Genomic DNA, 55,427 nt, shown 5'->3' with positions numbered 1-55,427 from the left:
GCTTCAGCGCATTGACCTTGCTGCCCGGCTTCAGGCGGAACTGGCCTTCGGTGACCACCCGGTCGCCGACCTTGAGGCCGCTGCCGACCATCACATGGCTGTCGCCCACCTCGCCAGCCACCTGCACCGGCTGCATCTTCACCGTGCTGTCGGCCTGCACCTGGTACACGTAGTCGCCGTCGGGCCCGCGCTGCACCGCCTGCGCCGGGATCACCAGGCCGCCGTCGACGGTGTTCACCAGCAGTTGCACGTTCACGAACTGGCCCGGCCACAGCTCGTTCTTCTCGTTCGGGAACTCCGACTTCAGGCGGAACGTGCCGGTGCTGGTGTCGATCTGGTTGTCGATCACCTTGAGCACGCCGCCGCCGGCGATCGGGTGCGCGTCGGTGCGGTCCAGCGCGGTCACCTGCAGCGCGGCGCCATCCTTGGCGGCGGCGCTGCGCACCAGGTCGAGGTTCTGCTCGGGCAAGGTGAACATCACGTTGATCGGATGCAGCTGGGTCAGCGTGACGATCGCGCTGGTGGTGGTGACCACGTTGCCGGGGTCGACCGCGCGGATGCCGGCCAGCCCGTCGATCGGCGACAGCACGCGGGTGTAGTTCAGCTGCACCTGGCTGTCGCGCACGTTGGCCGCGTCAGCCGCCACCGCGGCCTCGTACTGCGCGGCGGTGTTGCGCAGGGTGTCCAGATCCTGCTTGGAGATGTAGCCCTTGGCGGCCAGGTCCTGGCTGCGCGCCAGGTTGCTCTTCGCGGTGGCCTGCAGCGCCTGGTCCTGGCGCTGCTTCGCCACGGCCTGGTCGTAGGCGGCCTGGTAGGTGCGCGGGTCGATCTGCGCCAGCAACTGGCCCTTCTTCACCGGCTGGCCTTCGGTGAACTCCAGGCTGAGCAGCTGGCCGCCCACCTGCGGGTTCACGGTGACCGTGTTGAGCGCCTGCACCGTGCCCAGCGCGGTCAGGTAGACCGGCACGTTCTGCTTGACCACCGGCACCACGGTGACCGGCACCGGCGGCGTCTCGTCCTTGCCGTCCTTGCCCTTGCCGGCGCCCGCCGTCGCTGCCGACCCCGGGTCGGCGGGCTTGTGCAGCAGGCGCAATCCCACGCCGGCCACCACGATCACGGCAATCACGATCAACGCGATCTTCCAAAAACGCGACATGCGAAACTCCTGGGCTAAACGGTGCGGTCGGCCGGCACTCCACCACGCGGCACGCGTCGGTGAGGTGACTGGCGTCTTTCAGTCGGCGCCTGGTGGCGCCTTGCGGGGGGAGCATAGGCGCAGTTCAACGGAATTGAACAATGCCGGTTGACAGGGGGGCGCCATGACCGATGGCAGGGTGGCCGGCCCGCGGCGGCCGTTTCCGGACCCGGCGCTGGCCGCCGCGGCATGGCGACGGATCGCCACGGAGGCCTGAAACTTGCCGCGCGCTTCGTCTATAATCCGCGACTGGTTCGGCTGCCCGATCCGTGAACGGGTCGGCCGGCAGACATGATCCACGCCGCACACCCACTGGCGGCGACCCACACCGGGGCGAATCCATCGCGCTGGTGCGACACGGCAACAGGCAATTCAGGCAGGCCGGGGCAGCCATCGTGGCGTTCCGTCCGGCCCACTGACAGGAGTACGTGCGTGAGCGGTCCCATGAGCAAATCCGATCAGAGCGTCCTGCGCCAGTTCTCGATCATGATCGGGGGTCTGGCGGTACTGACGGTGGTACTGATCTTCACGGCGCTGGCGATCCACGACCACGAGCCGAAGGAAACCAACCCGAACCAGCCGGCCATGGTCGCCGCGCGGATCGCGCCGGCCGGCGCCGTGTACGCCGGCGACACCGGGCGCGCCGCGATGCAGGCTGCCGCCGATGCCGCCGCCAAGGCCGCCGCCTCGCAGGTCGCCTACGGCGGCACCACCGACGGCAAGGCGATCTTCGACCACCTGTGCACCAGCTGCCACACCTCCGGCGTGGCCGGCGCCCCCAAGCTGGGCGACAAGACCGCCTGGGCCCCGCGCGTCGCCCAGGGCATCGACACCCTGGTCAAGCATGCGATCGACGGCTACCACGGCCCGGACGGCAACTTCATGCCGCCCAAGGGCGGCAACCCGGCGCTCACCACCGAGCAGGTGACCAACGCCGTGCACTGGATCGCCGACCAGGCGAAATAATTTCGCCTGATCCAACAAGCTTTCGCCAAGCGCCGCCCACTGGGCGGCGTTTTCGTTTGCCCCTTCCCCCTTGGGGGAAGGTTGGGATGGGGAGCCTCGGTGTACGAGAAAATCAAAAGCGAACCCCTCCCCAACCCTCCCCTGCAAGCAGGGGAGGGAGCACAGCGGGCTCCTGCGAGCCAACGCTCACCCCGCGTGCGCCTCGATCCACTCCCGCGCAAAGCCCCACAGCTCGGGAAAGAACGCCTCGAAACTCCCCTGCAATGCCGCTTCCCGCTCCAGCAGCACCGGCAGCGCCGAACCCAGCGGATTGCCGCGGCTCAGGCGCTGCCCGATGCCGCCCAGCGCCTCGCCCAGCACCGCGTCGTCGACGTAGCCGGCCGGCAAGCCATGCGCTTCCATGTAGCCGCGGAAGCGCCGCAGCGCCGGCGGCAGCAGCGCATCCTGCCGCCACAACAGGGCGCGCAGGGCGGCGGCATACTCCGGCAGCGGTTGCGCGCTCCAGCGCGGGAAATCGCGCGCCAGGCAGCGGTCGAACCACATGTCCAGCAGGATCCCGGCATAACGGCGATACGGCGATGGCAGCAGCGCCTTCGCCGCCAGCACCTCGGGGTGGGCGTCGGTGTACACGTCGATCGCCCGGTGCAGGCGGATGCCGGCGACCACCCGTGACGGGAACAGGCCCGCCTCCGGCCGCCCATGCACGAAATCGCCCAGCATGCCGCCCAGCCGCAGGGCCTCGTCGTCGCCGGCCAGCAGCACGTGGGCCAGGTGGTTCATCCGCGCCGTCCGCGGCAGCCGGTGCGCCCGGCGGTTATCATCGCCTGCATGACTCCCACCGAGCTCCCCGCCGCACCTGCCGGCTTTCCGGATGTCGCCGCCAGTTTCATGCTCGACGGCCGCGCCGGCAAGCTCGAGACCATCAGCGATGTCGCCGAACCGGCGGCCGCGCGTCGCGGCGTGGCGGTGGTCTGCCATCCGCTCACGATCGAGGGCGGCACCATGCACAACAAGGTGGTGACGATGGTCGAGCGCGCGTTGCGCGAATCCGGCCTGGACACCGTGCGCTTCAACTTCCGCGGCGCCGGCGCTTCGCAGGGCGACTACGACAAGGGCCGCGGCGAAGGCGACGACCTGGCCGCCGTGGTGGCCTGGGTGCGCCGCGTGCGCCCGAACGACACGCTGTGGCTGGCGGGCTTCTCGTTCGGCAGCTACGTCAGCATCGCCAACGCGGTGCGGCTGCGCGCCGACGCGCTGGTCAGCATCGCGCCGCCGGTGGGGCGCTGGCCGTTCGACGCGATCGCGCTGCCGACCTGCCCGTGGCTGATCGTGCAGGGCGAGGCCGACGAGATCGTCGAGCCGCAGGCGGTGTTCGACTGGGTCGAGACGCTGGAGCAGCGGCCCGAGCTGGTGCGCATGCCCGAGACCAGCCACTTCTTCCATCGCCGGCTGATGGACCTGCGCGGAGCGGTGAAGCATGCCGTGCACGCCTGGCTGCCGCCGCCGCGGCATGCCTGACGCCCCTCTTTCCACGGCCCGTCCGCTCCATGAGTGAAAACCCCTCGCTCGCGCCCAGTGCGCGCTACCTCGAAGGCGTCGCCGCGCACCGCTGGGAGTCCGACCCGACCCAGCTGGCGCTGCTGCCGGAGTTCGACCGCATGCACGCGGCGCTGTGCGCCGCTGCCGGCAACGGCAATGGCAACGGCCTGCTCGGCCGGCTGAAGTCGCTGCTCGGCAACGACCCGCCCGCGGCGATGCCGGGGCTGTACCTGTGGGGCACGGTGGGCCGCGGCAAGACCTTCCTGATGGACCTGTTCGCCGCCAGCCTGCCGCACGGCGTGGTGCTGCGCCGGCATTTCCACCGCTTCATGGGCGAGGTGCACGAGAACCTGCGCGCGCTGGGTGAGCGGCAGAGCCCGCTGGCCGAGGTGGCCGCCGGCCTCGCCGCGCGCTGCCGCGTGCTGTGCCTGGACGAGTTCCTGGTCAACGACATCGGCGACGCGATGATCCTGTCGGGCCTGCTCGACGCGCTGTTCGCGCGCGGCGTCACCCTGGTCACCACCTCCAACACCGCGCCGGCGAACCTGTACAAGGGCGGCCTGCAGCGCGCGCGCTTCCTGCCCGCGATCGCGCTGATCGAGCGGCACTGCCACGTGGCCGAGATGGCCTCCTCCCACGACTGGCGCCTGCGTGCGCTGACCCGCGCGCCGGTGTACCTCACTCCACCTGGCGCCGAGGCGCATCGCGCGCTGGAGCGGATCTTCGCCGGCCAGGCCGGCGGCAACGTGCAGGAAGGCGGCACGCTGCACGTCAACGACCGCGAGATCCCGTTCGTCAAGCGCGCCGACGACATCGTCTGGTTCGAGTTCGCCGCGCTGTGCGAAGGCCCGCGCGCGGTGGCCGACTACATCGCGCTGGCGAAGGCCGGCCCGGCGGTGATCGTCGCCAACGTGCCGCAGTTCACCATCTACAGCGAGGATGCGGCGAAGCGCTTCGTGCAATTGGTGGACGAGTTCTACGACCGCCACGTCAAGCTGGTGCTGTCCGCCGCCGCGCCGATCACCGAGCTGTACGACGGCGAACGCCTGCGCGCCGAGTTCGGCCGCACCGAGTCGCGCCTGATCGAGATGCAGAGCGAGGCATACCTGGCACTGGAACATCGGCCCGAATGAACTGCTACCGTGCCTGCACGGATCGATACCGGAGCCACCCATGCCTCTTCCGCTCGCTGTCGCACTGCTGCTGGCCGCCACCGGCCTGCCGCCCGGCCAGGATTTCAGTACGCGCGTGACGCAGGGCAGGCTGGCGGAAGCCGCCGCCACCGGGCCGGCCTACCAAAAGCAGCTGTGGGACAGGATCACCGGCCCCACCGCCGCGGCGCTGAAGGGCTGCATCGCCAGCCATGCGCCGGCCGACAAGTCGCCGTTCACCCTGGTCGCCGACCTCCAGGCCGACGGCAAGCCGACCCGGATCGAGGTGCTGCCGCCGACCCCGGTCGCCACCTGCATGGCCGGCCGGTTCGCGGGCTGGACGCTGCCGCCGCCACCGGCCGCGCCGGCGCCTTATCCGATCGAGATCGACTTCAGCATCGTGCCCTGAGCCAGCGGCACGGCGGCGCGCTAACATCGACCACCCCCGCCACGGAGACGCCCATGTACCGCACTGCCCTCGCCCTGGCGCTGGCCGCTGCCGCCATCGCACCGCTGCACGCCGTCGACGCTCCCGGCGCGCAGGCCATGGCGCAGCAGGAACTGCCCCAGGTCATCGCGTGGCGGCGCGACATCCACCAGCATCCCGAACTGAGCAACCGCGAGGTGCGCACCTCGGCGCTGGTCGCGCAGGAGCTGAAGAAGCTGGGGCTGGAAGTGCACACCGGCATCGCGCGCACCGGCGTGGTGGGCCTGCTGAAGGGCGACCTGCCCGGGCCGCGGCTGGCGATCCGCGCCGACATGGACGCCTTGCCGGTGACCGAGGAAGTGAACCTGCCGTTCGCCTCGAAGGCGAAGGGCGAGTACCGCGGCAAGACCGTCGGGGTGATGCACGCCTGCGGCCACGACGCGCACACCGCGATGCTGCTGGGCATGGCGCAGGCGCTGAGCGGCATGAAGCACCGGCTGCACGGCTCGGTGCTGTTCGTGTTCCAGCCGGCCGAGGAAGGCGCGCCGGACGGCGAGGAAGGCGGCGCCTCCCTGATGCTCAAGGATGGCCTGCTGCGCGACTTCAAGCCCGACGCGATGTTCGGCATGCACGTGGTCAGCGCGCTCAACGTGGGCACGGTGTCGGTGCGGCCGGGGCCGACGATGGCCGGCTCGGACTGGTTCCGCATGGTGGTGCACGGCCGCCAGACCCACGGCGCGATGCCGTGGAACGGGGTCGACCCGATCGTCACCGCCGCCGAGATCATCGGCACCGCGCAGACCATCGTCAGCCGCAAGCTGGACATCGGCAAGCTGCCGGCGGTGCTCAGCTTCGGCATCGTCGAGGGCGGCTCGCGCTACAACATCGTGCCGGACCGGGTCGAGCTGCAGGGCACCCTGCGCACGTTCGACGCCGGCATGCGCCAGCAGGCGATCGACAACCTCAGGGGCATCGCCGAACACGTCGCCGCCGCGAACGGAGCCACCGTCGAGACGCAGATCCCGCTCGGCGACAGCAACCCGGTGCTGGTCAACGATCCCGCGCTCGCCGCGCGCGTGCGCGACAGCCTGCGCAAGGCGATCGGCGGCGAACACGTGATCGAGGCCCCGCCGTCGATGGCCTCGGAGGACTTCGCCTACTTCGCGCGGAAGCTGCCCAGCGTGTACTTCTTCGTCGGCGCCACGCCGCGGGGCCAGGACGCGTCCAAGGCGCCGGCCAACCACTCGCCGAAATTCTTCCTCGACGAGGACGCGCTGCAGATCGGCATGGCGTCGATGCTGCAGGCCAGCCTGGATTACCTCGACGCGCCGGCCTCCTGAGCGACGCGCCTGCATGCCGATCCCGCCACGGGCTACAGCTCGGTGCTGCTGCCCGGGTGCGCCCGCTGGAAGCGGCGGTGGTGGATCAGCAGGCCGCTGAAGTAGACGATGTAGTAGCCGACCAGCAGGCCGATCACCAGCATGGTCAGCGGGCTGGCGGCGTAGCCGGCCGGCGGCATCGCGCCGGGCGCCGGCGCCTGCTGCATCTGCGGCCACGCCACCAGCAGCCGCCAGGCCAGCCGGCCCAGCAGCAGCGCGGTGAGCAGCGCGCCGATCCACGGATTCGGCACGTAGCAGTCGCCCTTTGCCGGATCGGTCTCGAAGCGGGTCAGCCGGATGCCGAGCAGGCCCAGTGCACCGCCGAGCAACGCGCCGGCGGCGAGGCCTTCGGTCAGTGCGGCGTGGTGGAATCCGCTGAGCGCGAGCAGGCCGCCGACGAGCACGAACACCACGATGCGGAAGATCATCCGCCTGCGCCGGATCGGCTGGCGACCGAACTGCCGGCTCACCCGCCGCCAGACGATCCAGGCGAGAATCGGCAGCATGACGAGGTAGTTGGTCAGGTGCGCGGGCATGGCACTATCCGGGTGATGGGTCGGCCACCAGCTTAATGCGGCAGACCCGCGCGGGACGACTGACGATTGTCACCTCTTCGCCGGTGCCGCGAGATCCGCAGATGCAGGTTTCGTAGGAGCCCGCTTGCGGGCGATGCTTTTGGCGAGAGATGAGAACTGAGGGAAAGAGCTGAAGAGCATCGCCCGCAAGCGGGCTCCTACGGGAATGTGGCGAGGGCAGCGTTACTTCGCCTTGCCCTGGTTCGCCACCGCGGCCATCTTCGCCGCGATCGCGTCGGCGTCGCCGAGGTAGTAGTGACGCAACGGATTCAGCCGGTCGTCGAACTCGTACACCAGCGGCACGCCGTTGGGGATGTTCAGCTCGACGATCGCCTCGTCGGAGATGCCATCCAGGTACTTCACCAGCGCGCGCAGCGAATTGCCGTGGGCCGCCACCAGCACGCGCTGGCCGGACTTGATCGCCGGCGCCAGCACCTCGTGCCAGTACGGCAGCACGCGGGCCACGGTGTCCTTCAGGCACTCGGTGTCGGGGATGTCCTTCGGGTCGAGCTTCGCGTAGCGCGGGTCGTTCACCGACTCGTTCGCGGCGCGCTCCAGCGGCGGCGGCGGGATGTCGTAGCTGCGCCGCCAGATCTTCACCTGGTCCTCGCCGTACTTCGCCGCGGTCTCGGCCTTGTTCAGGCCGGTGAGGCCGCCGTAGTGGCGCTCGTTGAGGCGCCAGTCGGTGAGCACCGGGATCCACATCAGGTCCATCGCGTCCTGCACGCCCCACAGCGTGCGCACCGCGCGCTTGAGCACCGAGGTGTGCGCCACGTCGAAATGGTAGCCGCCCTCGCGCAGCAGGCGGCCGGCCTCGCGCGCCTCGGCCATGCCCTGCTCGGTGAGGTCGACGTCGGCCCAGCCGCTGAAGCGGTTGTCGAGGTTCCACTGCGATTGGCCGTGGCGGATCAGGACGAGCTTGTACATGGGAGCGCCCAACAATGAGGTATAAACCGGCAATGGTGCAGGCCGGCCCGGGCAGCGTCAAATGCGGCCCCTGCCACAGGTCATGGCCAACCTTCCGCGACGGCGGCGCATCCTAGCGTGGTAACCCCACTCCAAAGGAGACCGCCATGCGCCGATTCCCGCCAATCCTCATCTTCGCCGCGCTCGCGCTGGGCCTGGGCCAGTCGCCGCTGGCCGGCGCGCGCGACAACGACATCGACAAGGTCAACGGTTCGGTGCAGGTCGCGGCCGGCCAGCAGGCCGGCGACGTCAGCACGGTCAACGGCGCAGTGCACATCGCCGATGGCGCCAGCGTGCGCAAGGCCAGCACGGTCAACGGGGCGATCGAGCTGGGCGACAGGACGCAGGCGGCCAGGCTGGGAACGGTCAACGGCGCGATCACCCTGGGCAGCGCCAGCCGGATCAGCGGCGAGGTGAGCGCGGTCAACGGCAGCATCCATCTGGCCCGCGGCGCCGACGTCGGCGGCCGGGTCGGGAACGTCAACGGCGCGATCGTGCTGGACGGCGCCCATGTCGCCGGCGGCATCGGCACGGTGGCGGGCGACATCACGGTGGGCGCCGGCTCGCGCGTCGAGGGCGGCATCCTGGTCGACAAGCCGAACAACGGCTGGTTCCACTGGGGCAGCGAGCGCAAGCCGGTAGTCGTGATCGGCCCGCACGCGGTGGTGCAGGGCACGCTGGAGTTCCGCCGCGAGGTGGTGCTGAAGGTCAGCGACAGCGCGCAGATCGGCCCGGTGAAGGGCACCACGCCGGAGAAGTTCAGCGGCGCCACGCCATAAAGCCAGGCTCCCTGTAGGAGCGCACCCTGTGCGCGATGTTTTTCACGAAGAGCCATCGCGCACGGGGTGCGCTCCTACACCCAGTCGCGCGGCCTCAGGTACTCGGCCAGTTTCGCTTCGGCCGATCCGGCTTCCGGCTGGTACGCGTACTCGAAGCGCACCCGCGGCGGCAGGCTCATCAGGATCGACTCGGTGCGCCCGCCGGACTGCAGGCCGAACAACGTGCCGCGGTCGTAGACCAGGTTGAATTCCACGTAGCGGCCGCGTCGGTACAGCTGGAACTCGCGCTCGCGCTCGCCGTACGGCGCGGCCTTGCGCCGCGCCACGATCGGCAGGTAGGCGTCGAGGAAACCCTGGCCCACGTCGCGGGTGAACGCGAAGCAGCGCTCGAAGCCGCCCTCGTTCAGGTCGTCGTAGAACAGCCCGCCGATGCCGCGCGTTTCGCCGCGGTGCTTCAGGTAGAAGTAGTCGTCGCACCACTTCTTGTAGCGCGGATAGACGTCCGCGCCGTACGGCGCGCACAGGTCGCGCGCCACCGTGTGCCAGTGCCGCACGTCCTCGTCCACCGGGTAGAACGGAGTGAGGTCGAAGCCGCCGCCGAACCACCACACCGGCTCCACGCCTTCCTTGCTGGCCTCGAAGTAGCGCACGTTGGCGTGGGTGGTGGGCACGTGCGGGTTCTTCGGGTGCAGCACCAGCGACACGCCGGTGGCGATGAAGCTGCCGCCGGCCAGGTCGGGCCGGTGCGCGGTGGCGCTGGGCGGCAACGGGTGGCCGTGCACGCGCGAGAAGTTCACCCCGGCCTGCTCGAACACCGCGCCGTCGCGCAGCACGCGGGTGCGCCCGCCGCCGCCCGCGTCGCGCGTCCATGCGTCCTCCGTGAACCGCGCGCCGCCGTCGGCCTGCTCGATCGCGGCGCAGATGCGGTCCTGCAGCTCGCGCAGGAAGGCTTCGGCCCGGTTGGCTTGCTCGTTCATCGTCTTGCCCGTCGTTGTCGATGCGGCAAGCTTAACAAGGCGCCGGCGGTTGCCCCTGCGGCGCGGCGCCGCGCCGACCTGTGCCAGATCAGCGGCGCAGCGCGGCACCTCGCACGCCGCGGTCGCGCAGGCAGCGCCCGGGATTGCGCGACGGCGCGGACGCGGCGATCCGCGGAAGTGCGGAACGTGGACGCGTCGGCATAGCCGCGGCGCGCCATCCGCGGCAGTTCGGTGGCTGAATGCCCGTTCCGCGCAGGCTAGGCATCCGCGGGGGTGCCCGCTACGCTTTCCCGATGCTTCCTTCGATGACGCCGCTCGCAGTCACCGCGTACACCGCCACGTCCGCCATGGGCAGCGGCCTGGCGGCGCAGCTCGATGCGCTCGAACGCGCCCGCGGCGGCCTGCGCCCGAACGACTTCGGCAGCGCGCCGCTGACGTGCTGGATCGGCCGCGTCGACGGCGTGGAGGACACCGCCCTGCCCGCCGCGCTGGCCGCCTGGGACTGCCGCAACAACCGGCTGGCCTGGCTGGGCCTGAACCAGGACGGCTTCCTCGACCGCGTGCGGGCGGCGCGCGCGCGCTACGGCGCCGCCCGCGTGGCGCTGCTGCTGGGCACTTCCACCGCCAGCATCGGCGCCACCGAGGAGGCCTATCGCCGGCTCGATCCCGACGGCGGCATGCCCGACGACATGCTGCGCCCGGCGATCCACGCGCCGCATTCGCTGGCCGCCTTCGCCGCCGCCGCGCTCGCGCTGGAAGGGCCGTGCCTGACCGTTTCCACCGCCTGCTCGTCCAGCGCCAAGGTGTTCGCCAGCGCGGAGCGGATGCTCCGCCTCGGCCTGGTCGACGCGGCGGTGGTCGGCGGCGTGGACACCCTGTGCGACAGCGTGCTGTTCGGCTTCAACGCGCTGGAGCTGGTCTCGCCCGAGCCGTGCCGGCCGTTCGACGCCGTGCGCAACGGCATCTCGATCGGCGAGGCCGCCGGCTTCGCCTTGCTGGAGCGCGTCGAGGCGGCGCCGCACGCGCCGCGGCTGCTCGGCTACGGCGAGTCCAGCGACGCGCACCACATGTCCACGCCGCACCCGGACGGCCTCGGCGCCGAGCTGGCGCTGCGCGACGCGCTGGCGCGCGCCGGCCTCGACGCGGCGCAGGTGGACTACATCAACCTGCACGGCACCGCCAGCCAGAAGAACGACGAAGTGGAAGCGGCGCTGGTCGGCCGCGCGTTCCCGGCCACCACGCGGGCCAGCTCGACCAAGGGTTTCACCGGCCACACGCTGGGCGCCGCCGGCATCCTCGAGGCGACCATCGCGCTGCAGGCGATCGAGCACGGCCTGGTGCCCGGCAACCTCGGCGGCGATACGCCCGACCCGATCTGCGGCGCGCACTTCGCCTGGCGCAACGAGCAGCGGCGCGTGAACGTGGCGCTGAGCAACTCGTTCGGCTTCGGCGGCAACAACGCCTGCCTCGCGTTCGCCCGCGCGGGATTCGCCGCGTGAGCGCGCTGCGCGTCTATGTGGAAGGCATCGGCCTGTGGTCGCCGCAACTGGCCGACTTCGCCACGCTGCGCGCGCTGTTGGCCGGCACCACGCCACCAGCACCGCCACCGCGGCCGGCCGCCGCCGTCCTGCCGCCGAACGAACGCCGGCGCGCGCCGGAGAGCGTGCTGCTGGCGGTCGAGGTGGCCGGCCAGGCGGTGGCGATGAGCGGCCGCGATGCCACCTCGCTGGCCTGCGTGTTCGCCTCCGCGCACGGCGACCAGGCAATCACCGACTACATGTGCGCCACCCTGGCGCAGGCGCCGGCGGAACTGTCGCCGACCCGCTTCCACAACTCGGTGCACAACGCCGCGGTCGGCTACTGGACCATCGCCACCGGCTGCCACACGCCCTCCACCGCGATCTGCGCCCGGCGCGCCAGCTTCGGCGCCGGCCTGCTGGAGGCGGCCGGCCAGGTGCTGGCCGAACAGCGGCCGGTGCTGCTGGCATGCAGCGACATCGCCGGCAGCGGCCCGCTCGGCGAAGTCTCCGATTGCCGCCAGCCGTTCGGCTGCGCCCTGGTGCTGGCGCCCCAAGCCGGCGCCGCCACGCTGGCCCGGCTCGACTTCGACCTGCAGCCGGGCGCCGACGCCATCGACACGCCGCTGCCCGAGCCGCTCGCCGGCTGGCGCGGCGGCAACCCCTCGGCCGCCGCCCTGCCGTTGCTGGCCCTGCTCGCCGGCCGCGGCGGCCGCTGCCGGCTGGCCGCTGCCGCTACACTGGGACTGGTCATCGACATGGAACGGGTCGCTTGAATATCCCCGCCGCACGCTGGTGCGTGCTGATTCCCTGCCTCAACGAGGAGGCCGCGATCCAGTCGGTGGTCGAATCCGTGCTGGCGCTCGGCGTGCCGGTGATCGTGATCGACGACGGCTCGGACGACCGCACGCCCGGGATCGTCGCCGCGCTGCCGGTGACCCTGCTGCGCCACGACGAACGCCGCGGCAAGGGCGAGGCGCTGCGCCACGGCTTCCACGAGGCGCTGCGGCAGGGCTACGACGCGGTGCTGACGATGGACGGCGACGGCCAGCACCTGGCCAGCGACATCCCGCGCATCGTAGCCGCCGCACGGCGCTACCCGCAGCACATCGTGATCGGCGCGCGCCTGCTCGACCGCGAGCAGCAGCCGAAGGGTCGCCGCCGCGCCAACGCGGTGGCCGACTGGGGCATCTCGTGGGCCTGCGCGCAACCGGTGGCCGACACCCAGAGCGGGCAACGCTGGTATCCGCGCGCGGCGCTGGCGCTGGTCGACCTGCCGGCGGAGCACTTCGTGTTCGAGGCGGCGCTCCTGATCGCCGCCTCGCGCGAGAAGAAGCTCGGCGTGGTCTCGGTGCCGATCGCCTCGCGCTACCACGGCGCGTTCCGCCCCAGCCACCTCAAGCCGGTGCGCGACGTCACCCGCATCACCCTCTATACCATCGGTCGGGTGTTCCACTACGGCGACATCGTCGCCAGCTACCGTCGCTCGCGCGGCATGCCGCTCGTCGTCGTCGACCCCGCGGCCTGAGCCGGCTCAGCCCATCCCGCCGTTGACGCCGATCACCTGGCCATTGATGTAGCCGGCCGCGTCCGAGCACAGGAACGCCACCAGCGCGGCGACTTCCTCCGGCTTGCCGGCGCGCTGCGCGGGCACCAGTTCGCGGATGCGCCCGGGCGGGAACGCCGCCTCGGCCATGCGCCCTTCGATCACGCCGGGCGCGACCACGTTGACGGTGATCCCGCGCGAGGCCATCTCGCGCGCCAGCGACTTGCCGGCGCCCATCAGCGCGGCCTTCGCCGCCGCGTAGTTGGTCTGCCCGCGGTTGCCCAACTGCGCCGCCGCCGAGCCGATCGAGACGATGCGGCCGAAGCGCGCGCGCGCCATCGGCAGCAGCAGCGGCCGGGTGACGTGGAAGAAACCGTGCAGCGAGACGTCGATCACCCGATGCCACTGCTCGTCGCTCATCCCCGCCATCGGCGCGTCGTCGTGGATACCGGCGTTGTTGACCAGCGCCAGGATCGGCCCTTCGGACAGCAGCACGTCCAGTGCGGCATGCACCACTTCCGCATCGGTGACGTCGAACGCGACCGCCTGCGCGCTGCCGCCGGCGGCGACGATCGCCGCCGCCGTTTCTTCGGCACGGGCCAGGCTGTGGTGGCCATGCACGATCACGTGCCAGCCGGCGCCGGCGAGCGCATGGCAGATCGCGCCGCCGAGTTCGCCGCTGCCGCCGGTGACGAGGGCGCGGCGCGGGTTCGCGGGTTCGGTCATGGCTTGCGGCCCGGTGAAAAGCGCGAGTTTAGCGCAGCGCCCCGGGGCGTCGCTCGCGGCGGTCAGCCGGCGTCGGCCGGATGGATCACCGCGGCACGCCCGCTGGCGAGCAGCCGGCCGCGATGCTCGACGCGGAACGCATACTGCGCGCCGCCGTCGTCGGCGTAAAGGCATTCGGCATGGACGTCCAGATGGCCGTCGAGCCGATCGACATATTCCTCGTGCAGCTGCACCTCGCGCAGGCTGACCAGCCGGCCGGCGCGCATCCCGACGCGGCCGCGCGCACGCGCCAGCAACGCGCCGTGCACCGCCATCGCCTGCGCGCCGTATTCGGCCAGGTGCACCGCGTGCAGACCGTGCGCGCCGCGCAACGGGTTGTCCGTGCGCGCGTGGCCTGCACTGGTGGCGTGGATCGTCCGCTCGTCCCACGCCAGCACCGCGTCGAGCAGGCACATCGCGCCCGCGTGCGGGATCAGGTGCGCCCAGTCAGTCTTCGCGAGGAGCCTGTCGGACTTCGGTTGGCCGGGCTGCAAATCCGTCTGAGCGATCCGTATTTCCGCCGAGTCTTGCCCCATAGAACCACTGTGGGGCGGCGAACCGTCGAAAATCTGGCCTCGCTCAGCCAGATTTTCGCCTCGACCACCAAAGCCCGACAGGCTCCTGGCATGCGGCGCCATCAGGATCGACAGGCAGAAGTGGAACGCCACGCCCAGGCTCACGGTGAGCCCGATCGCGCGCAGCACCGGGATCGTGGCCCACGCCAGCATGCCGAACACCAGCAGCGCGGACAGCACGCAAACCAGGGTGGCGTGCAGCGTGCGCCGCTGCTCGGCCGGGTCGCCGGTGTCGCGCTCGAAGAACAGCGCGTAGTGCAGGCCGAGGCCACCGGCGAGGATCAGCGCGACCAGGTGGAACAGCGAGATCTCGACGCCGGCCACGCGCTCCACCGCCAGCACCAGGAAGGTGGCCAGCGTCATCGGCGCCAGCACGTGCCAGGCGCGGCGCAGGCTGCGCAGCGCGAAGGCGATGGTCAGCACCAGCAGCACCGCGGCGGCCAGCAGCGCCTGCAGGATGCGCGTGCGGTAGCCGACCACCAGCGACTCGGAAGCGGCCTTGAGGTCGAGCAGGCGCACTGCGCCATGCGTGTTTTCGCCCAGCGCCTGCAACGCAGCCACGTCGTGCACGCCGCTGACCGTGCCCAGGCCCAGCCAGTGGCCGTCGCGCTCCACCAGCATCGCGGCGAGGCGCTGGCCCAGCGGCGCCTGCGCGTAGCGCTGCGGTGTCAGCGGCGGCAGCCGGCGCGCCGCCTGCACATCGTCGAGGAACGGCTGGAACAGGTCGGCGCGGAACGGCAGGCCCTGCAAGGCCTCATCCAGCGCGCGCTGCAGCGTGGCGCGGTCGGGCAGCTTCTGCTGCCGTTCGCGCTGCACCGCCACGCTAGGCAGATAGCGCGACGGCAGTTCCAGCGCGTCGGCGGCCTGCTTCGCCAGCAGCGCATCCACCCGCGGCTGCAGTGTTTCCGACAGTGCCAGCACGCCCTGCTCGGTCGGCGCCTGCAGCACCAGCAGGTAGCGCACGTCCGGCGCGCCGAGCGCCTCGCGCAGGCGCGCGTCGTGCTGCAGCAGATCCTGCGGCAAAGGGGTCAGCGCGGCGAGGTTGTCCTGCCAGAACGGCGCGGGCGCGAGCGCCAGCATCAGCACGATCGCCACGGCGACCGCGGCGGGAATCCAGCGCGGCCGCGGCAACCGGTCGACCACCTCGCGCGCGCGCGCCAGCCAGCGCATGTCGGCGACGTCGCGCACGCGCCGCGGCAGCAGGTGCGGCAGCAGGTAGCGCGTGCTGAAGCCGGCCACCAGCAGGCCGACGATGGTGAACACCGCCAGCTGCTTCAGCCCGTTCACGCCGGAGGCGTAGAACGCCAGGTAGGCGATGCAGGCCGAGGCGATCGCGGTGAGCAGCAGCGGCCACAGCGTGCGCACGCTGGCCACCGCATCCTCGCCGGCGCGGCGGTGGCTGAGCACGCGGATCGGATACTCCTGCGCCACACCGAGCAGGGTGAAGCCGAACGCCAGGGTGATCCCGTGCACTTCGGGGAACGCGAGCGTCAACACGGCGATGCCGGCCAGCGCGGCGCTGGCGATCGGCAACGCCGACAGCAGCAGCGAGCCGAAGCTACGGTACGCCAGCAGCAGCAGCGCGATGAAGCCCACGGTGGAGATGCGCCCGATCCAGTCGGCCTGGTGCCGTGTCTGCGCACCGACCACCACGCTGAAATAGCCCGGCCCGCTCAACTCGAGTTTCGCCCCGGCGCTGCCGGGCAGCGCGGCGAACGCCCGGCGGATGCCGTCGATCGCCTGCTGCTGCGCGCCGGGATCGAAACCGGCGGCAACCGTCTGTACCAGCAGCAGCGCCTCGCCCTGCGGCGAAAACCATACGCCCTCGCGCAGCTCCGGCGATTTCGCCGGCGCCCAGCGCTCGGCCAGCTTCAGCACCTCCAGCGTGGGGTCGCGCGGCAGCAGCCCTTTCAGCAGGCTCGCCGCGGGCGACGACAGATCGTCCAGCCGCTGCTGCAACTGATCAGAGAGATACGACTCGTCCAGCAGCTGCGTGTCCAGCGTGGGCGACAGCAGGTAGCGGTACGGCAGCAGGCCGGCGTCCAGCGCGCCGAGGTCGAAGCTGCCGTTGAGCACCTGGCTGTAGCGCTTGTCGTTTTTCAGCGAAGTAGCGAGGCCCTGACTCAGGTTCGCCAGCTGCGCATCGGATCCGCCAGCGCCGGCCATGGATGGCCCAGTGCCGCGGGCGCAGGCGACGGCAGGGACGCCGGAGTCAGAGCAATGCAAGGAGCAATTGCCGGACGCGCAGGAGCGGCCAATCGACAGCAGCAGCAAGCGCGAACCCGGCCCTTCGCCGACCTGCTCCATCAGCAGGCGCTGGTCCGGCGTGGTCGGCGCCGGCATGAAGCTGCGCAAGTCGGTGCTGACGTGCAGCCGCTGGCTCACCATCCAACCCAGCCCGGCCAGCGCCAGCAGCCAGACCGCCAGCAGCGTCGCGCGTGCGCCCCGGCTCATGCTCAGGGCGCGCTCCGGCACAGCGCGTCGAGCGCCTCGCGGGTGGGCGCAGCCGGCATCCGCGCGGCCAGCGGGCCGAGCAGGTCGACCGCGATGTCGCCGTCGGCTTCCTGCATGTGCATGCAGCGCGACTCCTTCGCGTGGCCGTCGATGCGGATGCTGGCGACGGTCTTCGCCACGCGGGCATCCCGCGGCACCAGGGTCAGCGCCCACGCGCCGCCGGCGTCGCCGGTCTGGCGGACCTCGAACGCCTGCTGCAATCGAGCGGCGTCGCCGCTGAGCAGCGCCACGAAACTGTCCAGCAGCACCTGCAGCTGCGGCGCGCGCTTCAGCGAGAAGTGCCGCGGGCTCCTGCCGTCGCGCTGCTGGGTCACCTCGCCGTCGGCGATGGTGGCGGTTTCCTTTTGCGGATGCTCGACGCGCCGCTGCAGCCGATCGCCGCCCAGCCACGACAACTCGCCCGAGACCACCAGCGGCCGGTCGAGCACCTGCAGGAAGCGCGCCTCGGCGAACGCGGTATGCGCCGGGGCCGGCTGGCCCAGCGCGGCAATCAGCGTCGCCGCCGATGCCGCCGGGGCCGGCTCAAGCGCCGACGCGCTCGCCCACGGCAGCAGCAGGATCAGCAGCCATAGGCGCGTCTTGCCAGAAATCATAGAAATTGAACCAGTTGTAGGGAGCGACCTGGACATAGTGTTCCAGCCGTTGCGCGTAGCGGGCAATCAACGCATCCAGCGCCGGGCCGCGGGCCTGCCGCGGCACCTCCACCCGGTCGCAGAACGGCTCGAACACCAGCCGGTAGCGGTTGCCGCCCAAATACAGGCCGAAGCACAGTACCACCGGCACCTGCAGCGCGTGCGCCAGCAGCCACGGGCTGACCGGGAACGGCGCCGGCGAACCGAGGAAGCCGGTACGCCGCAGCACCTCGTGGCCGCGGCCGCGATCGGCCAGCATCGCCACCAGCGCACCGCCCTGGCAGGCCTCGGCCATCGCCAGCACGATCGTGGTGCCGTCCTGCGCCGCATCGATCACGTTGGCACCCACCTGCGGCGCCAGCGCTTCCAGCAGCTCGGTCATCGCCGGCGTCTTCTGCTTGTCCAGCACCACCCGCAGCGACATCTCCGGCCGGCGCGCGCCGATCGCCCGCAGCGCCTCGAAGCTGCCCTGGTGCGAGCCGAACAGCAGCACGCCGCGGCCCAGGGCGATGCGTTCGTCGAGCAGGGCCAGGCCTTCGGTCTCGATCTGGAACGGCCGTTCGCCGTGCGCCAGCAGGAAGATCCGGTCCAGGGTGGTGGCGGCGAAACAATGGATGTGCCGCAGCACCTGCCACACCGTGGGCGGCCGGCCGAACACGCGTTGCAGGTACTGGCGCGAGGCCCGCCGCTCCGGTCCGCGGCGCAGGAAGAAGTACAGCGTGATCGGATACAGGCAGAACCGGCCCAGGCGGCGCCCGCCGTGCAGCGCGATCGTGCGGATCAGCCACAGCGCGAAGCGGCCACCGCCTTCAGGCCGGCTCTGCCAGTGTCCCTGCATGCTCATGCCGCTCCCTCGACCCGGCCGCGTGCCAGCACCATGCCGTCGCGCCGGATCTCGAACCGGACTTGCGCGCCGGCGGCGGCGCTCAGATGCAGCGTGGCGGTTTCCTCCGGCAGCAGCGGCGCCGCGAATTTCGCTTCCAGCACCCGCGCCAGCCGCTGGCCGCGCCAGGCGCGCAGGGCCAGCGCCACCTGCTCCAGCAACACCACCCCCGGCACCAGCGGCACGCCGGGGAAATGGCCGGGCAACGCGGGATGCCCCGCGCCGATGCGCAACGCCTGCTCGAAACCGGCGCTCATGGCGCCGCCACGCGCTTGCCGCGCAGCAGTTGCGGCCAGTGCAGCACCAGCCGCAGCAGCGTGTCGTGCAGGCCGGGATGGTGCAGATGGCGCAGCCGCCAGCGCCGGTAGGCGTACTCCAGCAGGAACGCCGCGCCCAGCAGCAGGTAGCCACCCACGTGCAGCCACGCCGCGGCCCAGCGATCGGGCACCGCCAGCGGCGAGGCGACGCCGGCGCGCGCCAGCAGCCCGTCGTGGTCGGCGCACAGCAGCAGCACCGCCAGCAGCAGCGCCTGGGCAGCCAGCAGCACTGTCCAGAACCAGGTGACCTGGCGCGCGTAGGCGGTCACCCCCGGCTGCCGCAGCCGCTCGGCGCCCTCGATGGCGACGATGAAACGCTCCACCAGCGGCTCGGCCGTACCCAGCGTGCGGCCGAACCAGCCCGCCAGCAACGCATTGATCAATACCGGCACCGCCTCCAGCAGCAAGCCGGCTAAACCGTGCCGCCACGTCCACAGCAGGCCGGCCAGCAGGCCCGACCACAGCAGCCACGCCGCGGCGCGGCGTGCCAGCAACTGCGACAGCATCGGCACGGTCAGCAGCAGCGCCAGCGCCAGCAGCGCAAAAACCTGCCGCTGCGTCACCGCGCCGGCGATCGCCAGCAGCGGATAGGCCGGCAGCAACAGCAGGCCGTAACGCCGCGTGATGTGATCGGACGAAAGTGAAGAGGACGTCATGCCGGGTTCCGCGTTGGCTCCGTCGAAGCCGCCAGCCTGCCACCGGCGCCGGAACATGGCGTGACAAAAGCGACGTCGATGCGTCGATGCGCCCGCTTCAAGCGGCGCGGTTCTTCTCGACATGCGCGGACAGCGTGCGCAGGCTGGTGAAGATCTGCCGGTTGTCCGGATTGTCCGAACGCAGCTGGAAGCCGTAGCGCCTGGACACGGCCAGGGCGATTTCCAGCGCGTCGATCGAATCGAGCCCCAACTCGCCGCCGAACAGCGGAGCGTCGGGGTCGATCTGTTCGGGGGTGACGCTCTCGAGATTCAGGCATTCCACGACCAGGGTGGCCAATTCGTGCTGCGCCGCTGTCTGTTCCGCCATGCTCGGTTCCGTACGCTGAATGCATTGCCTCCCCCCGGTGGCAGTGGGCGCGGAGTGTAACATAGCGCCCCTATCGTTCCCGGTTGCACGCAATGATTCAGGGATGTGAAAACCCGCAGATCGACCCGCTGACGCGCCGCGCCCCGCGGGTGTCCTACCGCATCGCCGACATCGCCGCCACCCTGGCCGAACCCGGCACGCTGGCGCTGTTCGGCTTCGCCAAGGCGGCGGCGGCCGGCGACGACCCGCGCTACCTGCAGGTGGCCCTGGAAAGTTTCGACGCCCCCGCGCCGCTGGAGCTGTGGCAGGTCGACGCGCCGGTGAGCTGCGGCAGCGACGGCGCGCTGCGCTGGTCGGCCGGCGGCGGCTGGCTGTTCGCCGCGATCGAGCTGGACGAGCGCGAGCACGGCGGCCCCGCCGCCACCGCGCAACGGGCATACGAGCTGCTGCATCGTTTCGTCGCCACGCGCGGCGAACGGCACGTGCTGCGCGTGTGGAACTACCTGGGCGCGATCAACCAGGGCGACGGCGACGCCGAACGCTACAAGCACTTCTGCGACGGCCGCGCCGCCGGCATGGGCGACTTCTTCGCCGAAGGCTTCCCCGCCGCCACCGCGATCGGCCACCACGGTGGCGAGCACCGCCTGCAGGTCTACCTGCTGGCCAGCGACCGGGCCGGCACGCGGGTGGAAAACCCGCGCCAGGTCAGCGCCTGGCGCTACCCGCGCCAGTACGGCCGCACGCCGCCCAGCTTCGCCCGCGCGATGGCGCTGCCGGCGCAGGACGTGCTGGCGATCTCCGGCACCGCCGCGGTGGTGGGGCATGCCTCGGCGCACCAGGACGATCTCGACGCCCAGCTCGTCGAAACCCTGACCAACCTCGAAACCCTGCTGTCCAGCGCCGGCATGGCCGCCGGCTTCGACACCCACTCGCCGCTGAAGGCCTACGTGCGCCACGTCGCCGACGCCCCGCGCGTGCGCGACTTCCTGCAGCAGCGCCTGCCCGGCGTGCCGGTGCTGCTGCTGCACGGCGACATCTGCCGCAGCGAGCTGCTGGTGGAGATCGATGGCTGGCGCTACGCGTGAAGCGAGTTACCTCGACCCACCGCGCGGCCGGAACTGCGTTTCGGCCGCACTCAAAAGGGTTCTCACTCGACCAATGGAATACGTCGTTTCTTCCGACAATTCGCGGATCGAGTGCCCCTGCTCATATTTCTTCTTGAGTGCCCGGCCAATATCTTCAGCGTCCCGGTCGTCAAGCCGAGAGCGTGGCGCGATCAGCGGCAGTTGCATGGGGCCACCAGCATAACCTTTGTGTTGCCGCCCGCGTGGCTCAACCTCCGTCGCTGACTCCGCACCCCATGCCGCCCAACCAGGACGCTGGCGGCGTGCAAACATCTCAAGATATGGTCCCGGAGAGCAATCCTCGATCAGTTCGTATTGCTCGTCCGGCTTTCTGGAATGCTCTCTTTTGCGGGTCTCGATCATATTGACTTGGCTGCGTGCCGGCGCAAGCGTTCGCATCGAGCCACGTACGCCGAACAGCAGCAGCTCGGTGACATTACGAAAGTAGAAGCCCACGCCGCGACCGTCCGGGCCACCATCCTTGCGTCGCTTCGCCCATACGATATTGGAGACATAGCGAAATCCCCACGCTTCCATGACCTTCATGCCATCGGGCAGCAAGGCATTGGGAACCCACAGGTACAGATGGCTGTTTTTTGCTGCCACCGACCGCACAGGAAGCGCGCAAATATCGCCAAGCTCCATGGTTGAATAGCGATCCAACCGGCGATGCTCGGGAGCGACCTTCCCCGTCCGGTTGGCAAACCGCCAAGGCGGATCCGCGAGAATAGTGCTCCAACCTTCCTCGGTAACAGGCAGCGGAACGGCATGTTCCTGCTCAACCAGCGGCATCGCCATTACGATTGTCCAATTAGATCTTCAGAGATAGAGTCTATTGGATCTTGGCATATCGCGCTAGTCCGGCGTGTGTGTCGCAGAGCAAATAAACACGGCCAACAAGGGGCACCCACCCGCGTCACCACGTGTCATGCGCGGCAACAACTTCTCGCGATTGGTAGTGGTCGTGGTGTTCAGGATGCGCCGTGCCTGATCGGCCGACATGCCAGCCTCAAGACCCAGCCGGCGACCCAAGTCCCGGAGATCCAGCGTGCGCGTAATCAGCACGCCGATGTCGATCAGAGCCGCGTCGTAGAGCGACCGATAGGCACCGATATCTCGGTCGAGGTTTCCGTCCTTGGCATTCCACTCCATATCCAGCGCCACGCGATCACGGAAGTTGTCGACCTTATACCCTTCGTTCCGTGTCTCGGTGACGATCGGCTCCAAGCTCGTTTCCCCTGCCTCGCGCAACGGCCTCCTCTGCAAGGAAAGTTGTATGAGAGTGTCGACACGTGCCTCGCGCCAGCCCCGCTCCCGGAACATCCGGTTCGCCCTCGCCGCCAGATCGCTCTCCTGACCGCCAGGCGTAATCAGATCCGACGTTCGCAAGTGAAAATTCCGAAGCACGTCGACCACTTGTTCGAACGCATCAGGATTGGTGGCGGCGAACACGGTGGCGGCATTTCGCGTCTCCGCAAACAGGTACCGTTTGCGAACATCCGACGGAAAGCAGTGTTCGAATGATTGAGTCAAATCCATGGTTTCTTTGAATACCGACAATCGAGATCAAGCGTCGATGTTAGCAGGCACAAGGCAAACCATTCGAACCTGCCACGCATCGCCTTGCAACCGTGTTGCGGAAGCACTCGCTCTAGTTCAGCCCGCCCTGCGCATGCAGGTGCAGTGCTAGTCGTAGGCCGGGTACAGGTGCAGTTCCTCGCGCGCCCAGCGCTTGTTGAGCGTGACCATCTGCTTGCCGTCGCCGCTAGCGAACACCAGATCGCACCCGTGCTCCATGCCGTCGAAGAAAGCAAGATCTCACGCGGCAGTTCACGCATATTGGCCTCGCATCCGTTGGGGCGGTTTGATGGCTGCAACATGGCCATGACCAGCAAGGGAAGCAAGCCGCACGGGTGCAGCACCCGAGCCCCTGCAGCGGCGGTGGCGGCGCTGATCCGAACCAGTCACAGTTCGCCCGACACCCCATCCCAACGCGGCAGGAAGCCGTTCTGCGCGGCTACTTCTGCTTCACTGGCCGCTTCCATCCCTCGAACGTCTGCTGCCGGCCGCGCGCCACGGTGAGTTCGCCCGCCGGGGCGTCATGCGTGATCACCGAGCCGGCGCCGATGGTGGCCTGTGCGCCGATGGTCACCGGGGCCACCAGCGCGCTGTTGGAGCCGATGAAGGCACCGTCGTCGATGCGCGTGACGAACTTGTTCACGCCGTCGTAGTTGCAGGTGATGGTGCCGGCGCCGATGTTGACGCCGCGGCCCACCACGGTGTCGCCGAGGTAGGTGAGGTGGTTCGCCTTGCTGCCTTCGCCGAGATGCGCCTTCTTGGTTTCCACGAAATTGCCGATGTGCACGCCGGCATCCAGCTCGGTGCCGGGGCGCAGCCGCGCGAACGGACCGATCGTGCAGGGGCCATGGGTCACCACGCCGTCCAGGTCGCAGTGCGGCTGCACCGTCGTGCCGGCCGCCAGCTGCACGTCCTTCAGCCGGGTGAACGCGCCGATGCGCACGTCGTCGCCGAGCACCACGCGACCTTCCAGGATCACGTCGATGTCGAGCTCGACGTCACGGCCGGTTTCGACCGTGCCGCGCACGTCGACGCGCAGCGGGTCGGCCAGCCGCACGCCGTCCGACATCAGCGCATGCGCGGCGCGCCGGCGATACGCCGCTTCCAGTTCGCTCAGCTGCAGCGGATCGTTCGCGCCGGCGGCCTCGAGCGGATCGGCGCACTCGACGCCGAGCGCGGGCCGGTGCTCGGCGGCGGCCATGCCGAAGATGTCGGTGAGGTAGTACTCGCCCTGCGCGTTGTTGCGGTCGAGCCGGCCGATCCAGCCGCGCAGCGCCCCCGCCTCGGCGACTAGGATGCCGGTGTTGACCAGGTTCACCGCGCGCTGGGCGTCGTCGGCGTCCTTCTCCTCGACCACCGCGCGCACGAAGCCGTTGCCGTCGCACAGCACGCGGCCATAGCCGCGCGGATCGGCGAGCCGCGTGGTGAGCAGACAGAAGCCGCCGTCCGCCGCCACCAGTTGCTGCAGGGTGTCGGCCCGGGTCAGCGGCACGTCGCCGTACAGCACCAGCACGCGCACATTCCCGGCCGGCGCGTCGTCGGGCACGCCGGCCAGCGCCTGCTCCACCGCATGGCCGGTGCCCAGCCGTTCGGCCTGCAGCACCCAGCGCAAGTCGGCCTGGCCGGCGAACGCCGCCTGCACTTGCTCGCCGCAGTGGCCGTAGACGACATGGATGGCCGCCGGCCGCAGCGCACGCGCGGTGTCGACCACGTGCGCCAGCAGCGGCCGCCCGGCCAGCGGCATCAGCACCTTGGCCCGGTTCGATTTCATCCGCGTGCCGGCGCCGGCGGCGAGGATGATGACGTGGAGCGGAACTTGGTTCATGCAATGAGGCCTCGACGCGTCCTGATCAAAAAAAGCATAGCAGCCAGCCCGGGCCGGACTGTGGCGGAAAAGGGCTCAGGGCTGCGCCGCCGCGGACGTAACCGTGGGCCGGCCGGCGTGGCACTCGAAACGGAATACATAGGCCAGGCTGAACGGTTTCGTCGCGCTGTCCACCACGTGGCTGTTGCCGTCGGCGTCGGCGGCCCAGCGATCGATCTGCAACGGGTTGAATCGCCATTGCAGCGCGGCCACGCGCACCGCGGCGATGAAGGCGCGCCGGCCGGCATCGGCCTGCGCCTCGGCTGTCACGCGCACTTCGCCGACCACGCCATTCGCACCGACGATGAACAGCGCCGGCACTTCCTGCGGCGGCGGGCAAACGGCGAGCAGATTCGGCGGATACACCGGCACCACGCGCTGGAACGGCGTGCCGCCGCTGGACACCTCGCCCAGCGCCAGCTGGTAGCGCGTCGTGCCGGGCGGCACCACGGCCCGCCACGATGCCTCGCCCGTGGCGGATGGCGACGGCCGCTGCGCGGGCTGCATGGTGGCGCAGCCGGCGAGGGCCAGCAACAGTCCGCTCCACGCGCATTTCAGCCGCGTCATCGCCATCATCCCTGTCTGCCCAAAGCTGCATCGTGCCGATACGAAAACGCCGGCACAAGGCCGGCGTCCTTCTTCGCGATGTCCATCGAAGCGACCGCTTCATCCATGAAGGCGGCCGCGGATGGCCGCCTTTTGATCCTGGCTTTGCGCTCAAGGATGAGCGCACAAACTAATGCTTGAGGCTCTTGCGCAGCCGCTCCAGCGCCTGCAGCTGGGTGATCGCCTCGGCCAGCTTGGCCTGCGCCTCGGCGATCTCCATCGCGTCGGTGCGGTTGGCCAGCGCGTCCTCGGCCTCCTTCTTGGCGCGCTGCGCGGAGGCCTCGTCCAGGTCGGCGGCGCGCGCGGCGGTGTCGGCCAGCACGGTGACCACCTGCGGCTGCACTTCCAGCATGCCGCCGGAAATCCAGAACTGCTGGCGCTCGCCGCCAGCCAGCAGCACGTCGACATGGCCCGGCTTGAGGCGGGTGATCAGCGGCGCATGGCGGGGCGTGATGCCCAGTTCGCCGATCTCGCCGGTGGCAACGACCATCGTCGCGTCGCCGGAGAAGATCTCGGCTTCGGCACTGACGATGTCGACGCGAATGGTGTGGGTCATGACTCAGGTTCCAAATGCTTGAGGCGACGGGCGGACGCGCGATCCGCCCGCAGGGATCAGGCGGCCTTCTTGGCGCCCATCTCTTCCGCTTTCTTGATCGCCTCGTCGATGCCGCCGACCATGTAGAACGCCTGCTCCGGCAGGTGGTCGACGTCGCCGTCGACGATCATCTTGAAGCCGCGGATGGTTTCCTTCAGCGACACGTACTTGCCCGGCGAGCCGGTGAACACCTCGGCCACGTGGAACGGCTGCGAGAAGAAGCGCTCGCACTTGCGCGCGCGCGCCACGGCCTGCTTGTCCTCTTCGCTCAGCTCGTCCATGCCCAGGATCGCGATGATGTCCTTCAGCTCCTTGTAGCGCTGCAGCGTGCCCTGCACCTTGCGCGCGACGTCGTAGTGCTCCTGGCCGATCACGTTCGGGTCGAGCTGGCGGCTGGTGGAATCGAGCGGATCCACCGCCGGGTAGATGCCCAGCGAGGCGATGTTGCGCGAGAGCACCACGGTCGCGTCCAGATGGGCGAAGGTGGTGGCCGGCGACGGGTCGGTCAGGTCGTCCGCGGGCACGTACACGGCCTGGATCGAGGTGATCGAGCCGGTCTTGGTCGAGGTGATGCGCTCCTGCAGCACGCCCATTTCCTCGGCCAGGGTCGGCTGGTAGCCCACCGCCGACGGCATGCGGCCGAGCAGCGCGGATACCTCCGTACCGGCCAGCGTGTAGCGGTAGATGTTGTCCACGAACAGCAGCACGTCCTTGCCCTTGCCGTGCTCGTCCTTCTCGTCGCGGAAGTACTCGGCCATGGTCAGGCCGGTCAGCGCCACGCGCAGGCGGTTGCCCGGCGGCTCGTTCATCTGGCCGTACACCATGGCCACCTTGTCGAGCACGTTGGAGTCCTTCATCTCGTGGTAGAAGTCGTTGCCCTCGCGGGTACGCTCGCCCACGCCGGCGAACACGGACAGGCCCGCGTGCGCCTTCGCGATGTTGTTGATCAGCTCCATCATGTTCACGGTCTTGCCTACGCCGGCACCGCCGAACAGGCCGACCTTGCCGCCCTTGGCGAACGGGCAGACCAGGTCGATCACCTTGATGCCGGTTTCCAGCAGGTCGTTCGCGGCCGCCTGGTCGGCGTAGCTCGGCGCTTCGCGGTGGATCACCCAGCGGTCCTGCTCGCCGATCGGACCGGCTTCGTCGATCGGGTTGCCGAGCACGTCCATGATGCGGCCCAGCGTCTGCTTGCCGACCGGCACCTTGATGCCTTCGCCGGTATTGCGCGCCGCGAGGCCGCGCTTCAGGCCCTCGGTCGAACCGAGCGCGATGGTGCGCACGATGCCGTCGCCCAGCACCTGCTGCACTTCCAGCGTGATCTCGGTGCCGTCGATCTTCAGCGCGTCATACACCTGCGGCACCTGGTCACGCGGGAACTCCACGTCGATGACCGCGCCGATGATCTGAACAACTTTGCCCTGGCTCATGCTGATAGCTCCGGATGAATCTCTTTAAGATTTCGATTTGTACAAAGCGCCAATGAAACGTCGCTCTTACTAGGAGTGCGGCCATGGATGGCCGCCTTTTGATCTTGCTCTGCGATCAGGGACGATCGCACTTATACAGCCGCTGCGCCGCCTACGATTTCCGAGATTTCCTGGGTGATCGCTGCCTGACGGGCCTTGTTGTAGACCAGGGTCAGTTCGCCGATCACCTTGTTCGCGTTGTCCGACGCGCTCTTCATCGCGACCATGCGCGCGGCGTGCTCGCTGGCCAGATTCTCCAGCGCCGCCTGGTACACCACCGACTCGATGTAGCGGGTCAGCACGTGCTCCAGCACGGTCTGCGCGTCCGGCTCGTAGATGTAGTCCCAGTCGTGGCTCGCTTCCAGCTTCACGCCGGCATAGGCCGACTCGCCCGCTTCCTGGTGCGCTTCCATTTCCGAGGCCACCAGCGGCAGCGGCAGCAGCGCATCGATGGTCGGCTTCTGCGTCATGGTGTTGACGAAGTCGTTGTAGGCGAGGAACACGCGGTCCAGGCCGTTGGCCTGGTAGGCGTCCATCATCACCTTGATCACGCCGACCAGCTGTTCGAGCTTCGGCTTTTCGCCGAGATGGCTGACGCTGCCGACCAGGTTGACGCCCTTGAGGCGGCGGAAGAACGCCACCGCCTTCTGCCCGATCGCCACCACGTCGACCTGCACGCCCTGCCGCTGCCATTCGGCGATCGCCGGCAGCAGACGGCGGAACAGGTTGGAGTTGAGACCGCCGCACAGGCCGCGGTCGGTCGACACCACGATGTAGCCGACCCGCGCCACGTTGTCGCGCTGGACCAGGAACGGATGGCTGAAATCGGTGCTGGCCTGCGCCACGTGCGCGATCACCTTGCGCATCGAGCGCGCATACGGGCGCGAGGCCTTCATCAGATCCTGCGCCTTGCGGATCTTCGAGGCCGAGACCATCTCGAGCGCGCGCGTCACCTTGCGCATGTTCTGCGTGCTCTTGATCTTGGTTTTGATTTCGCGTCCGCTGGCCATGCTCTATCCGCTCGTTATGCTCGCTGGTGGGAAGGGAGAAGATTGCCTCCCTTCCGATTCGCCACTACCCGTATTACCAGCTGCCGGTCTTCTTGTACTCGTCCAGCGAAGCCTTGAAGACGGCCTCGATGTCCTTGTCCCAGTTGCCGGTGGCCACGATGGTCTTCATCAGGTCGGCGTGGTTCTGGTGCATGAACGCGTGCAGGCCCTTCTCGAACGCCAGCACCTGGTTCACCGGCAGGTCGTCGAGGTAGCCCTGCTCGGCGGCGTACACCGACAGCGCCAGCTCGGCGATCGACAGCGGCGAATACTGCTTCTGCTTCATCAGCTCGGTGACGCGCTGGCCACGGTCCAGCTGGGCGCGCGTGGCCGGGTCCAGGTCCGAGGCGAACTGCGCGAACGCGGCCAGCTCGCGGAACTGCGCCAGGGCCAGCTTCACGCCGCCGGACAGTTTCTTGACGATCTTGGTCTGCGCGGCGCCGCCGACGCGGGACACCGAGATGCCGGCGTTCACGGCCGGGCGGATGCCGGCGTTGAACAGGTCGGTTTCCAGGAAGATCTGGCCGTCGGTGATCGAGATCACGTTGGTCGGCACGAACGCCGAGACGTCGCCGCCCTGGGTCTCGATGATCGGCAACGCGGTCAGCGAACCGGTCTTGCCCTTAACGATGCCGTTGGTGAACTTCTCGACGTACGCCTCGGACACGCGCGAGGCGCGCTCGAGCAGACGCGAGTGGAGATAGAACACGTCGCCCGGATACGCCTCGCGGCCCGGCGGGCGCTTCAGCAGCAGCGAGATCTGGCGGTAGGCCACGGCCTGCTTGCTGAGATCGTCGTACACGATCAGCGCGTCCTGGCCGCGGTCGCGGAAGTATTCGCCCATCGCGCAACCGGAGTACGGCGCGACGTACTGCAGCGCAGCCGACTCGGACGCCGAGGCGACCACGATGATGGTGTTGGCCAGCGCGCCGTTCTCGTCGAGCTTGCGCACCACGTTGGCGATCGACGAACGCTTCTGGCCGATCGCGACGTAGATGCACTTAATGCCGGAATCCTTCTGCGCGATGATCGCGTCGATCGCCAGCGCGGTCTTGCCGGTCTGGCGGTCGCCGATGATCAGCTCGCGCTGGCCGCGGCCGACCGGGATCATCGCGTCGACCGACTTGTAGCCGGTCTGCAGCGGCTGGTCGACCGACTTACGCCAGATCACGCCCGGCGCGACCTTCTCGATCGGCGCGTTGAGCTTGGCGTTGAGCGGGCCCTTGCCGTCGATCGGGTTGCCCAGCGCGTCGACGACGCGGCCGAGCAGCTCGGGGCCGACCGGCACTTCGAGGATGCGGCCGGTGGTCTTGGCGGTGTCGCCTTCGCGCAGGTGCTGGTATTCACCGAGCACCACCGCGCCGACCGAGTCGCGCTCGAGGTTCAGCGCCAGCGCATATGCGTTGCCCGGCAGCTCGATCATTTCGCCCTGCATCACATCGGCCAAGCCGTGGATGCGCACGATGCCGTCGGACACGCTGATGATCGTGCCCTCGTTGCGCGCTTCCGCACCGAGCTTGAACTGCTCGATGCGGCTCTTGATCAGTTCGCTGATCTCGGACGGATTCAGTGTGGTGCTGGACATGGCAAGTTTTCCTGGGATTCGCGCCGCATCAGCGGCACCCGATAGTTTTTGATTCTTAGGTCAATGCGCCAGAGCGCTGGCCAGTTGCGCCAGGCGTCCGCGTGCGGAGCCGTCGATCACTTCTGCGCCGGTATCGATCACCACGCCGGCCAGCAGCGAGGCATCGACCCGGGTATCGAGTTCGATCTCGCGCTTGAAGCGGCGCTTCAGCGATGCCTTGAGCTGCTCGGCCTGGGCCGCGTCCAGCGCCATCGCGCTGGTCACCTTGACCAGCAGCTGCGACTCGGACTCGCGCTTGAACGCCTCGAACAATTCGGCCACTTCCGGCAGCAACGCCAGCCGGCGCTGCTCGGCCATCTCGACGAGGAACTGCCCGAACGGGGCGTCAGCGGCCATGCCGGTCGGCAGGTGCAAGGCCACCAGTTGCGCCGGCAGCACCCGCGGGTCGTTGCCGAGGCCGGCCACGCGCGGGTCCTTCGCCACCGCGGCGGCGAACGCCAGCGCCTGCGACCATGCCGGCAGCGAACCGGCGGCATGCGCCACTTCGAAGGCGGCGCGGGCGTACGGACGAGCGAGGGTGATTGCCTGGGCCATGGATCAGATCTCGGCCGCGAGCTGGTCGAGCAAGGCCTTGTGCGTCGACGCATCGACCTCGCGCTGCACGATCTTGCTGGCGCCCTGCACGGCCAGTGCACCGACCTGCTCGCGCAGCTGGTCACGGGCGCGCTGCGCCATCAAGGCGATGTCGTCCTGCGCCGCGGCCTTCAGCCGGTTGATCTCGGCGATCGCCTCGACACGGGCCTTGTCGATGATCTGGTTGGCCTGCTGCTGGGCCTTGTCGATGATCTCGGAGGCCTGCTGGCGGGCCTGCTTGATCTCGCCGGCCACCTTCACGTCGGCGCTCTTCAGCTCGGCATGGGCGCGCTCGGCGGCGTTCAGGCCTTCGGCGATCTTGACCTGCCGCTCCTCGATGGCCTTGTTGATGTGCGGCCAGATGAAGTGGACGCTGAACCAGATCAGGATGGCGAACGAAATCATTTCGCCAATCAAGGTCGCGTTGAAATCCATCGCTGCGTTACCTGTAAATACGGAGTGGAACAGACGCGGGCATCACGACACCCGGGCCGGATACGCGGTGGCGCCGCAACGGCGCCACCGGAGTGCTTCTTACTGGCCTGCGCCGGCAGCCGCCAGCACCTTGCCCAGCAGCGGGTTGGCCACCGCGAAGTACATCGCCAGCGCTACGCCGATCAGGAACGCCGCGTCGATCAGGCCGGCCAGCAGGAACATGCGGCCCTGCAGCAGCGGCACCAGCTCCGGCTGACGGGCAGCGGCCTCAAGGAACTTCGAGCCCATGATGCCGATACCGATACAGGCGCCGAGTGCACCAAAACCGATGATCAGGCCGAGCGCGATGGCGGTGAAGCCCTGGATTTGTGCAAACTGAACGAGATGTTCCACGGTGATCTCCTGAGAAATACGAACTGAAGTCAAAACGGATGAAGCGAAGGGTTCGAGGTACGCGGATCAGTGGTGATCGTGTGCCATCGAGATGTACACGATCGTCAGCACCATGAAGATGAATGCCTGGATCGAGATGATCAGGATGTGGAAGATGCCCCACACCGTGTAGCCGATGATGCCCGCGCCGTACAACGCCCAGCCGGCCAGGCCGGCACCGGCGCTGAACAGGCCGGCGATCAGCATGAACACCAGCTCGCCGGCGTACATGTTGCCGAACAGTCGCATGGCCAGGCTTACCGGCTTGGACGCCAGCTCGACCAGGTTCAGCGCGAAATTCGGGATCCACAGCGCCGGATGTTTGCCGAACGGCGCGGTGAACAGCTCGTGCATGTAGCCGCCGGCGCCCTTGGCCTTGAAGCTGTAGAAGATGATCAGCACGAACACCGTCAGCGACATCGCGAAGGTCATGTTGATGTCGGCGGTAGGTACGGCGCGGAAATGGCCGATGCCGAACTTCTCGGTGATCCACGGCAGCAGATCGACCGGCAGCAAGTCCATCGCGTTCATCAGGAACACCCAGATGAACACGGTCAGCGCCAGCGGCCCGAGGATGCGGCGGTCGCCATGGAACACGTCCTTGACCTGGCCGTCGACGAACTCCAGCACGATCTCGACGAAGGCCTGGCCCTTGCCCGGCACGCCGGCGGTGGCCTTGCGCGCCTTCAGCCAGAACCACAGGCAGAACAGCACACCCAGCACCAGCGACACGGTGACCGAGTCGATGTGCACCGCCCAGAAGCCGCCCTCGCTGGTATGCGGAGTCAGATGCTTCAAATGGTGCTGGATGTATTCGGTAAGACCGCCCTGCGGCTCGCTTGCCATGGATCAACCCTTGAATCTGAACGCCACCAGATAAACCGCGTAAGCCGCCGCCAACCCCGTGATGGCGGCCAGCGGTGGCAACTTGAATTGGAACAGGATCACGACCAGCCCCCCGACGATCACGATCCACTTCAGGAGCATGCCCGTCAGCAGGCGACCCAGTGCCTGGCCTGCCCCGCCGACGTCGCCGAAAAACCGCGCCGACATCAGCGCGGTACCCAGCGCCACCGTCGCCGCCCCTGCCGCCGCCGCCACCGCTTCGCGATGACCCAGCGCCAGGAAAACCAGGCCAGCCAGCAACGCCACAGCAAGCTGCAGCAGGATGATGCGCAAGGCGAGGCGTCGACCCGAGGCTAGACTGTTGAGCACGTAGCGTCTCCGCGCGGCCTGCACCAGGCGGCACCGATACAGCTGCGGGCCACGATCCAATCCGTAAAAGTATATCAGCGCGGCAATTGCAGCGACAAGCCATGCAGCCTGCGACATCGCGTCCGGCCGCCGGATTCCGTGACCCAATCGTCCCGCCCGACCCACCGCATGCATTGGCCGACGGCACACACAAACAGGGCCGAACACGAGGCTCGGCCCTGATTCATCGCATGGAGGCGCGACGGTGCTGCTGGATTACTTGGCGGCAGCCTTCTTGGCGGCGGCAACCGGCGCGGCAACGGCGTCGTTGGCGGCCTGGCGCTGCTCCTGCACGAGCGCATTCAGCGACTCGGCGGTCTTCTGGGTGACCGCGAGAACTTCCTGCGAAACCGCCACCGCGCGCTCGGCGTTGTCGCGGCTCAGGCTGGCACCCTTCTCCCACAGGCTGCGCAGGCCGTTGATGTCGCGGGCCTCCAGCGCCTCGGCGACGAATTCCGCAGAAGCCTTGGCCTGCTCCTCGAGAGCCTTGAGCTGCAGCTCGGCGACTGTCTCCAGACCCTTCAGGGCCAGCGACTGCGCCTTGAACGCGCTGTCGGTGAACTGCTTGGTGTAGGCAAAAAGCTGGTTGTTGAGCTGCTGCGTCATGGCGTAGTCCTCGTGGAGGATGGGGTAGTGGTAGGCACTCTAGCAGCGATTTTTGTGCATTGCAATATATTTTTTGTAGATTATACGCAATGTCAGAAAATATTCATTTGAAAACGCCAATTTATGACGGATCCATGAAACATTGCGACGCGTCAAAAGCTGTCACGACTACAACGCGCCCCAGAGGTGCAGGTTTCGTGCACCACCACCTTGTCCAGCCCCGAAAGGCGCGGCTGCAATCGTTGCCAGATCCAGCGCGCCAGCATCTCGCTGGTCGGGTTCTCCAGCCCTTCGATCTCGTTGAGGTAGTGGTGGTCGAGCTGGTCGAACAGCGGCGCGAAGGCCGCCTTCACGTCGGCAAAGTCCATCACCCAGCCCAGCCGCGGGTCCGGCTCACCCGCCAGATGGATCTCGATGCGGAACGAATGCCCGTGCAGCCGCGCACACTTGTGCCCGGCCGGCACGTTCGGCAGCCGATGCGCCGCCTCGATCTGGAACACCTTGAAGATATGCATGGCAGACGCCCACGTGTCGTGACGAGAGTGACCGGCGGAAAAACACACGCCCGGGTCATGGTGGCTATGGGTGGACTCGAACCACCGACCCCAGCATTATGAGTGCTGTGCTCTAACCGGCTGAGCTACATAGCCACGGGGGAACCCGCCATGCCGGATCGGAACGATGCGGGCGGGGCGCGGCAGTGTAGTCGTGTCGCCCGCCGGGTTCAAGTCTGTCGCTTGCCGCTGCTTCGCGCGCTGTGGTTGAATCGGCCGCAGGAGCTAGGTGTGGCCGTGCCGGCAAACCACGCCGCACGCCCCAGGAGGCGACATGATCGATGTTGATGGCTACCGTCCGAACGTGGGCATCGTGCTGCTGAATGCGGACGGCCGGCTGTTCTGGGCGCGCCGGGTCAGTCGCGATGGCTGGCAGTTCCCGCAGGGCGGCATGCATACGGACGAGACTCCGCTGGAGGCGATGTACCGCGAACTGCAGGAGGAGACCGGGCTGGCCGCGCACCACGTGGAGGTGCTCGGCGCCACCCACGGCTGGCTGCGCTACCGCCTGCCCGGCCGCTATGTGCGCCACCACCAGCGCCCCATCTGCATCGGCCAGAAACAGGTCTGGTTCCTGCTCCGGCTGGTCGGCGACGAGGGCGAGCTGAAGCTCGATGCCTGCGAGAAGCCGGAGTTCGACCTGTGGCGCTGGGTCGATTTCTGGTACCCGGCCGCGCACGTGGTCAACTTCAAGCGCCAGGTCTACGAACGGGCCTTGCGGCATTTCGCCCCGCTGGTGGAGGAACTGTTCGGCATCCAGCTCGGCAAGCTGCCCCCGCGCGACGACGCCGATTCCCCGCCCACCGGGCCGCGCGACGGTCGCGCCGCCGCCTGAACGGATGGCCGCAGGCGATCGGCTGATTGTTGACAATCATTCGCATTCGCGTTCCAATGCGCACCATGTACATCTGCATGTGCAACGCCGTCACCGATCACGACATCCGCCGCGAAGCGGCCAATGGCGTGCATGCCTTTGCCGAACTGCAGGCCCGCACCGGCTGCTCGGACTGCTGCGGCTGCTGCGAGCAGGAAGCGCGCGCCACGTTCGACAAGGCCTTGTCGCAGGTCACCTGCCGGCTGCCGCTCGCCACAGCCTGAGTTTCCTCTTCTTCTGTTCGCGTCGTGCGGGGGTTTCATCCCGCACCAGGCAAACTGTTGTCGTTCTCATTGCCGCCGTCGGAGCGTGGAGTTTGTATAGTCCACGTTGTCTTCGAACGGAGTGGAAGCCATGAAGGGTGATGCCAAGGCCATCGAGTTCCTCAACAAGGTGCTCTACAACGAGCTGACCGCGATCAACCAGTACTTCCTGCACTGCCGCATGTTCAAGGACTGGGGCTACAGCGAGCTGGCGGAGCACGAGTACAAGGAGTCGATCGAGGAGATGAAGCACGCCGATCATCTGATCGAGCGCATCCTGTTCCTCGACGGACTGCCGAACCTGCAGCGCCTGGGCAAGCTGCGCATCGGCGAGAACGCGCTGGAATGCCTGCAGGGCGACCTGGACCTGGAACTGGCCGCCGTGAAGGACCTGCGCGAGGCGATCGCGTACAGCGAAGGCATTGCCGACTACGTCAGCCGCGACCTGTTCAAGGGCATCCTGCACGACGAGGAAGAGCACATCGACTGGCTGGAAACCCAGTTCAGCCTGGTCAAGGACATCGGCGCGGAGCGCTACCTGCAGAGCAAGATGCAGAGCTGAACCGCGCGGGTCGTCGCCCCCGCCGGCAGGCGGTGCCCCCGAAGCGTGCACCCGTTCCTTGACGCTTTCGTCACGCCGGGGCTATACCTCTGGCTTTCCCCGGAACGCGCCGCATGGCCTCACGACCACCACCGCGCTTCGTCGTGCGCCGGCACGACGACACCGGCCATCGTCGGCGCTGGCTGTGGCTGGGTTTGGCCTGGCTGGGCAGCCTGCTGGCGATCGGCCTGGTTGTCGGCGCATTGGCGCGGCGGGCGAACACCCCGGCCGCCGTGGACAACCGCCAGCAGCGAGCCCTGCTCGGCCAGATCGACGATCTGAAGCAGCAGCTCGCCAACCTGCAGCGCGCCGCCCAGGTCAACGAGGTCGCCACCCGTTCGCTGCGCGGCACCCTGGCCCAACGCGAGGAAGAACTGAACGGCCTGCGCGCCGACCTGGGCTTCTACGCGCGGCTGGTCGGCGGCGACGCCCAGCGCCAGGGCCTGAAGCTGCAGGAGGTGAAGCTGCAGCCGATCGCCGGCTCGCGCGGCTGGAACCTCGGCCTCAGCCTGACCCAGAACGCCAAACGCGGCGAGGAAGTCTCCGGCCACGTCCTGGTCAGCGTGGAAGGCCTGCGCGGCGACAAGGTGGCGAGGCTGGACTGGCCCGCGCTGGGCGACACCGCGCAGAAGGACGGCCTGCCGTTCCGTTTCACCTATTTCCAGCAACTGCACGGCACCATCGTGCTGCCGGCCGACTTCCGCCCGACACGATTGCGCATCAGCATCCGGCCGGACGGCGGCGCAGCCCTCGACCACGCCGTCGCCTGGGGCGCCGCACTGAGCGGAAACATCACTACTACCGTAGGGGACCACGATGCTCAACCGTAGACGTAACGATCGCAACGATCGCAATACCAGCAGCCACGAGACCAGCCTGATCGCCCGCGGCACGGTGATCCGCGGCGACCTGCGCTTCAGCGGCGCGCTGCACCTGGACGGCCGCATCGAAGGCAGCGTGCTGGGCGAAGGCGACGATGCCATGTTCACCCTGAGCGAACACGGCCAGGTGCACGGCGAGATCCATGTGCCGCAGGCGGTGATCAACGGCCACGTGACCGGCGATGTCTTCGTCAGCGTGCGTCTGGAACTGGCGCCGCAGGCGCGCATCGACGGCGACCTGCGCTACCACACGATGGAAATGGCCGCCGGCGCGCAGGTCAACGGGCGCATCTCGCGCCAGGTTGGCGAAGCCCAGCGCGAACTGCCGGCGCCGGACGCCGAGCTCGACGAGGCCGTACCCGCCTGACGCGGTATGCTTGGTTATCGTCACGCCCGCCCCCATCCAGATGACCATGGAAACTCTCGTCGCGATCCCCGATTACCGCAGTGGCAGCGCTCCGCTGGTTTTCACCGCCGCCGCCGCGCACAAGGTGCATGAGCTGATTGCCGAGGAAGGCAACCCCGCGCTGAAGCTGCGCGTGTACATTTCCGGCGGCGGTTGCTCGGGCTTCCAGTACGGTTTCACCTTCGACGAGGCCCAGGCCGAGGACGACCTGGCGATCGAGCGCGATGGCGTCACCCTGCTGTGCGACCCGCTGTCGCTGCAATACCTCACCGGCGCGCAGATCGACTACGCCGAGAACCTCAGCGGCGCGCAGTTCGTGATCAGCAATCCGAACGCGAAGACCACCTGCGGCTGCGGTTCATCGTTCTCCGCCTGAGGGCGCCGCCGATGGACCGGGCCACGCTGCCGCCCACGAACATCTTCGCCGGGCTGAGTCTGGTGCTCGACCGCGTGGCCGAGTCGCGCGACGAGTCGGTGTGGATCGTCGAACAGGCCCGTTCGCCGCACGCGCGCTACCTGCTGCTGGACGGTGCCGGCGAGGCGTTCCTGCGACGCGATGGGGACGCGCTGCGCTGGCTCGACGCCCGCGAACGCGAGCACTGGCTCGGCGAGCAGCGCGCCAGCCTGCTCGGCATGGCCTACGAGCGTCCGCACTTCCTGCTGGTGGCGGACGATGCCGCCCGCCTCGACGAACTGGAAACCGCGCTCGACGCGCGCCGCGTGGGCCTGCGTCACGCCGGCCTGCTGCTGGCCGCGGACGAAGCCGGCCTGTTCGCCTATGCCAAGGGCCTGTCGCACTGGCAGCGCGAGACGCGCTTCTGCGCGCATTGCGGCGCGCCGCTGCTGCTGGTTGCCGCCGGCCATCGCGCGCAATGCACCAACCCGGACTGCGCGCGGCTGCACTTTCCGCGCACCGACGCCGCCGTGATCATGCTGGTCGAGCACGACGGCGCCTGCCTGCTCGGCCGCCAGGCCGGCTGGCCGCCCGGGCGCTACTCCACCCTGGCCGGCTTCGTCGAGCCGGGCGAGGCGCTGGAGGACGCGGTGCGCCGCGAGGTGGCCGAGGAGGCCGGCGTGATCGTCGACGCGGTGCGCTACCACTCCTCGCAGCCGTGGCCGATGCCGGCCTCGCTGATGGTCGGCTTCATCGCCACCGCGGCGTCGCGGCGGATCGCCAGGCGCGATCACGAGCTGGAAGACGCGCGCTGGTTCACCCCGCAGCAGATCGTCGACGGCATCGCCGCCGGCAGCTTCGTGCCCTCCACCAGACTGTCAGTGTCCTACCAGTTGCTGGCGCACTGGCTGCGGCAGCGCGCGGGGCTGGAGCTGGATGCGCTGGTCGCCGACGCCGTACCAGGCTGACTGATCCGCCGGATGTTCGTGCGCACGGCGAACATGGCGGCCCCACGCCGGCGAACGCAGCCCATCGGCGATTGACGCCTTCGCGTGCTGCCGGCGGCGATCCGTCGCTTACAATGGCAGCCACCGTCCGCGAGCCCGTCCCGCCATGGCTATCCGTCTGCTAGTTGCCCTCGTCGCCCTCGGCCTGCTGCACGTCATGCCGCACCTGGCACGCTGGCGCGGTGACGGCTTGTTCCGCCGCTGGGTGGCGCAATGGGCGGACACCAGCGGCGGCGGTCGCGTGGCGCTGGTCCTGCTGCTGCCGCTGGTCCTGTGCGTGCTGCTGGAGTGGCTGCTCGGACACTCGCCGCTGGGCGCATTGCTGCCGCTGCTGTTCGCGCTGGTGGTGCTGTTGTACTGCTTCGGTCCGCGCGAATTCGAGGCCGACCTGGAAGCGATCCTGGACGCACCGGACGACGCCAGCCGCGAGGCCGCGGCGCAGGCGCTGGCCGACGACGGCCAGCCGATCCCCTGGAACGCACCGGCATTGGGTGAGGCGATCGCCTATGCCGCGTTGCGCCGGCGCTTCGCCGTGCTGCTGTGGTTCTTCCTGCTCGGCCCGGCTGGCGCGCTGCTGTACCGGCTGGCGCAGACGCTGGGCCGCGACGACGCACTGCGACTCGACCCGGACACCCGCCGTGCCGCCGGCTACGTGGCCAACGCGCTGGACTGGCTGCCGGCGCAGCTGCTGACCTTCACCCTGGCCGTGGTCGGCCACTGGGAGGCGGTGATCGGCGCCTGGCGACGCTGGCACAGCCAGGCTGCACCGACCAGCTGGTACGCGGCCGGCCCGGGTTTCTTGGGCGCCGCGGCGCAGGCCGACGTGCTGATCGACATCGAGGCCGGCGACGGCTACGCCGAGGAACACAGCGACCCGCTGGCCGAACTGCGGCGCCTGCGCGGCGCCCTGCTGCGCGCCCTGCTGGCCTGGCTCAGCGTGGTGGCACTGGTGGTGATCGGCGGCTGGATCGGCTGAGCCCGCTCAGGCCAGGTCGCCGCGCAGCTCGCGCACCCGCGCTTCCAGCGCCGCCGCGCTGACCTGCGCGGGCGCCTGCGGCGCAGCTACCACCATCTCCACCCGCGCACGGAACCGTCGCGGCAAGCGTGCGCGATGCAGCATCGAGTCGCGCCGGCTCCACACGCTGCCCCACAGGCCGCGCAGCGCCATCGGCACCACCGGCACCGGCCGCCGCGCCAGGATCTTCTCCACGCCGGGCCGGAACGGCGCGATCTCGCCGTCGGCACTGAGCCTGCCTTCGGGGAATACGCACACCACCTCGCCCGCGGCCAGTGCCGCGTCGATTGCGTCGTAGGCCTGCTCCAGCACTGCGGGATCTTCCTTGTGCCCGGCGATCGGGATCGCCCTGGCGGTGCGGAACACGAAGCTCAGCAGCGGGATGCGGAAGATCCGGTAATACATCACGAAGCGCACCGGCCGGCGCAGGTTCGCCATCAGCAGCAGCGGGTCCATGAAGCTGACGTGGTTGCACACCAGCAGCACCGGACCCTCTTCCGGAATGTGCTGGGCGCCGTCGGCGCGCACCCGGTACAGCGTGTTCACCAGCACCCAGGTGACGAAGCGCATCAGGAACTCGGGCACCAGGGTGAAGATGTACCAGGCCACCAGCACGTTGAGCAGTGCTGCGGCGAGGAAGATCTGCGGCGCATCCAGCCCCAGCGCACCCAGGCCCAGGCCGAAGCCGGCCGCCAGCACGATCAGCAACGCGTTCAGGATGTTGGTGCCGGCGATGATCCGCGACAGCTTCTCGCGCGGTGCGCGCGCCTGCACGAACGCGAACAGCGGCACCACGTAGAAGCCCGCGAACACGCCGATCAGGGTGAGGTCGAGCGCGACGCGCCAGCTGCCTGCACCGTGCAGGAAGGTCAGCCAGTCCAGCCCGCGCACCGCCGCCATGCCGTGGCGCGCGAAGTAGAGGTCCACCCCGAACGCGGTCAGCCCGAACGCGCCCAGCGGCACCAGGCCGATCTCCACCCGCCGCCCTGACATCCGCTCGCACAGCAGCGCGCCGATGCCGGTGCCGATCGAGAACAGGGTCAGCACCAGCGTGTTCACCGAGCCGTCGCCACCCAGCGTCTCGCGCGTGTAGATCGGCAGCTGCGCGATCAGCACGGTGCCGAAGAACCAGAACCACGAGATGCCCAGCACCGCGTTGAACACCGCACGATCGGCGCGGGTGATCGCCAGCACCCGCGCAGTCTCGCTGAACGGGTTCCAGTTGAACTTCAGGTCGGGTGCCGTCGCCGGCGCGGGGGGAATCGCGCGGCAGGCCAGGTAACCAGCCACCGCCACCGCGATGGTGGCGCCGGACGCCAGCAGCGGCCCCACTCCGGCCACCAGCATCAGCGAGTTGCCGGCGATCATGCCTACCAGCATCGCCAGCTGCGTGCCCATCTCCACCAGGCCGTTGCCGCCGACCAGCTCCTCCGGTTTCAGCGCCTGCGGCAGGATCGCGTACTTGATCGGTCCGAACGTGGCCGAGTGCATGCCCATCATGAACAGCACCACCAGCAGTAGCGTGGTGTGGTGCGTGTGGAAGCCGTACGCGGCCAGCGCCATCGCGGCGATCTCAAACAGCTTCACCCAGCGGATGATCCGGCTCTTCTCGTACTTCTCGGCCAGCTGCCCGGCGGTGGCGGAGAACAGGAAGAACGGGATGATGAACAGCGCCGGCGCCAGGTTGGTGTAGAGCGACACCGTGCGGTCGCCCAGCCCCATCTGGAACGCCACCAGCATCACCAGCGCATTGCGGAACGCGTTGTCGTTGAACGCCCCCAGCGCCTGGGTCCAGAAGAACGGCGCGAAACGCCGCTTGCCCAGCAATGCGAATTGGCTCATGCGATGGCCTTGTGCAAGTGGTCTCCGCCGCGGCCCCCTTGGCCACGGCGCCACTTCGATTATTGCCGCAGGCGATGAGTCGCGATAGCACGAATCATCGACACACATGAAAAAACCGCCGACGTTGCCGCCAGCGGTTGGGTTCAAGTGCGGACTGCCGGACCGTTACCGGCCCGGCAATCTGTTGCTTACAGCGAGAAGTCGTACCGTGCGGTGAAGCGCACCGAACGCGGTGCGTCGTAGCTGATGACACGGAAGCGGCTGTCTGCCACAGCACGAATGCCACCAAGCTCGCCGCGTTCTTCGACGTTCTGTGCCACCTGACGGTTGAGCACGTTGAACACATCAAGCTTCAGCTTCAGGTTGCCATTCGCCCAACGCGGGACGTAGGCAACATTCAGGCTCAACTGAACATCGGTCGGGAGGCGCCCCAGACTCCCGCGCGGCACCGGCTTGCCGCCACAGTAGTGATAATAACGGCCATAGTCGAGGTTATCCGCCCAGAACGTGCTGTATTCCGCCGCGTCCTGCGGAAGATAACCCAGGCAGCTCTTCGGACGCCCGGTCTGCGCAACCAGGGTGCCACCCACTTGCCATTCGGGGGTGAGCTGGTAGTAACCGTAGGCCTTCAGCACATGCCGGCGATCGTTGGGCAAGTTGCCACCGCCGTAAGCCATCAGCTCCTTGTGATCGAACAGCACGGTCTGCGACACATCGCCTTGGCCGATGTCGGAATCCAGCTGGCCTTCATCATTGCCATAGCTATGCGAAAGGGTGTAGTCCAAGCGACCGAACCAGTTGTCGGCAAACGGATGCTCCAGGAACAGGTCCAGGCCGATGTACTTGCGCTTCATGTACATGCCCATGTCTTCCTTGCTGTAGGGCACGGCAACCAATTCGGGCGAACCGGCCGCATCCGGCAGGTCGAGCAGCATCACGTTGTTGGCGCCCGGGTTGAACAGACGGCAGTCCGGCGAGTAGCTGTAAGCGGGATCGACGGCGATGTTGTGCTCCGCCATGTACTTCAGCATCGGGCGGTTGTCGCACTGGTCGTCGATGGCCGACTTCAGGTCGCGGTACTGCAGACGTGCACCCCAGCTCCATTTCGGACCAATGGCTTGCTGCATGCCCAGGATGTACTCGTCCTGGTAGTGCGACTTCAGGTTCTTGGCGGCCACGGTGCGCGGATCGGGAGCCTGGCCATACTCGTTGTTGGACGAATACGGGCCACGGCCGAGCGCCGTCAGACCGGTCGGGACGCCCGTGGTCGGGTCGATACCGGTGAAGCTGAAGAACTCCGTGGTGTAAGTCGAACCAGATGCACCACGTACTGCAACGTTCAGCGGCATCGCCAGGAAGTAACGGCCGGCATTGCCGTAGATCTTCAGGCTCGAGTCACCGTTGACATCCCAGCTGAAACCGACACGGGGAGCCCACTGGTTCTTCTGACTGACATACTTGATGCCATCGGAGTTGTAATTGTCAAAGCCGTCGTTGCGCAAGCCGAGCGACACCAGCCAGCGGTCGGTCACTTGCCAGCGATCCTCGACGTAGTACGCCTTCTGCTCGACCTTGAACGTACCGCCATTCTCGAAGATGTACTTGTAGACGTAATCGCTGTTGGGCGCAGTGGTGAGGCCGCCGCTGGAAGGAATGTCACCCAGGGCACCGGTACGCGCATAGAACCAGGCATAACGCGGACCCGACATCACCGTGCCAGCTTCAGATTCCGAATTCGACACGTCATAGCCGAAGCTGATGTCGTGATCACCCAGCTTCCAGTCCAAGTCGATGCGGTAGCCATCCGTCTTGTCATAGGCCTTCGGATCGGCCAAGGTGGTATAGGGCTGCAGGCCCGTGACCTTGTTGGTGATCGGACGGGTGTCGTTGATGTTCACCTTGGATGGATCGTAACCGTATGGCGCCGAGAAGTGCTGCGTGGTCTGCTTGCCGTACAGGGCACTCAGGGTCAGGCTGTCGGTGAGGTAGCCGGTGTATTTGCCGATGTATGTTTCGCCACCATCCTTGTAGCGATACCCGCCATTCTTGGTACCGCCATGAGTGCCGTCGGCAAAGCTGTATGCATAGCGGCTGCGGGTGGTGCCTGTCTTGTCGGACAGCGCGGTGACTTCGATCAGGTTGCTGTCGTTGATATTCCAGTCGACCTTGGTCAGCCAGCGCGGCTTCTTGATCTCATCGGTAATGTAAGCAGTCCGCGCAGCGTTACCGACCGCCTGGTTGTAGGCGTAGTTGTCCTTGTCCCACTCGCCGGAGGCATAGATGAACAGGCGGTCCTCGATCAGCGGGCCGCTGGCGTAAACGCCGTATGTAAAGGGATTGGAAACGAAGTTGCTGCGGTTGTAGTACTTTTTGCCGGCGTTCTGTGCACCCGTGTCCGCCTGGTAGTAGATGTTCTTGCGGGTCGAACGCAGGCTCTCCGGCGTCCATGTCGTCAGGGCGCCGAACTTCCACTGATTGCTGCCGGATTTGGTGGAAACGTTGATTACGCCACCGGTGGATCGTCCGTAGCGCGCACTGTAACCGCCGGTAATCACCTGCATTGCATCGATGGCATCAAATGGCAGCGTGGTGGAACCGATGTTGGTCAGTGCATTGGTGACCGGATAGCCATTGATGAAGTAGGCGTTCTCGGAAGCCGCCGAGCCACCGAACGACACCGAATTGCCGTAACGCGAGTCGGCCGGGATGACACTGGGCGCAAGCACCGCGGCCTGAGTGATATCACGTGCCACCGGGACGTTGTCCATGATCGTCGCCGTAAGATCCGTGCTGGTATCGACGCGACTGACGTCGATCGACGGCAAGGCCGACGCTGTCACGGTCACCGCGCCCAGATCCTGCGCATTGGCAGCAACGAAATTGACTGCCGTGCCGCCGATGCTCACCCTGACGTTGTCTCGGGTGCCTACCGTCTCTCCATCCTTCATTGCCTTGACGGTGTAGTTGCCGATCGGCAGCTCGTTGGCGCGATAACGGCCCTTCGAGTCTGTGGCGATGATACGGGTCAAGCCGGTATCGGAACTGATGATGGTGATCTGGCTGCCGGCAGCAGCCTCACCGAAAATCGAACCTGCAGAGCGCGATTGCGCAAAGGCCGCCCCCCCTACAAGGCTCAACGCCATGCCGACTGCCAGAGCCGAACGACGCAATTGGATATTGCGACTCGTGTTACGAAATTTCATTTGAATGATCTCCCCATAACTTTCCCAAGAACGGACTGCCAAAAGGCGGTGACGCTAGCGAAAGGCCGGCTGCCGATGGATTACTGCGATGCGGTATCGCAAAAACTTGCCAGCCTGACTTTCCAAAGGAGATGGCTCGAAAGTTTCCAAGACATCCCCCGAAGCCTCACTGCGACTCGCATCGAAGCATCAAATACAGACGCGACGATGCCGCCAAGCTAAGGACGCTACCTTCGCTCACGGCAGATTGTCAACAAGTTATTACGCCTACAACTTGCTTTTATGTAATTTCTTGCGAGTCGGGGTCGCATGTGCCCTTGCTGAAAGAAACAGCCATTGCCAGGGAATCGGTACGGGCCCGCTTCCGTCACATGTCGTCCGGCCCGGGCACGCATCGGGGGATCTGCATTGGCGCCCTCCGCGCCTGCGCCCGGACAGCGGGCCGAAGCCCATCAGTGCGACCTCGTGACATCGGGCCGAACAGCGGTGCATCGGATGTTACGTATCCACCTGGACAAGCCAGCACAGAACGCCCATGCCAAGCGGCCCAATGACACCTTCCGCACCGTGCTCTGAACCGCCGCGTCCTTATCGTCTCCACGGCGTATGTCGCATGACGGAGACTTGGTAGCACCGCGGCAATTGCGAGCATTCTTTCCGCCCGACGGATGGACTCCTGCCATCCGGTGCACCATGACATCCTCAGCCTTCACGACACTCCGAGCAAGCCGGAAAAACGCGGAAGCTTCGAGAGAACACCCATGGCCACTTGCTTCCAGCTGATGAACCCGTCCAACTCCACAAAAAAGGCCGGGATCCTTCGAGGATCCCGGCCCGTTTCAGCAGAAGGTCAGCTGACGCTTAGAACTTCTGGGTATAGCGCACGAAGAAGTAGCGGTCGATGTCCAGCGCCGGATCGTAGTACGAGGCGTTGCTGTTGCTCACCGTGTAGGTGATCGGACGCTTCTTGCCGAACACGTTGTTCACACCGGCCTGGATGCTGCCATTCCACGGCGTGTTGTAACGAGCCGAGACGTCGTGGAACACGATGGCGCCCTTGCGGTTGGCACCGGTGCCCCAGTTCTTGCCCTCGTAGTTCGGCTGGTTGCACTCGACGTCCGCTTCCCAGCAATCGTCGCGGAACGCGCCGTAGTAGCGCAGGCCCCAGCTTGCGCCGAAGTCGCCCATCGACCAGTCGACGCCCGCATTGGCGCGCCAGCGCGGCAGGCTCCACTGACCGGCGTAACCAACGATGTCGGCGTCCGCCGTGCTCTGGGTGTCATACGCCGACAGGTAGTTCGCGTCGAGGTTGACGGTGAACTTGCCGTAGCCAAAGTCCGGCAGGCGGTAATGCGCGCCGAAGTCCCAGCCTTCGGTCGACAGCATGCCCATGTTGATGTTGCCGCGGTTCAGGCCAACCACCTGGCCGGTGCCCGGGTCACGACCGAACTGGCCGCAATAAGTCGCCGAATTGGCCAGGTAGCACTGACCCAGCACGTAGTTGGCGCTGACGCCGGTGATCACGTTGGTGATCTTGACCTTGTACCAGTCGGCGCTCACGTCCAGACCCGGCACCCACTGCGGGCTGTAGACGAGACCGGCGGTCTTGCTGACGCTCTTTTCCGGGGTCAGGCCGGCGTTGCCCACACCGGCGTTGAACGCGGACGTGCTCTGCGTATTCGGCGCCGAAATCGGCAGGCCGGTGGTGGCGAGCTGGCGGAAATTAGCCGGCAAGCCCTGGGCGGCGCACTTCGCTGCTACACCGGCGTTGGTCGCGGCTGCACCGAACTTGGTGTCGCAGGGATCGGTGTAATAGTCGAACGTCTGCGAACCACCGCCGGACACGTCGTCCAGCGTCGGCGCGCGGAAGCCTTCCGCGTACGTGCCACGCATCATCAAGTCGTCGATCGGCTTCCACTGGAAGCTGTACTTGTTGTTGGTGGTGCTGCCGAAGTTGCTGTAGTGCGAGTAACGGCTGGCGACGTCCACCGAGAGCAGCTTCGCGCCCGGCAGGTCCCTCAGCAGCGGAACGTTGAACTCGACATACGCTTCGTTGGTGGTGTACTTGCCGTACGTCGCGCCAGCGGCCAGGTCGGTGGTCTTGCCCGAGCTGGCGAGCTGGTCCGGAAGGTCGTAGCCGCTGACCTTGCGGTGCTCGTAACCGGCTGCAAACGCCACCTCACCGGCCGGCAGGTCGAACAGACCGCCGGTGATGTTGGCGGTGTATTCCTTGGAGACGCTCTGCAGCGTGCTCTGGCTCAGGCTGTTGATGTAGGCCAGCGCCTGCGGGGTGGAGGCCGAGGGACCGCCCAGGACGTCGAACGGCACGCACTGGGTGAACGCGATCGGGTTGGCCGCCGTGCCGCACTGCACCTTGCCGTCAGCATTCAGGAACGACGGGCCCAGCGCCTGCTTCAGGTTCGTCAGGTTGAGGTTGCCCGAGCCGTACTCGACGACGTCATACTTGTTGTAATTGGTGCCGACGTCCCAGTTCCACACCCGGCTGCCCACATCGAAGGAGCCTTCGAAACCGGCGTCGAAGTGGTACGACTTGACGTTGTTCCTGGTGACGCGGGGAAGCTCGATGGTGCGGCGATAGAAGAACAGATCATTTCCCGGCATCGGGTTGTAATAGCTGTCACCGCTGATGTAGACCGGATTGGTGGCCTGCGTGTTGGTATTCAGCGGGTAACCGGCGACCTGACGCTGGTTGTCGCGCTCGGCGTACATGCCGGTGGCGCGGAACGACACGAACTCGTTGAAGTCGTAGCGACCGTTGGTGAAGATCGACTTCAGCTCGTTGGAGCCGGCCAGATTCATCTGCTGGGTCGGGTTGAAGTAATCGTTGGGAGCGTTGGTGCCAGAACGATGGTAATTGGCAAAGTTACGCGAACTCTGGCCGACGCCGACGCCGTCGTAGCTACCCGTGTGGTTGATGACCCACTGGTACGGAACCCATACGCCCTTGGCGTTGTAAGAGCCGTGGCCGGTCGTGCCGGCAGGTGAAGGATCCACAAAGCGGCCCCACGGACCCGTGCCGCTCAGACCATCTTCGGCATGATTCGGCCCGAACGTGTAGGCGGTAGCCTTGCGCTTGCTGGCCCAGATCGGGCTTTCCTTGGTGTAGTTGGCACCGAACACCAGCGAGCTCTTCTCGTTGCTGGTGCCCATCGTGAACGAGTAGGCATCCTTGGTACCGTCACCCGCCTGGTTCTGGCCGTAGTAGGCCGAGGCCTCGGCACCGACGTAGTGGTCCTTCAGGATGATGTTGATGACGCCCGCGATGGCATCGGAGCCGTAGATCGACGACGCGCCATCCTTCAGGATGTCGATGCGCTCGATCAGCGCGGCGGGAATCGTGGACATGTCGGTGAAGCCGGCCAGGCTGGACGCCCAGCGCTTGCCGTTGACCAGCACCAGGGTGCGCTGCTCGCCCAGGTTGCGCACGTTGACGTACTGGCCGCCCTGCTCCGGGTTGGAGGTCAGCACGCTGGCCTTGCTGAAGGTCTGCGCGCCGGCGACGGTAAGGTTCGCCAGGATGTCACCCACGCTGACCAGGCCGGTCTTCTGGATGTCGGCCTGGGTCACGGTGAACACCGGCTGAGCGGTTTCCACATCCACGCTGTGGATGCGTGAACCAGTCACCGTGACAGTCGATAATTCCTTGGCTTGGCCCTGATCGGGTGCCTGGGTGCTCTGAGCATTCTGTGCGAGCGCGCCGGTGCCGATCATGCCGAGGCTCAGCCCCAGACCGACAGCCAAAGCCGTTCGACGGAGATGATGTGCCGCCAACTTATTGTGTGAATTCATTGTTTGGTAACTCCCAAGGTTCCGCCCGAACGGTCCGGGCACATGAAACTTTTTTTGTATGCGTGCCATCCGCAGGAACACCTCCGGCCGCTTTGGCCGGTTGTGCCGATGCACATGATCCAACGCGAGTTTTTGCGTATCTGGATACGCAAGAATTTACGAAGTTAGTTCAAGAGTTTGCAGAGGTCAACACTTTCGTAACCTTTCCTTCTTTTCTTGCTCATTGACTTGTTTCGAAAAAACGTGCTATTCGCACAATCGCCCTTCCTTACCAGCCCGGCCGAATCCATGAACACGCAAAATCTCACGAATCAGCCAGCTTCGAATTCTTTTGCAGATCGCATCAAGTTGTTGATCCAGCGGGTTGGCAGCGCCACGGAAATCGCGCGGATGTGCGGTTTTTCCGAAGGCGTGGTGCGCAGCTGGCGCGACGGCAACACCGACCCCTCGCGTGCGCGATGCGTCACGCTGGCGCGCACGCTGGGCATCTCGCTGGTCTGGCTGGTGGCCGGCGAGGGTTCGCTGCAGATGGACCCGACCCTGCCCAACCTGGACGACCAGCACAGCTCGGAAAAGGTCACGTCGCACCGATCACACGGTCGCCAGCACGCGCATGGCCAGGCTCCCCAGGCCACGGTCGACGCGCAGCGGTTGAATACCGCCGTGCGCATATTGCAATCGGAGCTGAGCCTGGCTGACAGCCAGCTCTCGTTGTCCGAAAACGCCGACCTGCTGAGCCAGCTCTACGAGATCCTCGGCCCCGGCGGCTCGCATGTGGACCCGATCGCGATGGTGACGTTCAATCACCAGCTCGCCGAGCGGATCCGCAAGGAACGCAACCGGGCCTGATTCGTCCTTTCGCGCACGACGACGCGGCCGCCTCGACGACAGCCGCGTTGTTTTCCGCGCACGTACTCAGAGCAGAGCGATATCGGCGACGGCGCCGAACCGGGCCTTCAGCTGACCGAGCAGGGCCAGCCGGTTCATGCGTACGGCCGGATCGTCGGCGTTGACCAGCACGCTGTCGAAAAACGCATCCACCGGCGCCTGCAGCTGTGACAGGCGGGCCAGCACCGCGGTGTAATCGCCGGCCTCCAGCGCCGCGGCGGTCTCGTGCCGGGCTGCAGCCAATGCCTCGGCCAAGTCACGTTCCGCATCGGCCTCGAAAAGCGCCGGATCGACGACCCCGTCGATCGGCTGGGCACCCGGTTCCGCGGCCTGCTTGCGCAAGATGTTGGCGACCCGCTTGTTGGCGGCAGCCAAGCTGGCGGCCTCCGGGCGGCGACCGAACTCAACCACGGCGCGCAGGCGCCGGTCGAAATCGGCCAGACTGGACGGCTGCACCGCGAGTACCGCCTCGAACTGCGCATTGTCGAAACCCTGCTCGGCGTAGTAGCCGCGCAGGCGGTCGAGCACGAAGTCGTGCAGCTCGTCGAGCAGGATGGCGCGGCGCTGGCCTGCATCCAGTGCCGGCGGCTTGCCGTCCTTGCCCGGCCTCAGGCCGGCGGCCAGCGCGGCGTCCGGCAGCAGCTCCAGCGCCTCGATCAGGCTGCCGCGCAGATCCAGCTCCAGATTGCCCTCGATCAGGGTACGGGCCAGGCCCAGCGCGGCACGGCGCAACGCGAACGGGTCCTTGTTGCCGCCCGGTTTCATGCCGATGGCAAAGATGCCGGCGAGCGTATCGAGCCGTTCGGCCACGGCCAGCACCTGGCCCAGCTTGTCGGCGGCGATCGCGTCGCGACCGAAGCGCGGCTGGTAGTAGCTGTCCAGCGCCTCAGCCACCGCGGCCAGTTCGCCGTCGTGGCTGGCGTAATAGCGGCCCATCACGCCTTGCAACTCGGGAAATTCTCCGACCATGCGGGTCAGCAGGTCGCACTTGCTCAGGGCGGCGGCACGGGTAGCCATGCCGGCGTCGACACCGACCCGGTTGGCGGTGATCCGCGCCAATTCGGCCACGCGCACGCTCTTGTCCCACAGGCTGCCCAGCGCCTGCTGATAGGTCACGTTCCTGAGCTGCTCCTGGTAGCTGGCCAGCGGCGTCTTCAGGTCCTCGTCCCAGAAGAACTTGGCATCGGCGAAACGCGGCCGGATCACCCGTTCGTAACCCTTGCGGATCTCGGCCGGCTTCTTGCTCTCGAGGTTCGCGATGCCGATGAAGTGCTCGGTGAGGCGGCCGTTCGCGTCGAACACCGGCACGAATTTCTGGTTGGCCACCATGGTGGCGACCAGCGCTTCCGGCGGCACGGCGAGGAATTCGCGCTCGAACGTGCAGGCGATCGCCACCGGCCATTCGGTGAGGTTGGCCAATTCGTCCAGCAGCGCGCCATCCAGCCGCGGCACGCCCCCGGTGGTCGCCGCCAGCGCGGCCACCTGCTCACGAATGCGCTGGCGCCGTTCGCGCGGATCGGCCAGCACGTTGCTGGCGCGCATCGTATCCAGCCAGCCGTCGGCGGCGGCCACGTGCACCGGCTGCGGGTGCATGAAGCGATGGCCGCGCGACTTGCGTCCGCTGGCCAGGCCCAGCACGGTGCCGTCGACGATGTCGGCCCCATGCAGCATCACCAGCCAGTGCGCCGGGCGCACGAAGCTGTAGTCATGATCGGCCCAGCGCATCGGGCGCGGGATCGGCAGGCCCTTCAGCGCCTCGTCGACGATCTCCGGCAGCAGCGCCGCCACCGGCTGACCCGGCTTGACCGTGCGCCAGACGTACCAGCTGCCCTTGTCGGTCTCCAGCTTCTGCAGTTGCTCGACGCCGACGCCGCAGGATTGCGCGAAACCGAGCAGCGCCTTCGAGGGCCGACCCTCGGCATCGACGGCGGCGTTCCGTGCCGGGCCCCGGCGCTCGATCGCCTGCTCCGGCTGGGCCACGGCCACGGCGGGCACGAGTACGGCCAGGCGGCGCGGCGAGGCGTAGGCCTGGGCCAGGTCGAGGCCGGCCTCGATGCCGCGCCTGGCCAAACCATCGCAGATGCCACGCAGGAAAGCGGCGGACAACTCGTCCAGCGCCTTCGGCGGCAGTTCCTCGGTACCCAGTTCGATCAACAGCGACTTGGCGGCGCTCATGCGGCCTGCTCCCTGAAAACGTTCTTCAGGCCCGGGAAACCGAGCTTCTCGCGCTGTGCCACGTAGGTCTCGGCCACGCTGCGCGACAGCGTGCGCACGCGCAGGATGTAGCGCTGGCGCTCGGTGACGCTGATCGCGCGGCGTGCGTCCAGCAGGTTGAAGGTGTGGCTGGCCTTCATCACCTGCTCGTACGCCGGCAGCGGCAGGCTGGCCGCAATCAGCTGGTTCGCGGTGGCCTCGCACACGTCGAACCAGCGCAGCAGTTCGGCCACGTTGGCGTGCTCGAAGTTGTAGGTGCTCTGCTCCACCTCGTTCTGGTGGAACACATCGCCGTAGGTCACGATTCCGCGTGGACCGTCAGTCCAGATCAGGTCGTAGACGTTGTCCACGTTCTGCAGGTACATCGCCAGCCGTTCCAGGCCATAGGTGATTTCGCCGGTCACCGGGCGGCACTCCAGGCCTCCGGCCTGCTGGAAGTAGGTGAACTGGGTCACCTCCATGCCGTTCAGCCACACCTCCCAGCCCAAGCCCCAGGCGCCGAGCGTGGGCGACTCCCAGTTGTCCTCGACGAAGCGCAGATCATGCACCAGCGGATCGAGGCCCAGCTCCTTCAGCGAGCCAATGTAGAGATCGAGGATATCCTCGGGGTTCGGCTTCATCACCACCTGGTACTGGTAGTAATGCTGCAGGCGGTTCGGGTTGTTGCCGTAGCGGCCGTCGGTGGGTCGGCGCGAGGGCTGCACGTAGGCGGCGGCCCAGGGCTCGGGACCGAGCGCGCGCAGGAAGGTGGCGGGATGGAAGGTGCCGGCGCCGACCTCGGTATCGAGCGGCTGCAGCAGCACACAACCCTGCGCCGCCCAGTAGCGGTTGAGGGTCTGGATCACATCCTGGAAGGTGCGTGCGGACATGGCTTTCCGTGACCTGGAGTAAAGCGCGTTAGTATAGCCGCAGCGCGCTTTGCCACCGGGCCGTGCCCGCTGGACGCCACGCAGGAAATACACCCGGATGGCCGCTTCACCGCAAATCGCATCGCTGCTCGGCCGACGCGGCCGGCTGGAGCTGGAGGAACTGCTGGCGACGCTGGTGGTCGACGGTTACCTGCAGGCCGAGGACGCCAGGCAGGTGCGGATGGGCGCCCGGGCCGGCCGCAGTACGGTGGAGCTGCACCCGCTGGTGCTGATCGCCAACGCCAGGCTGACGAACCTGCGCGACCCGGGACGACCGCTGGGCCTGGAGAACCTGGCCGAATGGCTGGCCGGTCGTGCCGGGTTGCCGTACCTGAAGATCGACCCGATGAAGATCAACGTCGCGGCGGCAACCCAGGTGGTGAGCCATGCCTACGCCAAGCGGCACCGGATCCTGCCGATCGCGGTCGCGCCGGGCGAAGTGACGTTCGCCACGTGTGAACCGTTCGACGCCGGCTGGGCCTCCGACCTGGGCCAGATGCTGCGGCGGGACGTCAAGCGTGTGGTGGCCAGCCCGATCGACATCAACCGCTACCTGCAGGAATTTTACGGCGTCCAGCGTTCGATCCAGCTGGCGCAGGACGCCAAGGGCGGCAGCGACAGCTCCTCGGCCATCCTCAACTTCGAGCAGCTGGTCGAACTGGGCAAGAGCGGCGAGGTCGGCGCCGACGACCGCCATGTGGTGCACATCGTCGACTGGCTGCTGCAGTACGCCTTCGAGCAGCGCGCCTCGGACATCCACCTGGAGCCACGCCGCGACACTGGGCACATGCGCTTCCGCATCGACGGCATCATGCAGAAGGTATTCGAGCTGCCTTCCCCCGTGATGACCGCCGTCACCGCGCGCATCAAGATTTTGGCGCGCATGGACGTGGCCGAGAAGCGCCGCCCGCAGGACGGCCGCATCAAGACGCGCTCGTCCTCCGGCCGCGAGGTTGAACTGCGCATCTCGAACATGCCCACCGCGTTCGGCGAGAAGGTGGTGATGCGCATCTTCGACCCGGACCTGGTGGTGAAGGATTTCGCACAGCTCGGCTTCTCCGCCGGCGAAGGCGCCAACTGGCGCAGCATGGTGGAGCGGCCGCACGGCATCGTGCTGGTCACCGGCCCCACCGGTTCGGGCAAGACCACCACGCTGTATTCCACGCTGAAGCACCTGGCCACGCCGGAGCTCAACGTGTGCACGGTGGAAGACCCGATCGAGATGGTCTCGCCGGAATTCAACCAGATGCAGGTGCATGCGGCGATCGACCTCGACTTCGCCGCTGGCGTGCGCACGCTGCTGCGCCAAGACCCCGACATCATCATGATCGGCGAGATCCGCGACTTGGAAACCGCGCAGATGGCGGTGCAGGCCTCGCTCACCGGCCACCTGGTGCTGTCCACGCTACACACCAACGACGCGCCCAGCGCGGTCACCCGCCTGCTCGACCTCGGCGTGCCGCACTACCTGATCCAGTCCACCCTCACCGGCGTGGTGGCGCAGCGGCTGGTACGCACCTTGTGCCCGCACTGCAAGCGGGCGACCACGCAGGACCCGCAGGCCTGGAACGTGCTGACCCACGGCTGGAACCTCCTTCTGCCGGAGCAGGTGTTCCAGCCGGTCGGCTGCCTGGAGTGCCGCAACACCGGCTTCCTCGGGCGCACCGGCATCTACGAGATGCTGAAACTGTCGTCGCGGCTGCGCGGCATGATCTCGGCCCATCTCGATTTGGGCCGGTTCGGCCATGCCGCGCTTTCCGAAGGCATGCGGCCGCTGCGCATCTCGGCTGCCGACCAGGTGGCCGCCGGGCTGACCACGGTGCAGGAGGTTCTCACGGTGTTGCCGCCCATTGACGGATTCGACGATACTCAGCCGTAAAGACGTCCAAATGTCGCCATCGACCTTCCGCATGAAACCCGTCCTGATCATCCGTACCGGTCGCGCGCCGGATACCATCCGCGCCCGGCATGGCGACTTCCCGCACTGGTTCCGCCTCGGCGCCGGGCTGCACCCGCGACAGCTGCGGATCGTCGACGTCGCGGCCGGCGAGGCACTGCCGCCGCCGCGCGAAGTTGCCGGCGCCATGATCACCGGTTCGGCTGCCATGGTCACCTCGCGCGAGCCGTGGAGTGAACGCACCGCCGGCTGGATCCGTGACGCGATGGACATGGAGCTGCCGCTGTTCGGCGTCTGCTACGGCCACCAACTGATGGCGCATGCGCTGGGCGGGCGCGTCGACTACCTGCCGGGCGGGCGCGAAATCGGCACCCAGACGATCGCGCTTTCCACCGGCGCGGCCCACGATCCGCTGACCGCCTCGTTGCCTGCCAGCTTCCGCGCGCATACCACGCACGAACAGAGCGTGCTCGAACCACCCGCCGGCGCCGCCGTGCTGGCCCGTTCGGCGAGGGATCCCCACCAGTTGCTGCGTTATGGTCCGCGTGCGTTCAGCACCCAGTTCCACCCGGAATTCAACGCCGACGTGATGCGTGCGTACATCACGCGCAAGCACGCCGACATGCGGCGCGAGGGCGCGGATCCGCGGCAGGTCTACGATGCCGTGGCCGCCACGCCGGATGCGCGTCGCTTGCTACGCCAGTTTTCCCGCCGTCACGACTGGGACAAGGTCGCCAGTTGAACCTCAATTGCGCAGGCGGCGGGCAACCGCATCGCGCGAGAACAGCGCAAACACCACACCGAACAGGAATCCGCCGATGTGGGCCCACCACACGTAGGCGCCATAGCTCGGGCCCGCATAGCTGAACAGCAGTTGCAGCAGCACCCAGATGCCGATCAGCAGGAACGCCGGCACCCGCACGAATTCCAGGTACAGCCCCAGCGGCAGAACCAGGCCGAGACGCGCGCGCGGAAACAACGCCACGTACGCTCCCACCACCGCCGACACCGCACCGCTGCAGCCGATGATCGGCAGGCGCACGCCTGCGAGTGACAACGCGCCGATCAGGTTCGCCACGATCCCGCCCACCACGAACAGCAGCAGGAAGCGCAGCGAGCCCAGCGCGCGCTCGCCCGGCAGGCCGAAAATCACCAGGAACAGCAAGTTGCTGAGCAGATGCAGCCAGGTGACGTGGATGAACAGTGCGGTGAACAACCGCAGCAGGGCCGGATCGGTCAGCTGCGGCAGCAAGGCTTCGTGCGGGTCGAAGATGTTCGCCGGTACCGTGCCCCACTCCAGCAGCAACGAAATCCGCTGCGGCGCAGGCATCAGCGCCAGACCCACGAAGCACAGCACGCAGAGCATCACGATCAGCAAGGTGGCCCAGTGCCAGCGAGGGCGACGGCGCGTTTCGACATGGACAAACAAGAGCCGCTCCCTGAGGCGCCCGCCGATCGCGGCGTCCTTCCATCATAGGTGAAGGAGGGCTGCCGCAACGTTGGAACACTTGGCGCTTCGACAGGCACAGGACGGGCTCTGTTGATGGAGAGCCATGCCGTGTCGCAATCGGCGATGGCGGCGGCGCGGGCCAAGGGCCAAAAAGACGAAGGCCTCCCCCGGAGGGGGAGGCCTTCGAAGGATAAAGCCCCTGGCGGTGACCTGTTGCGGGTCGCGACCTGCGGTCGCCACAGCAACCGCGCCCAAAGAAACACC

Annotated in this window: 54 protein-coding genes, 1 tRNA gene and 1 pseudogene (1 of these 56 running past the window's edge); 21 read left to right on the top strand and 35 right to left on the bottom strand. The window is 67.6% G+C overall.

The window, feature by feature from the left end:
* Positions 1-1,156 carry the 5' portion of an efflux RND transporter periplasmic adaptor subunit gene (locus AC3WRN_RS08585; protein WP_492622655.1) on the bottom strand. 86 nt of this gene lie to the left of the window's left edge, so only the first 1,156 of its 1,242 coding nucleotides appear in the window; the start codon lies at positions 1,154-1,156; its stop codon lies off the left edge, out of view.
* 483 nt (positions 1,157-1,639) lie between these two features.
* On the opposite strand from AC3WRN_RS08585, the gene AC3WRN_RS08580 reads away from it, so the two are divergent.
* Positions 1,640-2,161: a c-type cytochrome gene (locus tag AC3WRN_RS08580; protein WP_492622654.1), complete on the top strand. Its 522-nt coding sequence runs from the start codon at positions 1,640-1,642 to the stop codon at positions 2,159-2,161.
* A gap of 186 nt (positions 2,162-2,347) precedes the next feature.
* Here the strand turns inward: AC3WRN_RS08580 and AC3WRN_RS08575 are convergent, their stop codons facing one another.
* Positions 2,348-2,941: an acyl carrier protein phosphodiesterase gene (locus AC3WRN_RS08575; protein WP_492622653.1), complete on the bottom strand. Its 594-nt coding sequence runs from the start codon at positions 2,939-2,941 to the stop codon at positions 2,348-2,350.
* A 48-nt stretch (positions 2,942-2,989) separates the two neighbouring features.
* Between AC3WRN_RS08575 and AC3WRN_RS08570 the strand changes: the two genes are divergently transcribed.
* The 4 genes from AC3WRN_RS08570 to AC3WRN_RS08555 are packed head-to-tail and all read left to right on the top strand — an operon-like array spanning position 2,990 to position 6,618.
* A complete protein-coding gene (locus tag AC3WRN_RS08570) occupies positions 2,990-3,679 on the top strand; it encodes an alpha/beta hydrolase (protein ID WP_492622652.1) in 690 nt (229 codons plus the stop codon).
* A 29-nt stretch (positions 3,680-3,708) separates the two neighbouring features.
* Positions 3,709-4,833: a cell division protein ZapE gene (zapE, locus tag AC3WRN_RS08565; RefSeq protein ID WP_492622651.1), complete on the top strand. Its 1,125-nt coding sequence runs from the start codon at positions 3,709-3,711 to the stop codon at positions 4,831-4,833.
* A gap of 40 nt (positions 4,834-4,873) precedes the next feature.
* Positions 4,874-5,260, top strand: coding sequence for a peptidase C13 (locus AC3WRN_RS08560; RefSeq protein ID WP_492622650.1), 387 nt, complete (start codon positions 4,874-4,876; stop codon positions 5,258-5,260).
* A gap of 53 nt (positions 5,261-5,313) precedes the next feature.
* Complete coding sequence (locus tag AC3WRN_RS08555; protein WP_492622649.1) at positions 5,314-6,618, top strand: amidohydrolase; 1,305 nt, start codon at positions 5,314-5,316, stop codon at positions 6,616-6,618.
* Positions 6,619-6,650: 32 nt separating this feature from the next.
* Here AC3WRN_RS08555 and AC3WRN_RS08550 read toward each other — a convergent pair whose 3' ends face one another.
* Positions 6,651-7,193, bottom strand: coding sequence for a CcdC protein domain-containing protein (locus tag AC3WRN_RS08550; RefSeq protein WP_492622648.1), 543 nt, complete (start codon positions 7,191-7,193; stop codon positions 6,651-6,653).
* Between the two features lie 222 nt (positions 7,194-7,415).
* On the bottom strand, positions 7,416-8,159 hold the full coding sequence (gene gpmA, locus AC3WRN_RS08545) for a 2,3-diphosphoglycerate-dependent phosphoglycerate mutase (RefSeq protein WP_492622647.1): 744 nt from the start codon (positions 8,157-8,159) through the stop codon (positions 7,416-7,418).
* A gap of 146 nt (positions 8,160-8,305) precedes the next feature.
* Between gpmA and AC3WRN_RS08540 the strand changes: the two genes are divergently transcribed.
* Positions 8,306-8,977, top strand: coding sequence for a DUF4097 family beta strand repeat-containing protein (locus AC3WRN_RS08540; RefSeq protein WP_492622646.1), 672 nt, complete (start codon positions 8,306-8,308; stop codon positions 8,975-8,977).
* Positions 8,978-9,051: 74 nt separating this feature from the next.
* Here AC3WRN_RS08540 and hemF read toward each other — a convergent pair whose 3' ends face one another.
* Positions 9,052-9,954 (bottom strand): oxygen-dependent coproporphyrinogen oxidase, encoded by a 903-nt coding sequence (gene hemF, locus AC3WRN_RS08535; protein ID WP_492622645.1) that lies wholly within the window; start codon positions 9,952-9,954, stop codon positions 9,052-9,054.
* Between the two features lie 305 nt (positions 9,955-10,259).
* Here hemF and AC3WRN_RS08530 point away from each other — a divergent pair, with 305 nt between their 5' ends.
* Genes AC3WRN_RS08530 through AC3WRN_RS08520 form a run of 3 tightly spaced genes read left to right on the top strand, consistent with a single transcriptional unit; the run spans position 10,260 to position 12,999 of the window.
* On the top strand, positions 10,260-11,453 hold the full coding sequence (locus tag AC3WRN_RS08530; protein WP_492622644.1) for a beta-ketoacyl-ACP synthase: 1,194 nt from the start codon (positions 10,260-10,262) through the stop codon (positions 11,451-11,453).
* Positions 11,450-12,247, top strand: a complete 798-nt coding sequence (locus AC3WRN_RS08525; RefSeq protein ID WP_492622643.1) for a beta-ketoacyl synthase chain length factor — start codon at positions 11,450-11,452, stop codon at positions 12,245-12,247. Before AC3WRN_RS08530 ends, AC3WRN_RS08525 begins: the two co-directional genes overlap by 4 nt.
* Complete coding sequence (locus AC3WRN_RS08520) at positions 12,244-12,999, top strand: glycosyltransferase family 2 protein (RefSeq protein ID WP_492622642.1); 756 nt, start codon at positions 12,244-12,246, stop codon at positions 12,997-12,999. The genes AC3WRN_RS08525 and AC3WRN_RS08520 overlap by 4 nt, the downstream gene beginning before the upstream one ends.
* A gap of 6 nt (positions 13,000-13,005) precedes the next feature.
* Here the strand turns inward: AC3WRN_RS08520 and fabG are convergent, their stop codons facing one another.
* From fabG to AC3WRN_RS08480, 8 genes and pseudogenes are all read right to left on the bottom strand, one after another.
* Positions 13,006-13,743, bottom strand: a complete 738-nt coding sequence (gene fabG / locus AC3WRN_RS08515) for a 3-oxoacyl-ACP reductase FabG (RefSeq protein WP_492622641.1) — start codon at positions 13,741-13,743, stop codon at positions 13,006-13,008.
* A gap of 62 nt (positions 13,744-13,805) precedes the next feature.
* A complete protein-coding gene (locus tag AC3WRN_RS08510; protein WP_492612623.1) occupies positions 13,806-14,276 on the bottom strand; it encodes a hotdog family protein in 471 nt (156 codons plus the stop codon).
* A 129-nt stretch (positions 14,277-14,405) separates the two neighbouring features.
* Positions 14,406-16,811 (bottom strand): annotated as a pseudogene (locus tag AC3WRN_RS08505) (MMPL family transporter); the annotation flags it as partial.
* Between the two features lie 2 nt (positions 16,812-16,813).
* Positions 16,814-17,464 carry a LolA-related protein gene (locus AC3WRN_RS08500; protein ID WP_492622640.1) on the bottom strand — a complete coding sequence of 217 codons (651 nt, stop codon included), beginning with the start codon at positions 17,462-17,464 and terminating at the stop codon, positions 16,814-16,816.
* Positions 17,394-18,347 (bottom strand): lysophospholipid acyltransferase family protein, encoded by a 954-nt coding sequence (locus AC3WRN_RS08495; RefSeq protein WP_492622639.1) that lies wholly within the window; start codon positions 18,345-18,347, stop codon positions 17,394-17,396. Before AC3WRN_RS08495 ends, AC3WRN_RS08500 begins: the two co-directional genes overlap by 71 nt.
* On the bottom strand, positions 18,344-18,643 hold the full coding sequence (locus AC3WRN_RS08490) for an ApeI family dehydratase (protein ID WP_492622638.1): 300 nt from the start codon (positions 18,641-18,643) through the stop codon (positions 18,344-18,346). Before AC3WRN_RS08490 ends, AC3WRN_RS08495 begins: the two co-directional genes overlap by 4 nt.
* Positions 18,640-19,359, bottom strand: coding sequence for a COG4648 family protein (locus AC3WRN_RS08485; RefSeq protein WP_492622637.1), 720 nt, complete (start codon positions 19,357-19,359; stop codon positions 18,640-18,642). Before AC3WRN_RS08485 ends, AC3WRN_RS08490 begins: the two co-directional genes overlap by 4 nt.
* Before the next feature lie 97 nt (positions 19,360-19,456).
* Entirely contained in the window at positions 19,457-19,726 is a 270-nt protein-coding gene (locus AC3WRN_RS08480; protein ID WP_492622636.1) for a phosphopantetheine-binding protein, read from the bottom strand.
* Positions 19,727-19,818: 92 nt separating this feature from the next.
* On the opposite strand from AC3WRN_RS08480, the gene AC3WRN_RS08475 reads away from it, so the two are divergent.
* On the top strand, positions 19,819-20,811 hold the full coding sequence (locus tag AC3WRN_RS08475; protein ID WP_492622635.1) for a chorismate transformation FkbO/Hyg5 family protein: 993 nt from the start codon (positions 19,819-19,821) through the stop codon (positions 20,809-20,811).
* Positions 20,812-20,817: 6 nt separating this feature from the next.
* Here the strand turns inward: AC3WRN_RS08475 and AC3WRN_RS08470 are convergent, their stop codons facing one another.
* From AC3WRN_RS08470 to AC3WRN_RS08395, 16 genes are all read right to left on the bottom strand, one after another.
* Positions 20,818-21,648, bottom strand: a complete 831-nt coding sequence (locus tag AC3WRN_RS08470; RefSeq protein ID WP_492622634.1) for an MT-A70 family methyltransferase — start codon at positions 21,646-21,648, stop codon at positions 20,818-20,820.
* 57 nt (positions 21,649-21,705) lie between these two features.
* Positions 21,706-22,410 carry a BglII/BstYI family type II restriction endonuclease gene (locus AC3WRN_RS08465; RefSeq protein ID WP_492622633.1) on the bottom strand — a complete coding sequence of 235 codons (705 nt, stop codon included), beginning with the start codon at positions 22,408-22,410 and terminating at the stop codon, positions 21,706-21,708.
* Between the two features lie 457 nt (positions 22,411-22,867).
* Positions 22,868-24,253, bottom strand: coding sequence for a bifunctional UDP-N-acetylglucosamine diphosphorylase/glucosamine-1-phosphate N-acetyltransferase GlmU (gene glmU, locus AC3WRN_RS08460; protein ID WP_492622632.1), 1,386 nt, complete (start codon positions 24,251-24,253; stop codon positions 22,868-22,870).
* Between the two features lie 75 nt (positions 24,254-24,328).
* On the bottom strand, positions 24,329-24,859 hold the full coding sequence (locus tag AC3WRN_RS08455; RefSeq protein WP_153021744.1) for a hypothetical protein: 531 nt from the start codon (positions 24,857-24,859) through the stop codon (positions 24,329-24,331).
* Positions 24,860-25,028: 169 nt separating this feature from the next.
* Positions 25,029-25,454 (bottom strand): F0F1 ATP synthase subunit epsilon, encoded by a 426-nt coding sequence (locus tag AC3WRN_RS08450; protein ID WP_068096194.1) that lies wholly within the window; start codon positions 25,452-25,454, stop codon positions 25,029-25,031.
* 56 nt (positions 25,455-25,510) lie between these two features.
* Positions 25,511-26,923, bottom strand: a complete 1,413-nt coding sequence (gene atpD, locus AC3WRN_RS08445) for a F0F1 ATP synthase subunit beta (RefSeq protein WP_007512397.1) — start codon at positions 26,921-26,923, stop codon at positions 25,511-25,513.
* Positions 26,924-27,054: 131 nt separating this feature from the next.
* Positions 27,055-27,972, bottom strand: coding sequence for a F0F1 ATP synthase subunit gamma (gene atpG / locus AC3WRN_RS08440; protein WP_068096196.1), 918 nt, complete (start codon positions 27,970-27,972; stop codon positions 27,055-27,057).
* 73 nt (positions 27,973-28,045) lie between these two features.
* Entirely contained in the window at positions 28,046-29,596 is a 1,551-nt protein-coding gene (gene atpA / locus AC3WRN_RS08435) for a F0F1 ATP synthase subunit alpha (protein ID WP_492622631.1), read from the bottom strand.
* Between the two features lie 60 nt (positions 29,597-29,656).
* Positions 29,657-30,190, bottom strand: a complete 534-nt coding sequence (locus tag AC3WRN_RS08430) for a F0F1 ATP synthase subunit delta (RefSeq protein WP_492622630.1) — start codon at positions 30,188-30,190, stop codon at positions 29,657-29,659.
* A 3-nt stretch (positions 30,191-30,193) separates the two neighbouring features.
* Positions 30,194-30,664 carry a F0F1 ATP synthase subunit B gene (locus AC3WRN_RS08425; RefSeq protein WP_492622629.1) on the bottom strand — a complete coding sequence of 157 codons (471 nt, stop codon included), beginning with the start codon at positions 30,662-30,664 and terminating at the stop codon, positions 30,194-30,196.
* 99 nt (positions 30,665-30,763) lie between these two features.
* Positions 30,764-31,057: a F0F1 ATP synthase subunit C gene (atpE, locus tag AC3WRN_RS08420; RefSeq protein ID WP_068096202.1), complete on the bottom strand. Its 294-nt coding sequence runs from the start codon at positions 31,055-31,057 to the stop codon at positions 30,764-30,766.
* Positions 31,058-31,123: 66 nt separating this feature from the next.
* Positions 31,124-31,942: a F0F1 ATP synthase subunit A gene (gene atpB / locus AC3WRN_RS08415; protein WP_492622628.1), complete on the bottom strand. Its 819-nt coding sequence runs from the start codon at positions 31,940-31,942 to the stop codon at positions 31,124-31,126.
* A 3-nt stretch (positions 31,943-31,945) separates the two neighbouring features.
* Positions 31,946-32,311 (bottom strand): hypothetical protein, encoded by a 366-nt coding sequence (locus tag AC3WRN_RS08410; RefSeq protein ID WP_492622627.1) that lies wholly within the window; start codon positions 32,309-32,311, stop codon positions 31,946-31,948.
* Between the two features lie 255 nt (positions 32,312-32,566).
* The gene (locus AC3WRN_RS08405) at positions 32,567-32,956 is read right to left on the bottom strand and encodes a phasin family protein (protein ID WP_027490334.1); all 390 of its coding nucleotides are present in this window, start codon (positions 32,954-32,956) and stop codon (positions 32,567-32,569) included.
* Between the two features lie 152 nt (positions 32,957-33,108).
* Complete coding sequence (gene queD, locus AC3WRN_RS08400) at positions 33,109-33,471, bottom strand: 6-carboxytetrahydropterin synthase QueD (protein WP_492622626.1); 363 nt, start codon at positions 33,469-33,471, stop codon at positions 33,109-33,111.
* A gap of 58 nt (positions 33,472-33,529) precedes the next feature.
* A tRNA-Met gene (locus AC3WRN_RS08395) sits at positions 33,530-33,606 on the bottom strand.
* A gap of 178 nt (positions 33,607-33,784) precedes the next feature.
* Between AC3WRN_RS08395 and AC3WRN_RS08390 the strand changes: the two genes are divergently transcribed.
* The 8 genes from AC3WRN_RS08390 to ampE all read left to right on the top strand — a co-directional run bounded on the left by AC3WRN_RS08390 (position 33,785) and on the right by ampE (position 38,912).
* On the top strand, positions 33,785-34,345 hold the full coding sequence (locus AC3WRN_RS08390) for an RNA pyrophosphohydrolase (RefSeq protein WP_068095555.1): 561 nt from the start codon (positions 33,785-33,787) through the stop codon (positions 34,343-34,345).
* 56 nt (positions 34,346-34,401) lie between these two features.
* Complete coding sequence (locus AC3WRN_RS08385; RefSeq protein ID WP_492622625.1) at positions 34,402-34,608, top strand: (2Fe-2S)-binding protein; 207 nt, start codon at positions 34,402-34,404, stop codon at positions 34,606-34,608.
* A 130-nt stretch (positions 34,609-34,738) separates the two neighbouring features.
* A complete protein-coding gene (gene bfr / locus AC3WRN_RS08380) occupies positions 34,739-35,209 on the top strand; it encodes a bacterioferritin (RefSeq protein WP_068095553.1) in 471 nt (156 codons plus the stop codon).
* A gap of 113 nt (positions 35,210-35,322) precedes the next feature.
* Positions 35,323-36,078, top strand: coding sequence for a DUF6776 family protein (locus AC3WRN_RS08375; protein WP_068095551.1), 756 nt, complete (start codon positions 35,323-35,325; stop codon positions 36,076-36,078).
* Entirely contained in the window at positions 36,065-36,496 is a 432-nt protein-coding gene (locus AC3WRN_RS08370; protein ID WP_068095549.1) for a bactofilin family protein, read from the top strand. Before AC3WRN_RS08375 ends, AC3WRN_RS08370 begins: the two co-directional genes overlap by 14 nt.
* Positions 36,497-36,542: 46 nt before the next feature.
* Entirely contained in the window at positions 36,543-36,911 is a 369-nt protein-coding gene (erpA, locus tag AC3WRN_RS08365; protein WP_068095564.1) for an iron-sulfur cluster insertion protein ErpA, read from the top strand.
* Between the two features lie 11 nt (positions 36,912-36,922).
* Complete coding sequence (gene nudC / locus AC3WRN_RS08360; RefSeq protein ID WP_068095547.1) at positions 36,923-37,897, top strand: NAD(+) diphosphatase; 975 nt, start codon at positions 36,923-36,925, stop codon at positions 37,895-37,897.
* A 145-nt stretch (positions 37,898-38,042) separates the two neighbouring features.
* The gene (ampE, locus tag AC3WRN_RS08355) at positions 38,043-38,912 is read left to right on the top strand and encodes a regulatory signaling modulator protein AmpE (RefSeq protein WP_068095545.1); all 870 of its coding nucleotides are present in this window, start codon (positions 38,043-38,045) and stop codon (positions 38,910-38,912) included.
* Between the two features lie 6 nt (positions 38,913-38,918).
* Here the strand turns inward: ampE and AC3WRN_RS08350 are convergent, their stop codons facing one another.
* The 3 genes from AC3WRN_RS08350 to AC3WRN_RS08340 all read right to left on the bottom strand — a co-directional run bounded on the left by AC3WRN_RS08350 (position 38,919) and on the right by AC3WRN_RS08340 (position 47,806).
* Positions 38,919-40,793 carry an MFS transporter gene (locus tag AC3WRN_RS08350; protein WP_492622624.1) on the bottom strand — a complete coding sequence of 625 codons (1,875 nt, stop codon included), beginning with the start codon at positions 40,791-40,793 and terminating at the stop codon, positions 38,919-38,921.
* Positions 40,794-40,981: 188 nt separating this feature from the next.
* Complete coding sequence (locus AC3WRN_RS08345; protein WP_492622623.1) at positions 40,982-43,996, bottom strand: TonB-dependent receptor; 3,015 nt, start codon at positions 43,994-43,996, stop codon at positions 40,982-40,984.
* A gap of 861 nt (positions 43,997-44,857) precedes the next feature.
* On the bottom strand, positions 44,858-47,806 hold the full coding sequence (locus tag AC3WRN_RS08340; protein WP_492622622.1) for a TonB-dependent receptor plug domain-containing protein: 2,949 nt from the start codon (positions 47,804-47,806) through the stop codon (positions 44,858-44,860).
* Positions 47,807-48,094: 288 nt separating this feature from the next.
* Here AC3WRN_RS08340 and AC3WRN_RS08335 point away from each other — a divergent pair, with 288 nt between their 5' ends.
* Positions 48,095-48,655, top strand: coding sequence for a helix-turn-helix domain-containing protein (locus AC3WRN_RS08335; RefSeq protein ID WP_492622750.1), 561 nt, complete (start codon positions 48,095-48,097; stop codon positions 48,653-48,655).
* A gap of 66 nt (positions 48,656-48,721) precedes the next feature.
* Here the strand turns inward: AC3WRN_RS08335 and glyS are convergent, their stop codons facing one another.
* Both glyS and glyQ read right to left on the bottom strand, forming a co-directional pair.
* The gene (glyS, locus tag AC3WRN_RS08330; protein ID WP_492622621.1) at positions 48,722-50,869 is read right to left on the bottom strand and encodes a glycine--tRNA ligase subunit beta; all 2,148 of its coding nucleotides are present in this window, start codon (positions 50,867-50,869) and stop codon (positions 48,722-48,724) included.
* On the bottom strand, positions 50,866-51,777 hold the full coding sequence (gene glyQ, locus AC3WRN_RS08325; protein ID WP_492622620.1) for a glycine--tRNA ligase subunit alpha: 912 nt from the start codon (positions 51,775-51,777) through the stop codon (positions 50,866-50,868). The genes glyS and glyQ overlap by 4 nt, the downstream gene beginning before the upstream one ends.
* Positions 51,778-51,874: 97 nt before the next feature.
* On the opposite strand from glyQ, the gene tfpB reads away from it, so the two are divergent.
* A complete protein-coding gene (gene tfpB / locus AC3WRN_RS08320) occupies positions 51,875-53,695 on the top strand; it encodes a type IV pilus assembly ATPase TfpB (protein ID WP_492622619.1) in 1,821 nt (606 codons plus the stop codon).
* 31 nt (positions 53,696-53,726) lie between these two features.
* Positions 53,727-54,455, top strand: coding sequence for a glutamine amidotransferase (locus tag AC3WRN_RS08315; RefSeq protein WP_492622618.1), 729 nt, complete (start codon positions 53,727-53,729; stop codon positions 54,453-54,455).
* Between the two features lie 3 nt (positions 54,456-54,458).
* Here the strand turns inward: AC3WRN_RS08315 and AC3WRN_RS08310 are convergent, their stop codons facing one another.
* A complete protein-coding gene (locus AC3WRN_RS08310; RefSeq protein ID WP_492622617.1) occupies positions 54,459-55,142 on the bottom strand; it encodes a rhomboid family intramembrane serine protease in 684 nt (227 codons plus the stop codon).
* Positions 55,143-55,427: the final 285 nt, after the last annotated feature.

The organism is Rhodanobacter sp. FW101-FHT13A11 (genome assembly GCF_058790335.1).
This window is presented reverse-complemented; position numbering and strand designations above follow the sequence as displayed.

What these genes read in the sequence shown, in the direction of transcription:
- AC3WRN_RS08580 (WP_492622654.1), top strand. Translation starts at nt 1,640, where the DNA reads ATGAGCAAATCCGATCAGAGCGTCCTGCGCCAGTTCTCGATCATGATC.
- AC3WRN_RS08345 (WP_492622623.1), bottom strand. Translation starts at nt 43,996, where the DNA reads ATGAAATTTCGTAACACGAGTCGCAATATCCAATTGCGTCGTTCGGCT.
- bfr (WP_068095553.1), top strand. Translation starts at nt 34,739, where the DNA reads ATGAAGGGTGATGCCAAGGCCATCGAGTTCCTCAACAAGGTGCTCTAC.
- AC3WRN_RS08375 (WP_068095551.1), top strand. Translation starts at nt 35,323, where the DNA reads ATGGCCTCACGACCACCACCGCGCTTCGTCGTGCGCCGGCACGACGAC.
- atpG (WP_068096196.1), bottom strand. Translation starts at nt 27,972, where the DNA reads ATGGCCAGCGGACGCGAAATCAAAACCAAGATCAAGAGCACGCAGAAC.
- AC3WRN_RS08405 (WP_027490334.1), bottom strand. Translation starts at nt 32,956, where the DNA reads ATGACGCAGCAGCTCAACAACCAGCTTTTTGCCTACACCAAGCAGTTC.
- erpA (WP_068095564.1), top strand. Translation starts at nt 36,543, where the DNA reads ATGGAAACTCTCGTCGCGATCCCCGATTACCGCAGTGGCAGCGCTCCG.
- AC3WRN_RS08560 (WP_492622650.1), top strand. Translation starts at nt 4,874, where the DNA reads ATGCCTCTTCCGCTCGCTGTCGCACTGCTGCTGGCCGCCACCGGCCTG.
- AC3WRN_RS08335 (WP_492622750.1), top strand. Translation starts at nt 48,095, where the DNA reads ATGAACACGCAAAATCTCACGAATCAGCCAGCTTCGAATTCTTTTGCA.
- nudC (WP_068095547.1), top strand. Translation starts at nt 36,923, where the DNA reads ATGGACCGGGCCACGCTGCCGCCCACGAACATCTTCGCCGGGCTGAGT.
- fabG (WP_492622641.1), bottom strand. Translation starts at nt 13,743, where the DNA reads ATGACCGAACCCGCGAACCCGCGCCGCGCCCTCGTCACCGGCGGCAGC.
- atpB (WP_492622628.1), bottom strand. Translation starts at nt 31,942, where the DNA reads ATGGCAAGCGAGCCGCAGGGCGGTCTTACCGAATACATCCAGCACCAT.
- AC3WRN_RS08570 (WP_492622652.1), top strand. Translation starts at nt 2,990, where the DNA reads ATGACTCCCACCGAGCTCCCCGCCGCACCTGCCGGCTTTCCGGATGTC.
- AC3WRN_RS08495 (WP_492622639.1), bottom strand. Translation starts at nt 18,347, where the DNA reads ATGAGCATGCAGGGACACTGGCAGAGCCGGCCTGAAGGCGGTGGCCGC.
- AC3WRN_RS08550 (WP_492622648.1), bottom strand. Translation starts at nt 7,193, where the DNA reads ATGCCCGCGCACCTGACCAACTACCTCGTCATGCTGCCGATTCTCGCC.
- AC3WRN_RS08575 (WP_492622653.1), bottom strand. Translation starts at nt 2,941, where the DNA reads ATGAACCACCTGGCCCACGTGCTGCTGGCCGGCGACGACGAGGCCCTG.
- AC3WRN_RS08385 (WP_492622625.1), top strand. Translation starts at nt 34,402, where the DNA reads ATGCGCACCATGTACATCTGCATGTGCAACGCCGTCACCGATCACGAC.
- AC3WRN_RS08430 (WP_492622630.1), bottom strand. Translation starts at nt 30,190, where the DNA reads ATGGCCCAGGCAATCACCCTCGCTCGTCCGTACGCCCGCGCCGCCTTC.
- AC3WRN_RS08485 (WP_492622637.1), bottom strand. Translation starts at nt 19,359, where the DNA reads ATGACGTCCTCTTCACTTTCGTCCGATCACATCACGCGGCGTTACGGC.
- AC3WRN_RS08390 (WP_068095555.1), top strand. Translation starts at nt 33,785, where the DNA reads ATGATCGATGTTGATGGCTACCGTCCGAACGTGGGCATCGTGCTGCTG.
- AC3WRN_RS08470 (WP_492622634.1), bottom strand. Translation starts at nt 21,648, where the DNA reads ATGGCGATGCCGCTGGTTGAGCAGGAACATGCCGTTCCGCTGCCTGTT.
- AC3WRN_RS08455 (WP_153021744.1), bottom strand. Translation starts at nt 24,859, where the DNA reads ATGACGCGGCTGAAATGCGCGTGGAGCGGACTGTTGCTGGCCCTCGCC.
- glyS (WP_492622621.1), bottom strand. Translation starts at nt 50,869, where the DNA reads ATGAGCGCCGCCAAGTCGCTGTTGATCGAACTGGGTACCGAGGAACTG.
- ampE (WP_068095545.1), top strand. Translation starts at nt 38,043, where the DNA reads ATGGCTATCCGTCTGCTAGTTGCCCTCGTCGCCCTCGGCCTGCTGCAC.
- AC3WRN_RS08475 (WP_492622635.1), top strand. Translation starts at nt 19,819, where the DNA reads ATGATTCAGGGATGTGAAAACCCGCAGATCGACCCGCTGACGCGCCGC.
- AC3WRN_RS08350 (WP_492622624.1), bottom strand. Translation starts at nt 40,793, where the DNA reads ATGAGCCAATTCGCATTGCTGGGCAAGCGGCGTTTCGCGCCGTTCTTC.
- queD (WP_492622626.1), bottom strand. Translation starts at nt 33,471, where the DNA reads ATGCATATCTTCAAGGTGTTCCAGATCGAGGCGGCGCATCGGCTGCCG.
- AC3WRN_RS08540 (WP_492622646.1), top strand. Translation starts at nt 8,306, where the DNA reads ATGCGCCGATTCCCGCCAATCCTCATCTTCGCCGCGCTCGCGCTGGGC.
- AC3WRN_RS08425 (WP_492622629.1), bottom strand. Translation starts at nt 30,664, where the DNA reads ATGGATTTCAACGCGACCTTGATTGGCGAAATGATTTCGTTCGCCATC.
- AC3WRN_RS08555 (WP_492622649.1), top strand. Translation starts at nt 5,314, where the DNA reads ATGTACCGCACTGCCCTCGCCCTGGCGCTGGCCGCTGCCGCCATCGCA.
- gpmA (WP_492622647.1), bottom strand. Translation starts at nt 8,159, where the DNA reads ATGTACAAGCTCGTCCTGATCCGCCACGGCCAATCGCAGTGGAACCTC.
- AC3WRN_RS08450 (WP_068096194.1), bottom strand. Translation starts at nt 25,454, where the DNA reads ATGACCCACACCATTCGCGTCGACATCGTCAGTGCCGAAGCCGAGATC.
- glmU (WP_492622632.1), bottom strand. Translation starts at nt 24,253, where the DNA reads ATGAACCAAGTTCCGCTCCACGTCATCATCCTCGCCGCCGGCGCCGGC.
- AC3WRN_RS08500 (WP_492622640.1), bottom strand. Translation starts at nt 17,464, where the DNA reads ATGATTTCTGGCAAGACGCGCCTATGGCTGCTGATCCTGCTGCTGCCG.
- atpD (WP_007512397.1), bottom strand. Translation starts at nt 26,923, where the DNA reads ATGAGCCAGGGCAAAGTTGTTCAGATCATCGGCGCGGTCATCGACGTG.
- atpA (WP_492622631.1), bottom strand. Translation starts at nt 29,596, where the DNA reads ATGTCCAGCACCACACTGAATCCGTCCGAGATCAGCGAACTGATCAAG.
- AC3WRN_RS08490 (WP_492622638.1), bottom strand. Translation starts at nt 18,643, where the DNA reads ATGAGCGCCGGTTTCGAGCAGGCGTTGCGCATCGGCGCGGGGCATCCC.
- zapE (WP_492622651.1), top strand. Translation starts at nt 3,709, where the DNA reads ATGAGTGAAAACCCCTCGCTCGCGCCCAGTGCGCGCTACCTCGAAGGC.
- AC3WRN_RS08340 (WP_492622622.1), bottom strand. Translation starts at nt 47,806, where the DNA reads ATGAATTCACACAATAAGTTGGCGGCACATCATCTCCGTCGAACGGCT.
- glyQ (WP_492622620.1), bottom strand. Translation starts at nt 51,777, where the DNA reads ATGTCCGCACGCACCTTCCAGGATGTGATCCAGACCCTCAACCGCTAC.
- AC3WRN_RS08530 (WP_492622644.1), top strand. Translation starts at nt 10,260, where the DNA reads ATGACGCCGCTCGCAGTCACCGCGTACACCGCCACGTCCGCCATGGGC.
- tfpB (WP_492622619.1), top strand. Translation starts at nt 51,875, where the DNA reads ATGGCCGCTTCACCGCAAATCGCATCGCTGCTCGGCCGACGCGGCCGG.
- hemF (WP_492622645.1), bottom strand. Translation starts at nt 9,954, where the DNA reads ATGAACGAGCAAGCCAACCGGGCCGAAGCCTTCCTGCGCGAGCTGCAG.
- AC3WRN_RS08480 (WP_492622636.1), bottom strand. Translation starts at nt 19,726, where the DNA reads ATGGCGGAACAGACAGCGGCGCAGCACGAATTGGCCACCCTGGTCGTG.
- AC3WRN_RS08370 (WP_068095549.1), top strand. Translation starts at nt 36,065, where the DNA reads ATGCTCAACCGTAGACGTAACGATCGCAACGATCGCAATACCAGCAGC.
- AC3WRN_RS08315 (WP_492622618.1), top strand. Translation starts at nt 53,727, where the DNA reads ATGAAACCCGTCCTGATCATCCGTACCGGTCGCGCGCCGGATACCATC.